The sequence below is a fragment of the Peribacillus sp. P4_C12 genome (genome assembly GCF_056402095.1).
This window is the reverse complement of the sequence record NZ_JBFUIB010000014.1, coordinates 1-42992: the sequence shown is the minus strand read 5'-3', so window position 1 is coordinate 42992 and position 42992 is coordinate 1. Positions and strand designations below refer to the sequence as shown.

Here is a 42992-nt window from a genome sequence, read left to right as displayed (position 1 = left end):
GCGTGAAGCCCTGGAAAAGTATTCGATGGATAAAGCCCGGAATTCTATAGAATCATTAATGAATATAGCTCCTAAAGAGGCCTTGATTCGTAGGGGACATCACGAAATGATGGTTGCTGTTGATGAGATTGAGGTGGGCGACACCATGATTGTCAAACCCGGTCAGAAGCTCGCTATGGACGGCAGGATCACGAAAGGTGCCTCGACACTGAATCAGGCAGCCATTACAGGGGAATCAGAGCCAATATTTAAAACGGTTGAGGGTGAAGTATTTGCTGGAACCTTAAATGGTGAAGGACTGCTGGAAGTGGAGGTCACGAAACGAGTAGAGGATACGACGATTGCAAAAATCATACATCTTGTTGAAGAAGCTCAGGCTGAAAAAGCTCCTTCCCAGGCATTTGTTGATAGATTTGCAAAATTCTATACGCCCGCCATTATGCTGATAGCGTTGGCCATTGCCGTTATTCCGCCGCTTGTCATAAACGGGGAATGGAGTGAATGGATTTACCGAGGATTGGCTGTGCTGGTTGTTGGTTGTCCTTGTGCTTTAGTTATCTCTACACCAATTGCAATTGTAACAGCCATCGGAAATGCTGCGAAAAATGGTGTACTGATTAAAGGCGGAGTCCATTTGGAGGAAGCTGGAGCCATAAAGGCGATAGCGTTTGATAAAACAGGTACTTTGACAAAGGGAATACCTGAAGTGACTGATTTCACAGTATTGGTTGACGGGGTGAGTGAACAGGAAGTTCTAGGGATTGCTGCAGCTTTAGAAAGCTGTTCACAACATCCTCTTGCCACGGCCATTCTCCAAAAAGCAGAGAGCCAGAACATGGACTATCACTCTCTTGTGGTTGAGGATTTTACCGCAATCACGGGTAAAGGTATAAAAGGAACAATAAATCGAGAAGTCTATTACATTGGGAAACCACATCTTTTTGAAGAAGAGGGCGGTTTAGCCTTTTCTGAAGATGTTCGTATCCAAATAAATGATTATCAAAATGAAGGGAAAACGGTGATGGTGCTTGGCAATCAAATGAAACTCCTTGCACTGATTGCAGTTGCGGACGAAATAAGGGAAAGCAGTAAGGAAGCAATCCGGAAACTGCATGCTCTCGGGATTGAAAAAACGATAATGTTGACCGGGGATAATATCGGAACAGCAAAAGCGATTGGAGCAGTAGCCGGCGTTCATGAGATTCAAGCGGAGCTATTGCCGCAAGATAAACTGGCCTTTATCAAACAATGGAAACAGAAATATAATCGAGTGGCTATGATTGGCGATGGTGTCAATGATGCACCGGCTTTAGCGGCTTCCACGGTTGGGATTGCGATGGGGGGAGCGGGGACAGACACCGCCCTTGAAACCGCAGATATTGCCTTAATGGGTGATGACTTATCAAAGCTGCCTTATACGATACGCCTAAGTCGTAAAACGTTAAAAATTATTAAGCAGAACATCACGTTTTCGTTAGCGATTAAGATTCTGGCTTTACTATTGATAGCACCAGGCTGGTTAACACTGTGGATGGCAATTTTTGCAGACATGGGAGCAACGTTATTGGTCACATTGAACAGTCTTAGATTGCTAAGAATAAAAGAGTAATAGAATATGGCTTCCTGGTTCCTTTTAAAGGTGCAAGGAAGCCTTTTCTTGTACTGCTTCAAAATGTTTCATGTGAAACTGATAATTCACATACAGTTCAGAAGTTTTTCACTCAACAGAAAAGCAATTGAATGGGCGAGTACAACGCCGCAAGATGAAGTGATCGATCGTTAACGAAACCATTATTGAGAAAAGAGGAAGGGATGTACAGAAACGGTTCGATACTGGAAGAGTCCTGGCATCTTATAAAAAAGGCGGATATATAGCTGAATCTGAATTTCAACTATGGCTCGAGTTGCTTAATGAAAATGACGAGGTAAAAGAGGGTAAAGTAGATCGGGACGATTAATAAACGATTGAATTCAATCCTATAAGGTCGAAAGAAAATAAAAGAAACCAATAGAATACCAAAAATACCAGGTCTGAATATGGCCTGGTATTTAATATGTTGAATTTTCTTTTATGTAAAAGGAATCCTAATAAGAACATTTTTGAATGCAGAGCCAAGCAATCGTTATGCATGTTCTATGTAGTGTGCTACAATGTGGCTGACTTTTAATGAGGCATAGGATGATCCTGTGTGATTGTTAAATTGAGTATGGCAGTTACAGGAAGGGATTTGAAAGAATGGAATTAGAGCAAAGGGCAATCTTAGTTGGGGTAAACCTCAATAGCCAAAAGGATTTTGATTATTCAATGGAGGAATTGGCTAATTTAACGGAGGCCTGTGGGGTAGAGGTTGTCGGGACGATCACACAGAATTTGCATCGGGTGAACTCATCACATTTTATCGGAACCGGAAAGATAGAGGAAGTAAAAAATCTTGTGGAGTATAAGGAAGCGAATGTCGTCATCTTTAATGATCAGTTGTCGCCTTCACAACTTCGGAATCTGGAGAGGGACATGGATTGTAAGGTAATTGATCGGACAATCTTGATTCTGGACATTTTTGCACACCAAGCAAAAACAAAGGAAGCCCAGCTTCAGGTAGAAGTGGCAAAACTTCAATATATGCTCCCACGTCTCGTTGGATTAAGGGAGTCATTAGGTCGTCAGAGTGGTGGAGTTGGTACAAACAAAGGTGCTGGGGAAAAGCAGTTAGAGCTTGACCGTAGGAGAATAGAGGAAAATATAAGTGTTTTGAATAAAGAACTGGAAGAACTTGTTGCACACCGTCAAACGCAGAGGAAGCAGCGGAAAAAGAATGCCATCCCAGTCGTTTCTTTAGTCGGTTATACGAATGCAGGGAAATCCTCGATCATGAACGCTTTGATTGAAATGTTTCACCCAACAACCGAAAAGCAGGTTTTGGAAAAGGATATGCTGTTTGCTACGCTTGAGACTTCCGTGCGAAACATTCCTTTGCCGGATAATAAGGAATTTTTACTGACGGACACGGTTGGTTTTGTTTCAAAATTACCGCATCATCTTGTGAAAGCGTTCCGTTCAACCTTAGAAGAAGTGGTCGAAGCTGACTTATTGATTCATGTTGTTGATTTTTCCAATCCCAATTATGAGCAGCAAATAGAGATTACAGATCAAACTTTGAATGATATAGGCATTAAAGAAATTCCAACTATTTTTGCTTATAATAAAGCAGATCTGACTGAAATAGATATCCCGCAGGTGAATCGTGACTCTGTTTATATGTCAGTGAAAAACAAAGTAGGCATACAGGAATTGATCGATCAAATCCGAGGACATGTTTTTGTAGACTATATTCGCTGTGAGATGCTGATTCCGTATGACCAGGGACAGTTGGTATCCTATTTCAATGAGCATGGTCATATAACGGAAACAGAATATGATGAGAAGGGATCTAAATTAAAACTTGAGTGCAAGAAAACAGATTATGAAAAATATCATCAATACGTTATTAACTCTAAGTAATTATTTTGTTGATAATATGTGCATAAGTTGTTAGCAAGTTGTTAGTGACTGAAAATTCACTATTGAACCTGTGTATAGTTTTTTAAGAAAAATACAATACTTACTGGAAAACGTTGAAATAACACAGTATTTCTTGTTATCCACATATTATATTTGTGTGGATAACCTGTGAATAAAATTTAAAAGCCCCAGGAAATTGCATTCAATATTTTCTAGGGCTTTTTAATTTGTGGACAAAGTGTTGATAAGTTAGTTTTATTAAAAAAATTCAGTAAGTGTGATGAATATTAAGTAAGGTTTGTAGAAAAATGACGATGTTTATCATTTGTTGTTAGGAAATATCACATGGTTATTACATAGTGCACATTAAACAGTTAACAATATTTTACACTTTGTATAATGTAACTTGCTTTTTATCATTATAAAATAAAGAATACTCAATTTATCTGGTTATTACCAGATTGTGAGTTTTTAAGAACGATTGGGGGGGCTTTTAATGGCCGAAGGAAGCAGATACCAATGCGTGATCATCAAGAAAATAAAAGAAAATAATAAACGGAATGTGAGATTATTGGCAATTATATCGTCGTGACTGTCTTTCTAAATAGAACGATGAAGAACGACAGTGGTTACTGCCATAAATTCTCTAATTGCAAGGATAGGAAATGCTATTTTAGATGAATACATGCAATTCCTCCCTTTTTATTTTTCACAAATAAATTTTTGGAAGGAGAATAGTAGATGAGTATGACGAGTCCGTTAAAAGATGGTCTGGCGATGAACTTTCAGGAAGTGGAGAGGGGGTTAACCCCACGTGAAGCTTTGGAAGAATCGAATCGATGTTTATACTGCTATGATGCCCCATGTATTCAAGCCTGTCCGACAGGGATAGATATTCCAAGTTTTATTAAGAAAATAGCATCAGGGAATTTTAAAGGATCGGCCAAGACGATCATGACAGCCAATCCAGTCGGTGCCAGTTGCGCGCGAGTATGCCCGACAGAAGAATTATGTGAGGGGGCATGTGTCCTAAACCATTCTACAAAGCCAATCATGATTGGCAATCTCCAGCGTTATTCCACAGATTGGGCCATCCAAAATAAACAAGCTCTATTCAAGGCCGGGAAGAAGAATGGCAAAAAGGTTGCCATTGTCGGAAGCGGACCTGCGGGCTTATCTGCAGCAAGGGAATTAGCCTTGCTTGGCTACAGTGTAACCATTTTCGAAGCTGAAAAAAATCCAGGTGGATTAAATACGTACGGTATCGTATCTTTCCGTTTGCCACAGAGCATTTCTTATTGGGAAGTTGATCAAGTAAAGAGTTTAGATGTTGAAATTAAAACGAATACGAGGGTTGGTGTTGATGTTTCTGCTACCCAGTTAACCACCGACTATGATGCCGTTATTTTGGCGATTGGAATGTCTGGTGTTCCAAAACTTGGAATTGAGGGAGAAGACCTGGCTGAAGTATATGATGCAATCGACTTCGTCAAGGCAACGAAAACAGAGGCTATCACTGATAAATTCGTTGGGAAGAAAATGGCGGTCATTGGAGCTGGGAATACAGCGATTGATGCAGCAACCTGTTCTGTACGTCTTGGTGCCGAACAAGTTGGAATTATCTATCGTCGTACCCAGAAGGAAATGACAGCTTACGATTTTGAATATGAGTTTGCTAAACAGGAAGGTGTCGGGTTTCACTGGCTGACGAACCCTTCTAGGATTATTTCAGATAGCAATGGTCAGGTAACGGGTATCGAGTGTGTAAAAATGGTGCTTAGTGAGGCAGGAGGAGATGGTCGCCGTCGTCCAGTACCGATTTCTGGATCAGAATTTGTTATACCTGTCGATGGCGTTATCCGTGCTATCGGCCAATCTAGATATGTAGGACTGATTGAACAGTTTGGCATTGAGCATGATGGAGGCGTCGTAACATTAGATGGAGACTCATATAAAACGTCGAATGAAAAAGTATTTGCCTGTGGTGACGTTATTTTTGGTAAAGGCCAAGGTGAGGCAATGGTTGTTTCCGCTGCCCAGCAAGGGAAGAAGACAGCCTATGAAATTGACCGAATTTTAATGAGCGAAGCGGTAGATATTGCTTAATAAAAATGAAAATTAGGAGGCTTAACATGGCTGATTTATCAATTGATCTTGCAGGTATTAAATCTCCCAATCCTTTTTGGCTGGCGTCGGCACCACCTACTAATTCGGGGTATCAAGTGCAGCGGGCATTTGAGGCTGRCTGGGGAGGAGCCGTTTGGAAGACGTTGGGAGATCCTATTCTGAATGTCTCATCACGTTTTGCAGCTGTGGGTTTTAATGGCCAACGAGTAGCTGGTTTCAACAACATTGAATTGATTACGGATCGACCACTTGAGGTGAACTTAAAAGAAATATATGAAACGAAAAAACGTTTCCCTAACCATGCAATCATTGCATCAGTAATGGTCGAACCGCATCAAGATAAGTGGCATGAAATTATCAAACGCATAGAAGACGTGGGGGTTGATGGTTATGAACTGAACTTTGGCTGCCCGCACGGTATGGCTGAGCGGGGTATGGGCGCTGCTTCTGGACAGGTTCCTGAGCTTGTGGAAAAGCAAACATATTGGGCAAAGGAAGCGGCATCGAAACCTGTCATTGTCAAACTTACTCCGAATATAACTGACATCACGGTTACTGCGGAAGCCGCTATACGCGGTGGAGCGGATGCAATTAGTATGATTAATACGATTAACAGCCTGGCGGGAGTGGATATCCATTCATGGAATACGATTCCCCATGTAGGCGGTAAGGGTGCCCATGGCGGGTATTGTGGTCCTGCTGTGAAGCCGATTGCTTTAAATATGGTTGCAGAATGTGCAAGGAATCCACTGATTAATGTTCCGATATCGGGAATCGGTGGAATATCTAATTGGAAGGATACGGTTGAATTTTTATTGATGGGTTCAACGGGAGTGCAAATTTGTACCGCTGCCATGCATCACGGTTTTCGAATTGTCGAGGACATGATTGATGGTCTGTCTAATTACCTCGATGAAAAAGGGATATCCTCTGTGATGGATATTGTTGGTAAGTCTGTACCCCGTTATTCCGATTGGGGAAATTTAGATCTTAATTATAAGGTAGTGGCGCGCATTAATAATGATGTGTGCATTAACTGCAATAAATGTCATATTGCATGTGAAGATACTTCACATCAATGTATAGATATGTTAAAAGACCCGTCAGGCAACTCCTTCTTACGAGTCCGTGAAGAAGATTGTGTCGGATGTAATCTTTGTTCGATTGTATGCCCGGTTGATGGAGCAATCGACATGATTGAACTGGCAAGTGATTTGCCTCCAATGACTTGGAATGAACGTCAGGCATTCCTTGGGAATATCGGTAATGAAAGTGTTGATTTCGTAAAATAATGGAGGAGATTATATATGAAGAAGATCATGAAGAAAATTATTAAAAATGGAACAATTGCAACGGCTGCAGATACGTATCAAGCGGATATTTTAATTGAAAATGAAATCATTACAATGATTGGTAAAGACCTTTCAGCAGAGGGAGCGGAAATCATTGATGCAAAAGGCGCGTATATTTTTCCAGGAGGTATTGACCCACATACCCATCTTGATATGCCGTTCGGTGGGACTACAACAAAGGATGATTATGAAACAGGTACGATAGCTGCTGCATATGGAGGTACGACTACGGTCATCGACTTTTGTTTGACCGAAAAAGGGGCGCCATTAAAGAAATCTATAGAAACGTGGCACGAAAAGGCAAGTGAAAAAGCAGCAATAGATTATAGTTTTCATTTAATGATTAGTGAAATTAATGATAAGGTTCTGGCTGAGTTGCCAAGTATCATCGAGAATGAAGGGATTTCTTCGTTTAAAGTGTTTATGGCTTACAAAAATGTTTTTCAAGCCGATGATGCGACACTTTACCGTACACTGCTTCAAGCGAAAGAACTTGGCGCACTTGTCATGGTCCATGCTGAAAATGGTGATGTGATTGATTATTTAACAAAGCAGGCGCTTGCTGAAGGTCATACTGATCCGATTTATCATGCGTTAACAAGGCCTCCGGAACTTGAAGGAGAAGCAACGGGACGAGCAGCCAAGTTGACGGAGATGGCAAACAGTCAGCTTTATGTCGTTCATGTCACATGTGAAGATGCGGTTGAAAAGATTACAGAGGCAAGAAATAAAGGGGTTGATATTTGGGGTGAGACTTGCCCGCAATACTTGGTCCTTGACCAAACCTACCTTGAAAAGCCCCATTTCGAAGGATCTAAATATGTATGGTCTCCACCATTAAGGGAGAAGAGAAATCAGGAAGTACTATGGAACGCTTTAAAAACAGGCCAGTTGCAAACGATAGGCTCCGACCAATGCTCTTTTGATTTTAAAGGTCAAAAAGATCTCGGGCGTGAAGACTTTACGAAAATCCCCAATGGTGGTCCTACAATAGAAGACCGAATGAGTATTCTGTTTTCGGAAGGAGTCAAGAAAGAGCGTATCACCTTGAATCAATTCGTGGACATCACTTCAACCCGGGCAGCCAAACTTTTTGGATTGTTCCCTAAAAAAGGAACGATTGCTGTAGGATCAGATGCGGATATTGTCATCTTTGATCCAAAGGTGGAGCGGACTATTTCTGCAGATACTCATCATATGGCTGTCGATTATAATGCGTTTGAGGGAATGAAAATAACAGGTGAACCGGTTTCTGTTTTATCACGCGGTCAATTTGTCATTAGAGAAAAGCAATTTGTAGGTGAGGCTGGGAAAGGACAATACTTGAAACGGGCTAAATATAACACGTCGCTGGAGTCGGATTCAGAGCACAAGCTTCCTGTCTAAAAATTCTGTAAGGAATAACAAGCAAATTAATATTGGGGGTTTTATATGAGTGAGAAGAAAGAATATTTAAAGTCTCCCGATTTGCTGCCTATACCTCATAGTGAGAAGAACATAAGTGCAGCCGGCTTTGGATTTATTTGGGTAGGAATGGCTGTAGTATTGGCCGCCTTTGCAATTGGCGGTAACGGTGTACAAAGCTTAGCGCTTGGCTGGGTCGTGCTGGCAACGGTTATTGCTTGTGTAGTTCTTGGCTTTTTGATGACAATGACAGGAGATATCGGGGTTGAGCATGGCATCTCTTTCCCAGTTTATATGAGGGCGCCATTCGGTACGATTGGTACCCATATTCCATCGGTTGTTAGGGGGTTTGTTGCCTCATGCTGGTTTGGTCTTAACACCTACTTCGGTGCAACTGCAATGAATGCAATCTTTGCAACCCTTTTTAACTTTGATAATTGGTTTATCTGCTTCCTCATTTTTGCCGTTTTACAATTAGTTAACACGGCAATGGGAATCAAGTCGATTGAACGTTTTGCTGACTTAGCAGCACCAGTCATCATCTTGATTTCAGGCTGGATGTATTTTACTCTTTCCGATCAAGCTGTGGCCCAAGGAAGAGATGTATGGACCTGGATTGAAAGTCCGGTAACTGGAGGTGCAGCGGCAACGGCTTTCATGGTCGTCATAATGGCTAATATGGGATTTTGGGGTACGTTGGCGGCGGATATGCCGACACTTTCTCGTTATATCAAGGCACCTAAAAATGAAAAAAATTGGTTCAGGCGCAATAAGGGGCAGATTATTGGGAATATTATTACCTATCCCATTACTCAGACGTTCATGGTTATTATCGGAGGGGTTTCTTACATGGCTGTTTCCAATTATGATCCCGTCGTTGCTATACAAGGATCGGCAAGTGGAATTGCTCTTGGAGTCCTTTTAATCATGATAGTTTTTGCTCAATGGTCGACGAATACTACTGCCAATGTAATCCCGGCAGCTACCATTTTCTCAAATGTCATGGGTCCTAAAATGCCTTTTTGGGCGGGAGTTGTTGTCGCCGGGTTTATTGGAATCGTAGTTCAGCCATGGAGCTTGTTCGGCATAATAATAGAAGTTTTGTTAATTGTAGGTGGAGTTTTAGCATCTATCGTTGGTATCCTGGTGGCTGATTATTATTTCCTTCGTAAACGACGTGTTAATGTACCAGAACTATATGAAAGTGAAGGTCAATATAAATACTTGAATGGTGTGAATTGGGCGGGAATCATTTCTTGGGCGATTGGTGGAATAGGTGCCACAGTTTTTTCAAACTATTCGTTTATTGTGGGATTCGTGCTTGGTAGCGTAAGTTATTATGTATTGGCAAAATTTTGGTGGTTTAAGAAATATGAACAAGCTGAAATTATTGACCCAAGTGATGAGAAATATTTAGGTATTTCAATAGGGAGGGATTGGAAAATCGAAAAGGAATTAGAAATTGAAAAAGAATTGGTTATTACGACTGCTACTGGCGGGGAGAATGTGTAAAAAAGGGGGAGTAGAAATGTCCGAATATCAAGAGTATCGCTTAGAAAGGGAACAAATTGATTTTTTACTTGAAAGAGGATATCGAATCACCCGGGTCTCGGAAAATTTAAGTGGGGCTTTTCTCGATTTCGAACTGATAGAAGGTACGAAGCAGGAATGGAAGCAGTTGAATATCAAAACCCCGGAAGGAAGAAAATACTTCTCAACATTGCTTTTCAGGAAGTTGCATTAAAATTCACTTATAAACCTGAAATGCTGGCCTATTCATCAAATGAATAGGCCACTTTTGTGTGGCTGTCTTGAATCAAAGTTCGAGAATGCTTTTGAACCTAAGAAATCAATATTGTTGGCTTTCTGATAGAACTGGTAAGATAGATGGCCAATAGATAATCAATGTAGAATTTGAGTTCATAGCATCATTTTGAACATAAGTGATGAATTTTTTGTTGAATTTTGACGTTAGATTTTCTGACAAGTGTCTGGAGATTTATAGACTGTCCGTTTATAATAGATTTTATAGCAGTTTTATAGAAGGATGGTGGATGGATGAATGAATACTTCGATTACAATCGAGGAAATTCTAACGCGCAGGCATTTTAATCAGACGGATATAATCGCCGGCAGCAGTGGAATAAAGCGTCAAGTGAAATGGGTCCACTGCATGGAAGTCACCCAAATCAGCCACTTGTTAAATGGAAATGAACTGATTCTGACCACCGGTTTGGGGTGGAAAGATTGTGATAGCACATTTCTTTCCTATTTAAATCAGCTAATTCAATGTAATGCAGCAGGACTGTGTATAGAGATAGGTACCCGCACCATGGCAATTCCCCAATGTGCGATAGATCTTGCAGATGAACACCAATTCCCTATCATCCTATTTCATCAAGAAGTTCCATTCGTAGAAATTACTCAGGATATTCATTCCCTAATCATTAATAAACAATATCAAATGATCTCCAACTTAGAGAACTACTCCCAGCAGCTAAATAAAAATCTCCTCGAAATTGACCATTATGAATCAATTCTAAAATTTCTCCATAACTATTTAAATGTACAGGTTATTCTTATCTTTAATGAAAACGATATAGCCAGTATTCCAAAAATAAAGAAAAAAATAACCTATCAAATGTTAGTGGAAGTAAATGAAGAAAAGAGAACTTTGAACAAAACCGTTCTTAGACAACCGATTCAAGTGCTCGGTGAGAATTATGCGGAACTGCTCATTTGCAGTAGCGATAGAGAGTTGACGGATTTTGATTCACTGATCTTGGATCGGACAGCCACCGCATTGGCTCAGCATCTATTACGGGAATTATATATAGAAGAAAAGAAAATGTCAGAAGAAAGCAAATGGCTGACAAACTGGATTGAAGGGGAGTATAGCGACGAAGCAATCCGTGAGCGGCTTTCCTATATTGATCCGAAAATGCAGCTAGATGGCGGGATTGTTTGCATTTGCAAACAACATCCACGGTATAATAAAAGTTCGGCAAAATTAGATGGAACCTATTTTAAGATAATGTTTAGGACAGTTTTTGAACAATATGGCTTTCAGATTTTCTCTATGGAAATTCATCAGCACCTTGTCTTTATCCTAGGCGATAATCGTTCATCCGAAGATTGGAAAGGAAGGGTGACAAGTGCCTTGGATCGTATTATGAAAATGGATGTCAGCGGACGTAATCGTATGAGCCTGCTTACTATTGGGTTTGGAAAACACGTTCAAAAGTTAAGTGAGATTTATAAAAGTTATGAAACGGCTCGTGAGACTTTATTGCTTCAGGATACCTTACCAGAGGAGAACAGAAGCTTTTTTTATCAGGACTTACATATGTATCGTATGATTTCTCTAATCAATAAGCATGGTAATTTGGAAGAAACCGTTCATGAATATTTAGGTCCTGTTATCGAATATGACAAACAAAATAACGGTGAATTGATGCCTACCTTGAAGACCTATCTCGCTTGTAATGGGTCGAAACAGGAAACTTCAAAACAACTATTTATTGTCCGGCAAACACTGTACCATCGGCTAGAAAAATTAGAAAAACTATTAGGGTCAAATTTTATGCGCTCAGATCAACGCCTTGGCATCGAATTCATGATTTTTGCCTTGGATTACTTACAGAACAGTAGTAGGAAGACTAGTGAGAAATATATGGATAAATATGTGGGTAAATAGAAAAAAACCAAGGGTGTTCAACGGACATCCTTTTTATAATGCACTGAAAGGGAGTTGGAGTGGCAAGTTAATATATTGGTGATTTCTCGGAAATGTACTGACATCAAAAAGTTGGCCTTTACAGCTTCTTGATGTCAGTATCTTTTTTTAATATTCATCTTTTTTGGAAAGGCAGTGGTCACATTCCATGAGGTAAGATTCAGCTTGTTCAGTGATTTGATCACCACACTCGGGACATTGTTTAGGTGGCAGGGTTCTAAAGAACTCCAACGGATTTTTAGTTTGCATGATAGTTTCCCCCTTTTAATTGTTTAGTAGTCTTCGCGTTTGGAAAGGCAGTGGTCACATTCCATGAGGTAAGATTCAGCTTGTTCAGTAATTTGATCACCGCACTCGGGACATTGTTTAGGTGGCAGGGTTCTAAAGAACTCCAACGGATTTTTAGTTTGCATGATAGTTTCCCCCTTTTAATTGTTTAGTAGTCTTCGCGTTTAGAAAGGCAGTGGTCACATTCCATTAAGTAAGATTCAGCTTGTTCAGTGATTTGATCACCGCACTCGGGACATTGTTTAGGTGGTAGGGTTCTAAAGAACTCCAACGGATTTTTAGTTTGCATGATGGTTTCCTCCTTTAAATKGTTTAGTAGTCTTCGCGTTTAGAAAGGCAGTGGTCACATTCCATGAGGTAAGATTCAGCTTGTTCAGTGATTTGATCACCGCACTCGGGACATTGTTTAGGTGGCAGGGTTCTAAAGAACTCTAACGGATTTTTAGTTTGCATGTGGTTTCCTCCTTTTAATTTGGTTAAACTAGTCTTCACGTTTGGTAAGACAGCGGTCACATTCCATTAAGTAGGACTCAGCATGTTCGACAATATGATCACCGCACTCAGGGCAATGTTTAGCAGGGATATTGTTGAAAAATTCAATGGGTTTTTTCGTTTGCATGATTATTTCCTCCTTTAAATGTTTTTATATTTTTTCTTAAAATGATTTATTCTTCACGTTTAGAAAGGCAGCGATCGCATTCTATCAGATAGGAATCTGATTGTTCAACAAGTGTTTCACCACATTCCGGGCAATGGTTAAATGAATGGTTTATTAATAAACTTGATTGATTTGTTTGCATGTCTCGCTCCTCCTCTATATAGTACAGTTATTGTTGTTTGCCTGTTGTTATAATACAGTATATACCCGAAATTGGAAAATGTATAGGTATTTTACAGAAAATTTAAAAAATATTTCAGATTGAGCACAAAAACCCTATAGGAATAGGGTTTTTGTTAATATTTTTTTTGGTCATTTATTTAAAAAAAGTGAAAATCTGAAGAAATATATAGGTTGAGAAGTGAGGAAAATTAAGAGCGAACGAAAGGTTATCCAATATTCAATGAAATAAAATAGTGTTTTATGTAACAGATTGAAGTACAGATAAATTACAAAAAAACAAATTGATGGCTAACCTGTTTCTATTTCTATATGTCTTTTAGCTGCTTGCTCTAAAATGTCGGTAAGTTCTTAAGACAGCAGTTAATATATGAAAGTTCCTGTGCAGGACTAAAGAATATAACTTTTTCTCCTTTAAGCACCGATAAGCAAAAAACAGAGTGAATACTAGAAATATGAAACGATGGCTTGCATTCTCAACTTGTTAAAGTACGGCGGAAAATATCATCGTAAAGAAGGAAAGTATCTGACTTGTCAGTAGTGTTTCGTTCTTTTTTTCATGACCAGATACTTTTGATTCAAAAAAATGAATATTAAGCTCCTGAAAAGAGGGTGTGCGGTTTTAGTACTTTAGTAAAGAGGTAACTTGGTAGTAGAAGTACATTAATGGGAGGTCGCATATGTCAAAAGTGATGATTATCATAAATCCATCTTCAGGGAAGGAAAAGGCAGGACAGATTTTGCCGAATGCAGAAAGGGTACTAGGTGATATCTATGATCAAGTGATTGTTCGTAAAACGGAAGTCGAAGGTGATGCTATGAAGTTTGCTAAGGAATCCTGTGCAGAAAAATTTGATGCTGTCATTTCGATGGGGGGAGATGGAACAGTAAATGAGACAGTGAATGGGTTGGCCGAACAGAAGCATCGGCCTGTTTTCGGCATCATTCCACTAGGAACGGTAAATGACTTCGCTAGGTCCCTTGGCATACCATTGGATCCTGATAAATCCATAGAGATGTTAAATGAAGCACAGATTAAGGATGCTGACATCGGGAAGATCAATGATCGTTATTTCATGAATGTGCTGGCGGTCGGTGCAATTGCCGAGGCTACCTCTAATGTGACCGTTGAGCAAAAAACTCGTCTGGGCTCACTTGCCTATTTTATAGAAGGAGCAAAAACATTAGTCAAAAAGACTCCGTTTTCTTTAACTGTTGAACATGATCAGGGAAGGTGGTTGGGAGAGGCATATTTATTAATTGCCACGATGACTAATTCAGTCGGCGGTTTCGAACAACTTGCACCCGAGGCGAAAGTAAATGATGGAAAGTTGCACACATTTATTATTAAAGATTTATCCCTTCCGCTTATTATCAAGATTATTCCGAGTTTAATAAAGGGCGAGATAAAGGGACACGAAGAAGTAGAATATATTCAAACTTCTAAGCTGCATTTATCTACATCAGAGGAACTTGCAATCAATATTGATGGCGATGAAGGGTTTCTTTTACCTTTTCAGGCAAATGTGTTGCACAAACACCTTCGTCTTTTTGTTCCGCGAACAATATGAATGTATAGGTATAGAAGTCGAGTACACTAATCGGAAAAAGCTGATAGGGTAAATGCCGCCAATCACCTTAATATTCAACTTTATCTATCCCGCAACGTGAGGGTMACTTGCTTTTATAAAAAGGTATCATTATTCCGGGTGCTTCTAGGAAATAATAGTTATTGAATGAATGAAGGGGTATATATATGGTACGCTTATAGTTATGAAAATAGATGAGAGAGGATGTTTGATGTTTGTATGGAGTTTTTTCTTGTTATATTAGCCCTTCTAATTTTAATTGGAATGTCTAATGTAATTAACCATTTTATACCCTTTATACCTGTACCGTTAATTCAAATAACGCTGGGTGTTGTGCTGGCGCTTTTACCTTTTGGTATCCACGTAGAGATGGAGACAGAGCTGTTTTTGCTGTTATTTATCGCCCCTCTTTTATTCAACGATGGGAAGAATGTGCCCCGTACAGCCCTATGGAGGCTGAGAGCGCCTATTCTCATGCTTGCATTAGGCCTAGTATTCATAACGGTTTGGGCCGGAGGTTATCTAATCAACTGGATGATTCCTTCGATTCCACTTCCGGCTGCATTTGCTTTAGCTGCCATTTTGTCACCTACCGATGTAGTGGCAGTCAGCGCTTTGGCGAGCCGCGTTAAGCTGCCGAAGAGCATAATGCATCTTCTTGAAGGCGAAGGGTTAATGAATGATGCTTCAGGTCTTGTGGCCTTTAAATTTGCTGTTGCAGCTACAGTCACTGGTGTTTTCTCCCTAGTGGATGCAACGTTTAGTTTTATATGGATTTCAATTGGTGGGTTTGTAGGTGGAGCAATTATTGCCTTCATCATTATCAGGCTCCGTGTATTTCTTCGCCGTTTAGGAATGGAAGATGTTACGATGCACATGCTAATCCAAATCCTGACTCCTTTTATTATTTTCCTCGCTGTGGAACATTTCCACCTTTCTGGGATTTTAGCGGTCGTGGCTGGGGGTATTGTCCATGCCATTGAACGGGATCGGGAATTATCACCGACGGTAGAACTGCAGGTTGTTTCAAAGAGTACATGGTCTGTCATTTTGTATGTACTAAATGGACTTGTGTTTGTTTTACTTGGCCTGCAAATTCCAAGCGTGGCGAAAACTATATTTGAAGATCCAGCTTTCAATAATGGACAAGTTATTATTTATATTGTGATTATTACACTGTTCCTCTTTGTTTTACGATTCATTTGGCTTATCGCAGCTTGGTCGATTGGCTGGATCACAAAAAAAGCTGGAGCCCAAAAACCAGACTTGAAAGCGGCCGGAATCATTACCATTTCCGGAGTACGAGGAGCGGTAACATTAGCTGGATCATTTTCGATTCCATACGTATTGGCAGATGGAAGTCCTTTCCCAGAGCGCTCGTTAATCATCTTTATTGCAGCAGGGGTTATACTATTGACCTTGATTGTTGCGAGTGTATTTCTACCTATTGTAGCAAGATCAGAAGAAGTGGAAATCGTAGATAAGCAGGCTGATAAAACAAAATCGGCTACCATTCACACACATCAAGCGGCGATTCGAGTTGTAGAATCCCAAATGACAGATGAAAACCGAGAAGCGGCTTTATCGATCATTTCAAGATATCATACGAAAATCAACGCACTGTCCTATGTAGAACAAGAGAAAGAGCCTGCTGCACTAAGAGAGGAAGAAAGGGTTCTTCGCTTTAAAGCTCTTGAGGCAGAGCAAAGATTCCTAGATAAACTTATTAAAGATGAGAAAGTGGACCGAGAAACGGCATTTATATGCAAGGAATATATTCAACGTATGGAAGGCGCGGTCACAAACCTAATGAAATTCCGTTTTTTCAGGACAGTAACACTTTTTAGAAGAAGTATGTTGCGAGTTTTTAAATTATTTTTCCCTAATAAAAATGAAATAAGAAGAATCAATTTAGAGAGATTGGTAAAGGTAAGAGACCTTAAAGTCAGGATGTATAAAGCTGCCATCCAAGAGATCCAAGCCGGGATTACTTCAGAAAACCATGAGACGTCTTCCATGATTATTGAAGAGTATAAAGTGCTTATTTTAAGATGCAAACGAGAAAATAGAGGCCGTGTTCCCAGTAAAATGGTCGAATATGAAAGAGAGCTATTCTATAAAGCGATTCAGGCAGAGCGTGACGAAGTACAGGATATGTTTGAAAAACGACAAATTTCCCGTGATGTCGCCAATATACTCCGCCAGCAAATCAATTTACGTGAAGCACTAACAATCAATGAAAACACTCACTGAATATATGAAGAAGCGCTGCCGATATCTTCGGCAGCGCTTCTTCCAGTTAGTGGAGGGATTTTCGGAGGAAGTATCGAATTATTAAGGTATTCAATATTGAAGGAGTGTGATCAGGTGGAACAGGATCAGAAAATCGAGACCATCGCTTTAACGCCTTATCTGCGGGAACATCATCAGGAGCTGTCACAGTTTTATTTACCGGAAACACAAACCTCCTTTTCAGCTCTACCGGAACAGTCACTACAATACTGCCGGGAAGATGTGGACAGGCATCCTTTCGTTATATGGGCTGATGGTATCCCTGTTGGTTTTTTCGTTTTACACATTGGAGAAAACATTAGCCCTTTCACCAACAATAATAAAGCAATTTTACTCCGTGGATTTCTCGTTGATCAAAAGCACCAAGGCAAAAAGATTGCGAAGAAAGCCTTGCAAGTCCTTCCAGAATTCGCAAAGGGGATTTTTCCAAACAAAGATTCGATTATTCTTGCAGTGGACGCCATGAACGTGATAGCGAAAACTCTTTATGAGAAATCGGGATTTCAAGATACAGGAATTCAAAAAGAAGGAAGAAGCGGGTGGATGGAGATAATGGAATATAGATTATGAGATTGCATTTGATGGGTTGATTTGTGAAGGGTATTGCTTTCCTTCTGATTGGAAAAAAAGAAAAAGGAACCACACGTAAATACAGATTCATTCGATTACGAATTATTAAATAGGTAACAACTGATATATGCATAGGGCAATTAGACTTTTCGAAACAGGGAAGGTCTTTTTCTTTGTCCAATTTGTTACAAGCTTCATTAGGAAACTTGATGATTTAGGGGGTCGCTTTTAATAATACGGCTGCCTTATGGTACACTTTACTTAATGAAAATTTCGTTAATCGAGGTGTAGTCCTAATGAAAACAGTCGTAGTCGTAGGTGGAGGCATTACAGGTTTATCAACCATGTATTATTTACAAAAAGCAGCTAAAGCGGACAGTCTCTCCGTACGATTAATATTAATAGAAGGTAATGAGGAATTAGGTGGTAAAATCAGGACCGTGCATGACGGGCCATTTAAAATAGAAGCGGGTGCCGATTCGATTGTCGCCAGGAAACAAAATATAAAACCATTTCTTAAAGAATTGAACCTAGAGGATCAAGTGGTCTATAATGCTACAGGAAAATCATTTATCCATACGGATGGCGTGCTAAAGAAAATCCCGGAAGATGCCTTATTTGGAATTCCAATGAGCGTAGAGTCTCTGGCGGAGAGTGAACTTGTATCTGCACAAGGGAAGGTCGACGCCTTAAAGGATTTCTATACAAAAAATGAGACGTTTACGAAGAATGACTCAATCGGCTTATTTCTTGAAAGTTTCTTAGGTAAGGAATTGGTGCAAAAACAAATTTCACCTGTCCTATCGGGTGTTTATTCAGGGAAATTGAATGAATTGACCATTGCTAAAACACTGCCAGAGATGCTGGATTATAAAAATGAATATGGCAGCATCATACGCGGTCTATCTGAAAATAAGCAGAAATACCAGAGTAAGGGAAATAAGAAGTTCCTTTCATTTAAAAATGGCTTATCTGTATTGATTGACCGTATTGAGGAAAGTCTCGATATGGTAGAAATTTTAAAAGGGACCCAGGCGGAAAAAATAATAAAGAATGATGAAGGGTATATAATTTCATTGGCAAATGGTGAAATGCTAGAAACGGATTTCATCGTATTGAGTACGCCGCACACTATTGCCCAGAAACTATTGGGTGATCAGGAGCTGGATAAAGACTTCGCGGGCTTAATCAATAGCTCGATGATTAGCATTTATCTTGGGTTTGATATACCAGATAGCATGCTTCCTAATGATGGGACAGGTTTCATTGCTGGTGATAATAGTGATTTAATTTGTAACGCCTGTACGTGGACGAGCAGGAAATGGGGGCATACCTCTGAAAACAGTCAGCTTTTAGTAAGGCTCTTTTATAAAAGCTCAAGTCCAGACTATGATCGATTACAGTCCCTAACGAAACAGGAATTAATACAGGTGGCTTTAGGTGATATTAAAAATAGCTTGGGTATTTCCGGGACTCCTATAACTAGTGAAGTAACAAAATGGCATGAAGATATGCCGAATTACCATATAAAGCATCCTCACATTGTTCAATCGTTGGAGGCTAAAATCGCCGAGAATTATCCGAATGTTTTACTTGCTGGCTGTTCATACAATGGTGTCGGAATACCGGACTGTATTGCAGATGGGGAAAAGAAAGCACAAGAGATTTATGCGAAGTTGTAAAGGGGGACTGCCAGAGGGGCAGTCCCTTTTTTGTATCTGCTATCCTGGAAATTTCGTTTGAAGTTTCCTGCATTTCCTGTATAATAATATTCGTTAAATTAAACTTTAAGTTTACTATTTGTAAACCGATTGAGGGTAAAATTATGCAAATTGGAAAGAAAATAAAAAACCTTCGTTTGAAAAAGGGATTGACCCAAGAAGAGTTGGGAGAAAGAACTGATTTAAGCAAAGGGTATATTTCACAATTAGAAAGAGATTTGAGTTCGCCTTCAATTGAAACTTTCTTCAATATTTTAGAAGTACTAGGCTGTACCCCAAAGCAATTCTTCGATGAAGAGGAACAGGTCCAGAAAGTAGTTTATGAGGAAGAGGCACAAACATTTTTTATCGATGAGGAACGAGGCTATCAAATTCAGTGGCTTGTACCTGAATCGAATGAGAAGGAAATGGAACCAATTCGCCTGACTCTTCAGGAAAAAGGGGAATTCAAAAAATTCGAACCATCCTTGTCGGAAACATTCGGTTATGTATTAAGCGGAAGAGTTATTGTAAAGCTAGGTACACATACTTATCTCGTAAAAGCCGGGGAATCGATTTATTTTCATGCATCTGATGAACACCAAATCATCAATGATTTTGATGGTCCATCTGAGTTATTGCTTGTGGTGACGGAATCATATTTATAGAAACCAAAACATATGCTGCTGTTTGTTTAGGGTAAAAATAGATTATTAAGGTAATGGAAAGAGGGAAGTAGCTATGACAAACGAGAAGATTATACGCTTCGAACACGTTACAAAGCAATTTGATGATGATACCGTTGTTCTCGATAATGTTAGTTTTGAAGTTGAGAGGGGCAAGTTCTACACACTCTTAGGTCCTTCAGGCTGTGGCAAGACCACTATCCTTCGCTTGATTGCTGGATTTACGGAAGCTTCCAAGGGCGATATTTATTTTGAAGGAAAAAAAATCAATAATGTTCCAGCCAATAAACGACAAGTTAATACGGTTTTTCAAGATTATGCACTTTTTCCGCATTTAAATGTATTTGAAAATGTGGCATTCGGGCTCAGAATCAAAAAAATGAAAAATGCGGATGTAGAAATAAAGGTAAAGGAAGCTCTGAGCTTCGTAAATTTGGAGGGCTATGAAAAACGTGAAATCAGGGAAATGTCCGGCGGTCAGCGCCAACGGGTAGCGATTGCCCGAGCGATTGTTAATGAACCAGAAGTTATCCTTCTTGATGAACCGTTATCTGCCCTTGATTTGAAATTGCGTACAGAAATGCAATATGAATTACGTGAACTACAACAAAGGCTTGGAATCACCTTTATCTTCGTCACTCATGACCAAGAGGAAGCACTCGCGATGTCGGATGAAATCTTTGTTCTCAACAAAGGGAAAATTCAGCAAAGTGGGACGCCTACGGATATTTATGATGAGCCGCTGAATCGATTTGTTGCCGATTTCATTGGTGAGTCTAACATCGTAAAAGGAAAAATGATTGAAGATTATCTAGTGGAATTTGTCGGAAGGCAATTTGAATGCGTCGACCAAGGTTTGAATCGTAATGAAGCAGTGGATATTGTCATCCGTCCAGAAGATTTAGAGATTACTTCTGTTGATCGCGGGAAACTGCAGGTTCGAGTGGATTCTCAGCTATTTCGTGGTGTGCATTACGAAATCAGCTGCTATGACCATGATGGTAATGAATGGCTTGTCCAATCTACTAAAAAGGCGACAGTTGGAGACGAAATTGGACTGTATTTCGATCCTGAAGCAATTCATGTCATGAGGTTAGGTGAAACAGAGGAAGAATTCGATAAGCGTCTAGAAGCGTATCATGATGGGGAAAGTCATGCAGAATAAAATGTCCCGTAATATTTACTTCATTCCTTATGTCCTATGGATTGCTCTATTTGTTATTGCGCCTATTCTGCTCATCCTTTATTATTCTTTTTTTGATATCGAAGGAAATCTATCATTGATTAACTATCAAAAATTCTTTACACCCGTTTATTTAAAAATGACTTTGAGCTCATTTTGGTATGCTTTTTTAATTACAGGAATATCGCTGTTAGTGGCCTATCCGACTGCTTACTTGTTGACAAAAACCAAACATAAGCAGTTGTGGCTGTTATTGATCATCGTACCTTCTTGGATTAATTTACTCTTAAAAGCTTATGCCTTCATCGGTATTTTTGGCACATATGGTGTGGCGAATGGTTTTCTAGAAGCGATAGGAATTGGGAAGCAGCAAATTCTCTTTACAGATTTCAGTTTCATATTCGTTTCGGTTTATATATTTATCCCGTTCATGATCTTACCGATATTCAATGCACTGGACGAAATGAATCCAACACTTTTAGATGCAGCGAATGACTTAGGAGCGTCCCGATGGATGACATTCCGCCGCGTGATTTTCCCGTTAACAATCGATGGTGTTAAGACGGGGTGCCAGGTCGTTTTCATCCCAGCACTTTCATTGTTCATGCTGACAAGGTTGATTGCCGGTAATCGTGTCATTACCCTTGGTACGGCAATCGAGCAGCATTTTCTCGTGACACAGGATTGGGGAATGGGTTCCACAATTGCTGTCTTTTTGATTATTATAATGTTCCTGATTATGTTTGTAACGGGTAACCGAAAGCAGGGTGTGTAAAATGAGTAATAAATTATCACCTTTATCAAAAGCGTTTCTCGTTTTGATTTTTCTCGTTCTCTATGCACCGATTTTCTTTTTAGTATTTTACTCGTTTAACAGCGGTGGTACGATGTATGACTTTAAAGGGTTTACCTTTGAATGGTATAAGGAGCTGTTCCAAGATACAAGGTTGTTGATCATTGTATTAAATACACTTGTGATTGCTTTATTATCTGCACTAATCGCTACGATCATTGGCGTGATTGGAGCAATTGGAATCCGGTCCTTTACGAGYAGTAAAGCAAAAAATACTTTATTGTCTCTGAATAACGTATTGATCGTCAGCCCAGATGTGATTATTGGTGCCTCCTTCCTGATTCTTTTCACAATGGCCGGAATCAAGCTCGGGTTTTACTCCGTACTGTTGTCACACATCGCCTTCAGTATTCCAATTGTTGTTCTACTCGTGCTTCCAAAACTTCAGGAGATGAGTCCGACCTTAATCGATGCTGCCCGTGATTTAGGGGCAAGTCGGTGGGATGTATTGACGAAGGTTATCTTGCCTTACATTTTACCAGGTATCTTTGCTGGGTTTTTTATGGCTTTGACTTATTCACTCGATGATTTTGCGGTTACATTTTTTGTGACCGGTAACGGATTCTCCACCCTTTCCGTGGAAATCTATTCATTGGCGCGCCGTGGAATTTCATTAAATATTAATGCGTTATCGACATTGCTGTTCGCAGTAACACTTCTGTTGGTTGTCGTTTATTATTTTATTACTCAACGAGTCAGGCAGACGGGAATGGGGGGGAGACGATGAAAAAGCTCGTCCAAATGTTCTTAGTCATTTCTGTCGTATCTGCCCTGCTTTTATATGCGATTTCAAGATTGAATACATCGCAGGGTTTTACGAGCAGCTATACGCTTACCATCTATAATTGGGGCGATTACATCGATTCTGATTTAATCGACCGTTTTGAAGAAGAAACAGGCATCAAGGTCATATATGAGACGTTCGATTCTAATGAAGCAATGATGACCAAAATCGAACAGGGCGGTACGACTTATGATATCGCTATCCCGTCCGAATATATGATTGATAAAATGCGTGAAGAAGATTTACTTGTTCCCTTGGATCATTCAAAGCTTCCTAATTTGAAAAATATCGACGAGCGATTTATCAACCTGCCGTTCGATCCAGAAAATAAATTTTCCGTTCCTTACTTCTGGGGAACTGTTGGTATAGTTTATAATTCTAAGATGCTTGGTGGTAAAGAGATTACAGCCTGGGCAGATTTATGGGATAATGATTTGAAAAATGAAATCCTCTTAACAGATGGTGCCCGAGAAGTAATGGGTATGGGCCTGAACTCTTTGAATTATTCTCTGAATGATACGAATGAAGAACATCTTCAAGAGGCAAAAGCCAAACTAGATACACTCACTCCGAACATTAAAGCAATTGTAGGGGATGAAAGCCGCATGCTATTGGAAGCACAGGAGGCGGCGATTGGTCTGGTTTGGTCTGGAGTAGCTTCTGAAATTATGGCTGAAAATGAAGATCTTGAATATGTGGTGCCAGAAGAGGGGTCCAATTTATGGTTCGATAATATGGTTATACCGAAAACGACCAAAAATGTGGACGCGGCTCATCAGTTTATCAATTTCATGCTGGATCCAGAAGTAGCGGCACAAAATGCTGAATATGTTAGCTACTCAACTCCTAATAAAGAAGCGTTGAAATATATGCCGGAAGAAGTAGTGAAGGATGAACGTTTTTATCCATCACCAGAATTAACAGAGAAACTGGAAGTGTACGAAAACCTTGGGAAGAAAAACTTAGCCCGTTACAATGAACTCTTTTTGGAATTCAAAATGCATCGTAAATAACACAAAAAAAGCATGGTGTAAGAGGAATCCTCTTCTTACACCATGCTTTTTCGTTTCTAAGTTTGTGACAAGTTCTAATGGGGTTTTCGTGCTAAACATAGAAAAGTACATCATCACTCTGTTAACATCACTCAAAAGTTCAGTATTATGATATAACTTATCATCTTTGGAATAACGAATCTTTATTGAACTGGTCAGAGGGTAGACGATCAGCCTTTAGTAAAAGTACTCTAAAATATAAGTTGAGAGGTAAGTATGTTAGTATAATGACAGGATATGGTGCATATAGCAGTGGGAGTAAAATCTTAAGGATTTATTAATATTTCCAAGCTATTATAATAGAAAAATTAAGGAGAGTATTCATGAAACTATTAAGAAGCAAGAAGGCATATATTTGGGCAGGAAGCGGTTTAATCATTGCCGGTATCATGGTATTTGCGATGATTTCGTCTACAGATAAGACAATGGCGAGCGTGGATGGAGAGAAAATCAATAAGGATGAGCTTTATGACGCGCTTGTTGAGGGGTATGGAGCAGATACATTAAACTTATTAATTACAAATAAATTGGTTGCATTGGAAGCGGAAAAAGAGGGAATTAAAATTAAGGATGAAGAAATCCAGAAAGAGATCGATACTCTGGTAGAATCCTATGGTGATGAAAAAGCGTTCAAAGAACAATTGGAAGCAAGCGGTTCTTCCATGGATGCCTTGAAAAAAGACATCGTGGTTTATCTTCAAACGAAAAAATTGATTGAACCGAGAATTACCGTGACAGATGATGAAATCAGCACGTATTTTGAAGATAATAAAGATACCTTTGCTCAAGCAGAACAAGTGGAAGCTAGTCATATTTTAGTTGATGACGAAAAAACGGCTAAGAAAGTTGCGAAAGAAATTGCAGAAGGTGGCGATTTTGCTAAATTGGCAGCTGAATATTCTACTGATACAGAAACGGCAGAAAAGGGTGGAAGCTTAGGATACTTTGGTAAAGGTGATATGGTGAAGGAATTTGAAGACGTTGCCTTTGATCTTGATATAGATAAAGTCAGTGATCCAGTTAAATCCGATTATGGGTACCATATCATAAAAGTAACCGGTAAGAAGGAAGCGAAAAAAGCTAATTTAGAAGACAGTAAAAAAGAAATTAAAGAAACGCTTCTTTCTGAAAGATTACAAGAGGAATATTCTGTTTGGTTAGCTGAAGTAAAAGAAGATCATGAGATAACGAATAAATTAGAAGGTACTGAATAAGGGGTGAAAAGGATGATTCCAAATCGAATAACATCCACTTTGGACCATCTTTTTTATAACACTATCCATTGTATTTAGTAATCTTTTTGAAAATATGATCATTGAAGAGGATAGGACCATATTTAGAAAAAAGGAGCAGAGGCGTAATGTCCTCTTCTCCTTTTTTATTTGTTAGAAGTTAGATGAAATGGACTTTTCATTAGAGAGTTCTGATTTTGTAACTAGTTCATCACTTTCTTTTTCTCCTTTTTTATTGTCATCTTTTAATGACTGAGCAGGGGTTTCTTTCAATTGTTTTCCCGCCACTACAGCTTTGGAGCTGATGCCTTTTAATTCACTTGTTGCTTCTTTAACGTCAGATACCATCTGTTCCTTCACTTCGTCTGGATTTTCCTTAACTTGTTCAATCATATTCACGGAGTTGTCTTTTAAAAGGATTGCCGATCTTTTAACTTTATTCCTTTTGTTAGAGTCAAGTAAGGTTAAAGCACCACCTACAAGTCCGCCTATAAGAATACCTTTTAACAGTTTGCTATTCGTTTCAGTTTCAATAGTTGGTTGTGTCATCTATATTTCCTCCTCTAAGAATAGTAGATTGATTGCTTATTAGGGTTTTCCCTTATTTACCATAGCTTAAACTTGTATAATAAAAACAAGGAATAAAAGGGAGTACCTCTAAAATTAAAAGAAGGCATCCGTATGGATGCCTTCTTTTAATTTTGCATATGGAACTAACGAAACAAAAAACTTATGTATTCTTTTTGGGTAAAAGGATTCACAATTGGGGAATCCTTTTTTTATATTTCGCGATTAGTTTTTGATTGTGTTCATCTGCCCCTTCGATATTCCCACTCAGGAAAACGGGAGGGGTCACCCCTGATTTAATAATGGTCTCAATGACTTGGGTGAAAATCATATTTAGAAGGACAGCTCCAATTACAGTCGATCCAGATCCAAATGATATACTGTTTGATTTCAGTAATGTATCACCTTTGGAAATATGATTGTCTATGACTAAATCAACGACATCGTGGAGATAAAGTTTCTGTTTATGCCGTGAAGAACAACTGTTAGCATACTCAGGTGAAGTCAATCCAATAACAAAGGCGCCTTTTTCTTTTGCGATTGTAGCAACATCGATGGGAACGGGATTCACACCAGAGGATGAAATGACGATACAGACATCACCAGGACGGATATCCTCATCATTCATGAATTTCTCTGATAGGCCATTTTGTCTTTCAAGTTGCGATGACCTTGATGCTCCCTTAAAAAGCATCAAATCTTCAACGAAAATAGGACGAATGGCTGCTAACCCTCCTGAGCGGTAGAATACCTCTTCTGTCAATATATGAGAGTGTCCGCTTCCGAACAAATGGATGATTCCATCTGACATTACTGCTTTTGAGATGTGTTCCACAGATTCCTTAATCGAAAGATTTTCCTGTTCTACCACAGTTGAGAGTAAATCCTGCACTGCTTCAAAATATGAGTTCATATGTGACACCCTCCGATTACCTTTAGCATTAAAAGATTATAGTGATGAATTTGTCCTTACTTGCATATCAGGTAAAAATATTCAAATTATCTAGTAATGTTGATTGTAAACTTATACCTGTCTGCACGATAAGCTGATTTAACATATTCTAGGGGGGTTCCATCTTGTAAAAACGTATTCCTTTGAATGAATAAAATGGGCGAATGTTTAGGAATCGCTAAATGGGTAATTTCTGTATCTGAAGCAATCGCTGATTCTAATGTTTGCGTAGCATAGTCGATTTTAAGTTTAGCGTAATTTTCTATATATTGGTAAAGGGACAGGTTGATAATTTCTTCAGTTAATCCCTTAATTAAATTCGCAGACATATACATCGTTTCGAGTGCCATTGGAACGTCATCGGCCAAGCGTATCCGCTTTATTTCATAAACAGGAGCATAAGTGGAAATGTGCAGTTCATTAGCAATTTTTTTATTTGCCGGAATGATTTCGAAGCTCAGCAATTTACTGCTTGGGTTTAACCCTCGGGCTTTCATATCCTCTGTAAAGCTAGTCAGTCCATTAAGCTGCTGCTCCAGCTTCTTATCAGCTACAAAGGTTCCTCTGCCTTTCTGACGATATAGGTATCCATCATTAACTAGGTTATTTATGGCTTGACGGACAGTCATTCGGCTAATTTCGAATTGTTCTGCATATTCACGTTCAGATGGAAGGGCATTGTGCGCTTGGAACTCACCACTTTCTATTTGTCTTTTTATTTGTTCTTCGATTTGAAAATAAATTGGAAGAGGTGAGTTTTTATCAATCATTGATTTTCGCTCCTTTAGGGTATTAACACTCCAGATAACGCTTTTTGGTCTGCGATAATTGTAACATTATTATGTTTTTTAAGAATAGATGCAGGAAATTCCTCTGTTATTTCCCCGTGTATTAATTTCTTCAAGGTTTCAGCTTTCTCTTCTCCTGATATTAGTAGCAGAATTTCTTTACTTTTCATTATTGTGGCAATACCCATCGTAATTGCATGTGTGGGTACTTCGTCGATGGAGTCGAAATAGCGTGCGTTCGCTTGTCGAGTTGATTCCTCAAGTGCAACTACATGTGTACCAGACGAGAAAGAAGTTCCTGGTTCATTAAAACCAATATGACCATTTTGTCCAATTCCAAGTATTTGAAGGTCAATTCCACCCAATGTTTCAATCATTTTGTCAAAACGAGTACATTCCTTGTCCAGATTATCGGCTGCACCATTTGGGAGATAAGTTTGTTCTTTATTTATATTAATATGAGCAAATAATGACTGGTCCATATAATAATGATAACTGTTTGGATCATTTGAATCTAAGCCGATATACTCATCAAGATTAAATGATGTTACGTTTTCATAAGAAGTATTATTTTGCATGTGATCTTCAATTAGCGCATCGTACGTCCCTTTTGGCGTCCCGCCTGTTGCAAGACCGAGCTTGATTTTCGAATTCTCTTTAACTTTTCGAATGACTATATTTGCAGCTGACTGACTCATTTCTTTGTAATCCTGCACTTTAATAATATTCATTATACATTCTCCTTTTTAAATGCTAATTTACCTCTGCAGAACGTCATTTCAACATCCAATTTTTCATTTAATATTACAAGATCAGCATCTTTTCCAACCTGTATACTACCTTTTCGATCAAAAATCCGAAGCTGTTTGGCAGGATTTTCTGCCGTCATTTTAATAATGTCAGTCATGGAACAACCTGTATATTGCAAGGTGTTCTTAATGGCATCGTTCATTTTCAATATACTGCCTGCGAGTGTTCCATTTGATAGGGTTGCTGTCGTTTCGTTAACATACACGGGCTGGCCGCCTAAATCATAGGTACCCTTTTCAAGCCATTTGGCACGAAGCGAGTCCGTTATCAAGATCATCCGGTCACTGGTAATTTGGCTATAAGCTAACTTCACCATTTCCGGTCGGCAGTGAATGCCATCAGCAATAAGTTCAACAAACAGCTCGTCTCTAAGATAAGCAGCACCTAATACACCAGGCTCCCGGTGATGAAGACCCCGCATCCCATTATAAAGATGCGTGACGTGAGTAGTCCCTGCAGAAATCGCTTCACCTATTTGGTCATACGTTGCATCTGAATGTCCAATGGAAGCGACGACGCATGTATCCTTTAAGTGAGCTGCAAGATCTAATCCGTTTTGTTGTTCAGGTGCAAGCGTTACAAGCTTGATCTGATTTTGGGCAATTTCCTGCCATCTTTTAAATAGAGGAACATCAGGATCAACGATGTACTCTTCAGGCTGTGCTCCCTTACGTGCTGGTGAAATGAAAGGACCTTCTAAATGAATCCCAACTATTTCAGCGTGATCCTGTGTTTGATTTCCGATATAATTACCCGCATTAAGAAGTGCTGATTCAATGGCATCTGTCGATTGAGTCATTGTAGTGGCCAGAAAGCTGGTGGTTCCTTCTTTTGGAAGAGTTTCTGCCATTGTAGATAAAGCTTTATATGTGGCGTCCATTGCATCAGCATTAGATGCCCCGTGAATATGAATATCGATGGCACCTGGAATTACCTGATAATCCGGTGAAAGTGTAATTACTTTAGCATCATCGTCATGTTTGTATTGGTTGGCTGGACCTACTTCGGCAATTTTTCCGTCGACGACTTTAATGTACCCATTTTTGTATGTTTCCTTTTCGCTATAAACTATTAGATTATTAATAATGAATGTTTTCATACATAATCTCCTTTATGAAAGTAAAACTTAATGAATGAGTCATAAATTGGTCTCATATATTTTGCCCTCATTTTATCGCTTTTATTATAAGTTGTCTAGACCAGTTATGGAGTATCGGAAATAAAAATGATATTTTTGCTTTATTTTCGATGAATGTAGTATATTTTTCAAATAAATTGGTATAGACATCTATATATTTTCTATGCTAGTATAGTCCAAAGAAAAGTTATTATATTGACAAAATGAAAACGCTTTATACGTCTTGTCGTTCTGCTGAATCAAAAGAAGTTAGGAACAAGGGAGATGAGTTCGATGTTAAATTTTTTACAAAAGATTGGGAAAGCTTTGATGTTACCGATCGCTGTTTTGCCTGCAGCGGCTTTATTGCTTCGCCTAGGTCAACCGGATTTACTTGATATTGCATTTATAGCTGCCGCAGGAAAAGCGATTTTTGATAATCTTGCCATACTGTTCGCTCTAGGTATAGCGATAGGATTATCTAAAGACGGAAGCGGTGCAGCGGCATTAGCTGGTCTTGTTGGTTACTTTGTTTTAACGAATGGTACACAAGCAATTAATAAAGATATCGACATGGCTGTTTTAGGTGGGATTATATCAGGTATAGTTGCTGCCTTCCTATATAATAGATACTCAGAAATAAGACTCCCTGAATGGCTTGGATTCTTTTCAGGGAAACGATTTGTTCCGATTATTACATCGTTAGCGATGATAATACTGGCAGGAATATTTGGTTTTGTATGGCCGCCAATTCAAGATGTAATCAATAACGTTGGAGACTGGATTACAGGTGCAGGAGCTTTAGGTGCTGGTGTATTTGGCGTATTGAATCGCTTATTGCTTCCAGTAGGTTTGCATCACGTCTTGAATAGTATGGTATGGTTTGTTTTTGGTGAATACAATGGAGCAACTGGTGATATAAACCGTTTCTTCGCAGGTGATCCAACTGCTGGGCCATTTATGACAGGATTTTTCCCTATCATGATGTTCGGTTTACCAGCAGCAGCATTAGCGATGATTGCAGCTGCTAAGAAAGAGAAACGTAAATTAGTAACGGGGATGCTGGTTGGTTTAGCTTTCACTTCTTTCTTAACAGGAATCACTGAACCAATTGAATTTCTGTTTATGTTCATTGCTCCAGTATTATATGTAATACATGCCATTTTAACTGGGATCTCATTAGCTCTCGCTGTTCTATTGGATATCCATCATGGTTTTGGATTCTCGGCAGGAGCCATTGATTATTTCTTGAACTTTGGTATTGCTCAAAAACCACTATGGTTAATACCGATTGGATTAGTTTACGCTGCAATTTACTTTGTGATTTTCTATTTTGTTATAAAAATTATGGATTTAAAAACACCTGGTCGTGAAGATGATGAGGAAGAAGCAGAAGAAGATACTGTTGTGAAAACAGGGGATAAATATGCCGATATGGGGTCACTTTTCATTCAAGACCTTGGCGGTAAAGAAAACATTAAAGTTATAGATAATTGTGCAACACGGTTACGTTTAGAGGTTGGCAATTCAGATAATGTGAATGAAGTAGCATTAAAAAGACATGGTGCACGTGGCGTGATGAAGTTAAATAAATCAAGTGTTCAGGTCATTGTTGGAACAAATGTAGAATTTGTTGCCAATGCGATGAAACAACTTGTAAAGAATGATGCTTATCCAAGCCAAGTTAAAACAAATCCATCAGCACAAGTAATGGCTGAAACAGTAGAAGAAAACCAAGCTTTAGGTGTAAATGATTTTGTTCTACCGTTAGAAGGTAATGTTTTGCCGTTAGACCAAGTTCCTGATCAAGTGTTTGCTATGAAAATGATGGGTGACGGCTTCGCTATTGAGCCGGTAAATGGGACACTCGTATCACCAATTGATGGGGAAGTGTTCAGTATCTTCCCAACAAAGCATGCATTGGGATTGAAAATGAATAATGGTCTGGAAATTCTGATCCATGTTGGTTTAGATACAGTTAAATTAAATGGAGAAGGCTTTACATCTCTTGTACAAGAAGGTCAAAAGATAACAAAAGGAACGCCTCTTTTGGAAGTTGACCTAGATTTCATACAAAGAAATGCTCCGTCTACTGTCACTCCTATTATATTCACTAACTTACCTGAAGGAACGGCAGTGAAATTACAGAAGACAGGGTTCCAGAAACAAAATACAGCAGACATCATTCGGTTGGAAAAACTTTAAATAGCAGTAAAAAAGAAGGCGTCCAATAGGACGCCTTCTTTTAAATTAAACCAAAACCAGTTCCTGAGGTGAAGCATCAACAATATTTTGAACTTCCGTCCCTTCAAGCGTTTCTTTTTTCAGTAGCTCTTCGACCAGCTCTTCATACTGCGGGCGATTTGAATCGAGCAATTTTTCCGTTTCCTGAATCGCTTTTGTGAACAGTTCCTGCATTTTTTGTTCTTTCTCGCCTTTATTAAATGTTAGGGTAAATCCATCTTGGAGCATTCCGGTATCGACCATTTGCTCAAGCAGATGTTTCGCCTGTTGTACGTCGCCGCCTACACCGATGCTGTGTTCCCCTAAATACATTCTTTCTGCAACGCCACCTGCTAAAATCATTTTGACTTGATCAAGTAATTCACTTGCTGTAGATAAATGAAGTTCTTTCGGAATCGGTGCTACATATCCAAGAGCTTCACCACGTGGTATGATGGTAGCTTTTCGAACAGAGCCAGGTTTGGTTAGGGCTGCAATCAAAGCATGTCCACTTTCATGGATGGCCACGCGGCGTTTAGTATCTACATCATTCAAGGTACGTGATGTGGCACCAAGAATTGTACGGTCAATGGCATAATCGAGATCTTGTTTGCGAATCATTTCCTGTTCATTTCTGAGAGCATGACGGGAAGCAGTATCAAATAGAGACCTTAAATCTGCCCCGGAGAAACCTGATGTGCTTTCAGCCAGTTCATCCAAGGAAGCAAGTACATCTGTTGCGAGTCGCTTTCCTTTAGTATGGATAGCAATGATTTCTTTTCTTCCCTGTGTATCTGGAAGTGGTACTTGAAAGGAGAAATCAATTCTACCAGGGCGAAGAAATGCCTCATCGAGCATATCTTTCCGGTTTGTTGCGGCAATAAATAAAATGCCTTCATTTGGATGGCCTCCATCCAATTGGACAAGTAGTTCAGTCAGCGTTTTTTCGCCTTCTTCTCCGCCATGAGCTTTCCGTTTACCCGCTAATGCGTCTACTTCGTCAATGAAAATGACAGCTGGTGATTGCTTACGTGCATTTTGAAAAAGACTACGGACACGGGCTGCTCCAACACCGACAAACATTTCGTTGAAGGCCGAACCGCTTGTTGAGAAGAAGTTGGCACCCAATTCTTTTGCAATTGCCTGTGCAAGAAGCGTTTTCCCAGTTCCTGGGGGGCCGTATAATAAAATGCCTTGAGGAGGCTTAATTCCAATTTTAGCTGAACGTTCTGGTTCTTTTAGAGTAGTTAGGGTTTGCAGGATTTCTTGTTTGATTTCGGTTTGCAAACCGCCTACATCCTCCAAAGTTATCTCGGGCAAAGCTCTAGGAGCAGAAATGCTTTGTTTCTTGCTGCCAATAAGTAATCCACCTTTTGACCTTTTCTGTATTATAACAATGGTTGTGACTAATGCTGCCATCAATCCACCTAAAATCCATAATGCTGACTTATTAGTTGATGAGAATGAATATTGAACATTATAAGTTTCGACTAGTTTATTGATCATTTGACTGTTGGGGGGAATATTAGAAACATATTCTCCATCTGGTGTAGTGATGTGAAGGGTACCGTTTCGTTTCTCTTCTATTGAGACAAGGGCCCCATTTTGAGCTTTAATTGTCTTTTCAACAGAAGAAAAGGGAATAACCATTTCCTTTGATTGAGTTACAACATACCAACTAATTCCACCTATTATCACAATGAAAGCCGTTAAGAACGGCAGCAACTTCGAGACAAATTTAGAATTCGAGTTCAAATTTTCATCTCCTTTAAGGATATATATTCAGTATAGAATATTTAAACGTGTATTCTATAGGTCTTTAGTCCTTGAAATCTAGGTAAATAATGTAAAGGTACGAAATACCAATAACTTAGGGATGAGTACTAGTCTATTTTCAACCTGCATATTAGACTTTTTAAAAATGAAATGCTAAAGTGAAATGGTCTAAGTCATGAAAAAATAAAAAGGTAGAAGAGTGTGAAGTTCTATGAGTAAATTTATAAAAGACTATTTGATTACAATGAAGGATATCGTCAGAGAAGGAGATCCAATTCTGCGCCAGGTAACGGATGAAGTTAGCCTGCCGATTTCAGATGAAGATCGTGAAACTCTGGAGTGCATGATGCAATATTTGAAAAATAGCCAAGACCCAAAACTTCAAAAGAAATACAATTTGCGTGAAGGTGTTGGTTTGTCGGCAAATCAGATTGGCTTGAATAAACGCATGTTTGTTATGTATTTTCCGGATGAAAAAGGGAAGCTGATTGAATATGCCGTTGTGAACCCGAAAATAATCAGCCATTCAGCTACGATGATTTATTTACCGCAAAGTGAAGGCTGTCTTTCTGTTGACCGTGATATAAAAGGCTATGTACCTCGTTATGAACGGGTTAAAATTAAAGCATTGGATAGCAAAGGTGAGCAAATCGAGATGCGGCTGAAGGGCTTTGCTGCTATCGTGTTTCAACATGAGCTAGATCATTTAAACGGGATGATGTTTTATGACCGTATCAATATCGAGAACCCTTTCAAGCTTCCAGAAAATGTAGAAGTGAAAAGCTTGTAATACCAAAGAGGCAAAGCGCCAATGCTTTGCCTTTTTACATGTTTAAGATTGTGGAAGAGCTCTCCCTGCCATATGCTTCTGTAAATCACTGAATATGGCCATACTCATTTGTTGGTATCCTTTGGAAGTGAGGTGGATGCCATCATCGCTAATTAAGTGGTTCAAGTCGCCAGCGGATTTAATGTAGGAACGCACATCAATCAGTGGCACCTTAAGTTCTTCAGCGAGGTTTTTCAATTGGCGGTTATACATTCCATGCCAATGTTCAATTCCGCCGACTTGGGACACAAAATGCCCGATTGAAGGCCCGAACCTTTCAGCAATAGACCGGTAATACCTAGCTGGATCTAGTGGTGGGAGGGTTAAAAGAAAAGGTGTGACATGCTTGTCCTGAACCTGTTTGACAAGATGAGTAATATTTTCTAGGTACCGTTCGATGGGAACAATTGGCTCATGATCACCTTCTGGATTTTTGGCGACTTCATCCCAATGGAAGTTACAGTCGTTTCCACCAACCTCTATTAATACAATATCAGGATTTTCTGACATGACATCTTTATCGATCCGGCTAACAAGCAGGTCGGAGTTGTCATTGAAAACCCCTTTATTCAATACTTCAACGAATGGCAACGATTCTGTAAGCTTAGCTAAAGAGTTCGGATAATTGTCTTTAATAATGCGAAGCCGACCTTTAACATAAGAAATACCTCTGGTTAAACTATCCCCAAAACATACAATCTTCAAATTTCTCACCTCGGTATGTGACTGTGTTACTTATTATTTTAGTAGTAGAATAGTTTTTCAGCAAACTTTACTTTCTATTCAAATAGAGGAGAGGTATTTTATTGAAATAGTACCCGCTTTTCCTTAATAAAAACTTAAAAAAGCGCTGAAGGCCCTGCGCTTTTTTAGTCTATTGTAACGATTCCTCTTTTGGAGGCGTTTCTACTCTTGTTTTTCCCATAAAGAAAACCGTGATTGCAGCAAGACCGATTGGGATGAGGGCCAAAGTGAATATTAAGGAAATTGAATCAGACATTGCATGAACAATTTTATCTAGGATAAAGTCCGGAATCTGGGCACGTGCATCTGATTGGAAGAGCTGACGAGGGTCTTCCATTAGTACAGATGTGTCCGGTCCTCCCTGCATCCCTTTAAATGCGTCTGTCATTTTACTTGTGAATACATTATTCTGTATCGCTCCATAAATCGTAACACCGAGTGTCATCCCAAAAGAACGTAGGAATGAGTTTGTAGAGTTGGCCGATCCGCGAAATCTTGGTTCCAAATTATGAATCGAAGCAATAGGCAAAAGAGAGAACGAAAAGCCCATGCCGAAGCCAGTCAGAATCATGTAAAGTGTTAGTAAAGTTCTGCTGGTATCAGGGGTAATTGTCCCTAACAGAAGCATTCCTGCAAAATAGCAGACGACAGAAATTGTCATCAAGTTGCGGAAGCTGGTCTTTGTATTGAATATCCCACCAATTGCACTACCAACGACGGAACCAAGCATCATGGGAGTAAGAATCAACCCGGCATTTGTTGCAGATCCCCCGTAAACAGCTTGGACGAAAATTGGTATATAGACAGTTAAAATAATAAATGTACCACCATATAGGATGGCCAAGATTTGAGAGGTTGCAAACAACCGTCTTTTAAATAACCATAATGAAATGATAGGATCTTTTGCTCTTTTTTCGAAAAAGAAAAAAGAAATGAAGAAAACTAAAAAGCTTGCAAACAGACCTATGATAGGAAATGAATCCCAACCATACTCTCCGCCCAGTTCGAGGGCAAACATTAAGCTAATAACGGCAATAACGAGTGTTGCTGCCCCACCCCAATCAATTTTTTGTTCTTGGGTATTGGCTGACTCTTTGTAATATCGCATGATGAAAAATAAAGAAATGATTCCGATTGGAACATTGACATAGAAAATCCAGTTCCAGCTAGAATACTCTGTAATATAAGCACCTAAAAGCGGGCCCAATACACTTGAAGCTCCAAATACAGCTCCGAAAAGCCCAGTTAATTTTCCGCGTTTCTCAGGTGGGAAAATATCGAATATGATTGTAAAAGCAATTGGCATTAAAGCGCCGCCGCCAATCCCCTGGATTGCCCGAAAAATACTTAACTGGACTATGCTTTGAGCCATACCACATAATGCAGAGCCGATTAGAAAGACTACGAGGCCAAAAATAAAAAACCTCTTCCGTCCATACATGTCGGAAAGCTTACCAAAAATCGGCATGCTTGCCATTGTGGCGACCATATAAGCAGATGTCACCCAGACAAACTTATCGAAACCGCCTAAATCTGAAACGATCGTTCCCATGGCAGTCGCAACAATCGTATTATCCATTGCTGACATCAAGATACCTAATAATAAACCGGCAACAATGAATTTTTGGTTTTTTTGTTCTTTCATTTATTTTCCTCCTTAGTGCATACTAATATTTCATAATTTTATTTACATAAATGAATGATAACCATTAAGATAAAATAAAATCATTTATCTTGATTTTCAAGATAAATTTAAGTGTAAGAGGGATGGTATTTTATGTCAAGCGATAATATGGTGAATGCAGATTTGTTAGAGAAGTTAACGCATAGTCTGAAAAGATATGGAATGAGATCGGTTTTATTTCAACAAAACATGGCCCAAAAAATAGGAGTTACCCATACGGACTTAAAGACTGCTGAGATATTGAATGAAACAGGACCGATAACCGCCGGTGAACTATCGAAAATTACGGGGTTGAGCACGGGCTCGGTAACGGCGCTAATCGATCGTCTTGAAAAATCTTGCTATGTAAAAAGGGAACGAGATCAATTGGATGGAAGGCGGGTAATGATTGTCCCAATGCCCGCAAGACAAGAACAGATCAAATCGCATTATCAATCACTCTCTACGGCTACCAAAAATCTATGTTCCACTTATAATGAGCAAGAGCTTACATTTATCCTTCAATTTGTGGAGGATATCTCAGAAATTATGGAAAAGGAAAATGACAAGTTAATGAGTGAACGGGAAGGGTGGCTGAAATAAAGGCTACTCTTTTTACTTTTAAAGATATGAGGAGTGTGAAGTAGGCGTTTTTCCCTTTTTAATGAGAAAGAAAAACGTTAGAGATATAACAAATTCTTCCACAACATATGAAAAATGTCTCGTTTTCAACAAAATTTATATTGATAATGATTTTCATTGTCTGCTAATATGAATCTAGAATTCATTTAAAAGGGAGATTCATATATGAAGAAAACAAAGGCATCATTAGCAGTCTTACTATCTACTAGCCTACTATTTGGCTGTTCACAGGAAAAGGAAGAAGTAAAGCCGGCAGACAAGAATGCCAAAGAAACGAGTGCAAGTGCGAGTGCTTTAGATGATGTATCTAGCGAATATCGGGAATATGCGATTGGTGAAATAGAGGAGTTTGTAAAAGCGACTGAAGAGTTTACGACAGCTGTAACGTCAGGTGATATTGAAAAAGCGAAGGAAGTATACGCACCAGCCCGTATGCATTATGAGAGAGCTGAACCAATTGCAGAAGTATTTGGCGATCTTGATCCCAAAATTGATGCCCGTAAAGGGGACGTTAAAGATGAAGAGTGGGGCGGATACCACCGGATTGAAATGGGTTTATGGGAAGAAAACACAACAAAAGGTTATGAAGAGTATGCAAATCAATTGATGAGTGATGTCAATTTGCTTCGTGCCAAAGTTGAAACTGTTGAGGTCACACCGGATTTATTAATCACAGGTGCGGTTGATTTATTAAATGAAGTTTCTACGAGTAAGGTAACTGGAGAAGAGGATCGATACTCTCATACAGATTTATATGACTTTGTTGCAAATGTAGAAGGTGCCGAAAAAATCTACGAACTTCTTACACCAGCTCTTAAAGAAAAAGACGAAAAGCTTGTAACGGAAATCCAACAACGTTTTGACGATGTATACAGCTTGCTTGAGAAGCATAAAGAAGGTAATGGCTATACCTCTTATACGGATTTAAAAGAATCTGAGGTTAAAGAGCTAAGCCAAGCCATTGATGCATTAGCTGAACCACTTTCGCAAATAGGGATTGTAACGGAGGAATCATAATTGAAAGAAAACACGCCAAATGACGAAACTTCGCTTTTTACTAAAAAAGTAAGTCGTCGCAATATGTTGAAAACAGCAGGAGTTGGTGGGGTCGGAGTCGTAATAGGAGCCTCTGGATTTGGTGGGCTTTTGAATCTATCTGATTCGAAGGCAAATGGACAAACTAATGATGTTGTTCCATTTTATGGGGCGAATCAAGCGGGCATTACTACTGAAGCTCAGGATAWCCTTTATTTTGCAGCACTGGAAGTTACGACAGATAATAAATCTGACCTAATCCAGCTATTTAAGGACTGGACAGAAGCAGCGGCTCAGATGACAGCGGGAAAATTGGTAGGTGAAGCTTCTCTAAATACTAGTATGCCTCCAAAAGATACTGGGGAAGCAAAAGAATTGTCACCTTCTAATTTGACGATTACTTTTGGAGTGGGTCCTACCCTATTTACGAAGAATGGTAAAGATCGGTTTGGTTTGAAATCGAAAAAGCCTGCTGAATTAAAGGATCTGCCCAAATTCCCTTTAGATGCGTTAGAAGATTCTTGGAGTGGTGGAGATATTTGTATTCAAGCATGTGCAGATGATCTTCAGGTTGCTTTTCATGCCGTTAGGAACTTAGTGAGAATCGGGAGAGGGAAAACGATTATTCATTGGGCCCAAACAGGTTTCCAACGTACTAAACAAGCCGATTCTCAAAAAACAACACCGCGTAACTTATTCGGGTTTAAGGACGGAACTGCCAATCCGGATAAGAAGAACAGCAGTGAAATGAATGAACATGTTTGGGTAAAGGCTGGGGATGGTCCAGACTGGCTTGTTGGCGGCAGTTATATGGTTGTTCGCCGAATTCAGATGTACATTGAAGTATGGGACCGTACTATATTGAAAGAGCAGGAAAATACATTTGGCCGTCACCGTGACAGTGGAGCTCCATTAGGGATGAAGAATGAATTTGATAAGGTTGATTTAGAAGCTAAAGATAAGAATGGAAATCGGATTATTCCAGAAGATTCGCATATGAGTCTATCCAGGGGGGACGGAAAAGCAAAGATTCTGCGGCGTCCTTATTCATATGCGGATGGAATGGATCCTAAAACAGGAAGCTTGAACGCTGGCCTTCTGTTCATTTGTTATCAACGCAACCCAAGTAAACAATTTGTTCCTATACAGGAACGCCTTGCGAAAAATGATAAGCTGAATGAATATATCATTCACCGAGGTAGTGCTGTATTTGCTTGTTTGCCAGGTGTGAAAAAGGGTGGCTATATCGGAGAATCCCTTTTTAGGTAATTGAATTTTAAAAGATAGACGAGAAAATCGCCAGCATGGATGCGTATCCGGGTTGGCGATTTTAGTTCATAAATAAGGAGGGACCAGTATGACTGTTTCTAAATGGAAAAGTGGGATATTGGTTTTAATAGTCAGTCTTTTATTTATTTCATCTGCAGTACGAGTTGTTTCAGCAGGTGAAAATCATGATCAGCTTTTTGTCTATATTGGCGATAGTTTAATGAAGACAAAATCCGGCGACCTTGACGCAGTTTCTGATAATATAGCTCAATTTGAAAAAGAATGGAAAATGATAAAAACGGACAGTGAAGTTGCGAAGAAAGTTGACAAGCAATTATTGGCTGTAAAAAGTGCTGTGAAGAACCAAGCAGACGCAGATGAAATTAAAAAGCAATTATCGGCTTTATCAAGTACTCTAATTACATATGATACAGAGGAAAATCCAGTAGATAAGACGGACTATAAGGACCGGTTACAAGCGTTAATACCCTTAATAGAAGAGTTGGATGCAACGATAGCTGAAGGAGACTTTGTTCAAGCTAAGAGTCAATATGCAAACCTCCTGAATCAATGGACTGACGCTGAGGTTGTTGTCCGGGAGGAAAGTGTTGCTTCATACGGAAAGATTGAAACGGCTATGGCCTTTGTACGGATAGCCATTACACAGGATCCTCCTGATTCGGAAAAAGCCTTAACGAATCTTACTGAATTAAAAGGTTTAATGGAGGATTTTCTTGCTGGTAAGGTTGAAGAAGAAGACCAGAAGGTGACTTATTCACTTGGAGATGTTACACAACTCTTACAAGGAAGCGTAGCCGATATTGAAAAAAATGATATCGATTCGGCGATTGATCAGTTAAATGAAATTTTAACAATTTGGCCTAATGTCGAAGGGGAAGTTTCAACAAGGGACAGCAAGTTATACAGTGATATGGAAACAAAAGTTCCGACCGCAATCAGCCTGTTGCAATCGAAAAAGATAAAAGCAGAGGAAGCGAAGGAAATCGTTTCGGATTTAAACACCCGGTTGCTACCCTTGATTGATGATACGAGCTATACAACATGGGATGCTGCTTTGATTCTTTTACGGGAGGGGCTAGAAGCACTCTTGATTGTAGCTACATTATTATCTTTTCTAAAGAAAATTGGACAAGCTGACAAACAAAAGTGGATTTGGACAGGGGTCGGTGCTGGATTAGCCGCGAGTACCATCTTTGCGGTCATCATCAATATTGTTTTCTCTCAAATTACGGCTGCGTCAAGCCGTGAGTACATTGAGGGAATCACTGGGATAGTGGCAGTATTGATGATGTTGACAATTGGCCTTTGGCTCCATAGTAAATCGAATATCCATGCATGGAATCGTTATATTGGCAAGCGAATGGACCAAGCAATTGCTACAGGTAGTATCGTCTCGTTTGCTTTAATTAGCTTTCTATCCATTTTCCGTGAAGGTGCGGAGACAATTATCTTTTATGCAGGAATGGCGCCGTATATGGAATTGAAGCAGCTATTAAGCGGGATTGCAATTGCCTTCCTCATATTAGTAGTGATTGGTTTTATCATGCTACGTTACAGCGTGAAACTACCGATTACCCTATTCTTTAAAGCAGCAACGATACTCATCTATGTTTTGGCATTTAAGATTCTTGGGGTCTCTATTCATTCACTTCAAGTTTCACAAGTGCTGAAGACACATACGATTACTTCCTTCCCGTTTGTAGAATGGATAGGACTTTATCCGACAGTAGAAACGATACTGCCGCAAGCTGTATTAATTCTGTTGATCTTACTGGCTACCTATTGGGTTAAAAAAAATAATTCTGTACATGCATCTGAATAAAAAAGAGCTGCCTAAGTGAACTGCACCCCAATTGTTAGACAACATCTAACAATTGGAGGTGCAGTTTTTTTGACTAAATATACGATAGACGAAAAATTACATGCAGTTTTAGAGTACTTGGAAGGGAAAAAATCCTATAAATCCATCGCACAAGAAAGAAATGTAGGCTTATCCCCTTTGAAGAGATGGGTCGCTCGCTATCTARAACATGGGATGGAAGGAMTTGCTTCATCCTATACAAATTACACTCTGCCCTTTAAACTAGAGGTACTTAAATATATGAACGAATATGGGGCATCGATCAGCGAGACCGCTGTACACTATAAYCTTCCTTCCGATTCTACACTTTTGAAATGGTCAAATCAGTTKAAGGAAGGAGGTATAGACGCCCTTAAACCAAAGAAAAAGGGGCGTCTATCCATGAAAAAAGAAACCAAGAAAACATCGCCAGCTAATGGCTCTCAAGAAGCACTTCTTGCCGAATTAGAATACTTACGTGCAGAGAATGCCTATCTAAAAAAGTTGARTGCCTTAGTTCAAGAAAAGGAAGCCCTACAAAGAAAGACAAAGCGAAAGTAGTCCATGAACTAAGGAAACAATTTGATTTAAATCTGCTTCTATCCATTTCTAACATGGCACGGAGCACATACTATTATTGGGTAAACGCCTTCGGGCGTGAGGATAAATACACAGAAATGAAATCCCTTATCRAAGAGATTTTCCATACGCATAAAGGGCGTTATGGGTATCGGCGTATCACMCTAGAATTACGTAACAGAGGTACTCGTATCAATCATAAAACAGTTCTCCGATTGATGAATGAACTAGGATTGAAGTCTTTAGTTCGCATGAAGAAATACCGTTCGTACAAAGGGAAAATCGGCAAGATTGCRCCCAACATTCTAGCACGTGATTTCAAGGCAATAAACTCAAATGAAAAATGGGTGACAGACGTCACAGAATTCCATCTAGCTGGGGAGAAACTATACTTATCGGCCATTCTTGATCTGTTTAATGGAGAAATCATCGCCTATAATATCGAATCTCGGCCTGTTTATCCCCTCGTTTCCAAAATGCTGGAKAAAGCCTTTGAWCGCTTGGAATCGAAAGATWCACCCATTCTTYATTCAGATYAGGGCTGGCATTACCAGATGAAACAATATTCGCATGATTTGAAAAGACATAACATTACACAAAGCATGTCCCGTAAAGGAAATTGTCTCGATAATGCGGTCATWGAAAACTTCTTTGGCTTATTAAAATCCGAATTACTCTATCTTCAAGAACTTGAAAGCATGGAGCATTTCAAACAAGAATTAGAAGAATATATCCATTACTACAATCATCAACGAATCAAGGTAAAATTAAAAGGCATGAGCCCGGTAGATTACCGGGTTCATGCCCTCAAGGCTGCCTAATTAAATAAAGTGTCTAACTTTTTGGGTTCACTTCAATTGTCAGTCCTCTTTTGTAGTATCTAGCGCAGAGATCGGCGATAGGAATATTGTTTCCATTGATAGAGGATAAAGCAACCAATGCAGAATCCAAG

General features: G+C 39.3%; 39 protein-coding genes. 25 read left to right on the top strand and 14 right to left on the bottom strand.

What is annotated here, in order from left to right:
- The 8 genes from AC1DUW_RS05355 to AC1DUW_RS05320 all read left to right on the top strand — a co-directional run.
- A partial coding sequence (locus AC1DUW_RS05355; protein WP_477642148.1) for a heavy metal translocating P-type ATPase occupies positions 1-1609 on the top strand: 1609 nt, incomplete at its 5' end.
- 627 nt (positions 1610-2236) lie between these two features.
- On the top strand, positions 2237-3499 hold the full coding sequence (gene hflX, locus AC1DUW_RS05350) for a GTPase HflX (protein WP_477642147.1): 1263 nt from the start codon (positions 2237-2239) through the stop codon (positions 3497-3499).
- Between the two features lie 747 nt (positions 3500-4246).
- Complete coding sequence (locus AC1DUW_RS05345; RefSeq protein WP_083450936.1) at positions 4247-5605, top strand: NAD(P)-dependent oxidoreductase; 1359 nt, start codon at positions 4247-4249, stop codon at positions 5603-5605.
- A 26-nt stretch (positions 5606-5631) separates the two neighbouring features.
- Complete coding sequence (gene preA / locus AC1DUW_RS05340) at positions 5632-6918, top strand: NAD-dependent dihydropyrimidine dehydrogenase subunit PreA (protein ID WP_477642146.1); 1287 nt, start codon at positions 5632-5634, stop codon at positions 6916-6918.
- A 27-nt stretch (positions 6919-6945) separates the two neighbouring features.
- Positions 6946-8364 (top strand): dihydropyrimidinase, encoded by a 1419-nt coding sequence (gene hydA / locus AC1DUW_RS05335; RefSeq protein ID WP_053348272.1) that lies wholly within the window; start codon positions 6946-6948, stop codon positions 8362-8364.
- A gap of 45 nt (positions 8365-8409) precedes the next feature.
- A complete protein-coding gene (locus tag AC1DUW_RS05330; RefSeq protein WP_477642145.1) occupies positions 8410-9894 on the top strand; it encodes an NCS1 family transporter in 1485 nt (494 codons plus the stop codon).
- Between the two features lie 16 nt (positions 9895-9910).
- On the top strand, positions 9911-10126 hold the full coding sequence (locus AC1DUW_RS05325) for a hypothetical protein (protein ID WP_053348238.1): 216 nt from the start codon (positions 9911-9913) through the stop codon (positions 10124-10126).
- Between the two features lie 318 nt (positions 10127-10444).
- Entirely contained in the window at positions 10445-12079 is a 1635-nt protein-coding gene (locus AC1DUW_RS05320) for a PucR family transcriptional regulator (protein ID WP_053348239.1), read from the top strand.
- 147 nt (positions 12080-12226) lie between these two features.
- On the opposite strand, the gene yhfH (AC1DUW_RS05315) is transcribed toward AC1DUW_RS05320, so the two are convergent.
- Genes yhfH (AC1DUW_RS05315) through yhfH (AC1DUW_RS05290) form a run of 6 tightly spaced genes read right to left on the bottom strand, consistent with a single transcriptional unit; the run spans position 12227 to position 13206 of the window.
- On the bottom strand, positions 12227-12367 hold the full coding sequence (yhfH, locus tag AC1DUW_RS05315) for a protein YhfH (RefSeq protein WP_082527586.1): 141 nt from the start codon (positions 12365-12367) through the stop codon (positions 12227-12229).
- Positions 12368-12390: 23 nt separating this feature from the next.
- Complete coding sequence (yhfH, locus tag AC1DUW_RS05310) at positions 12391-12531, bottom strand: protein YhfH (RefSeq protein ID WP_082527583.1); 141 nt, start codon at positions 12529-12531, stop codon at positions 12391-12393.
- A gap of 23 nt (positions 12532-12554) precedes the next feature.
- Complete coding sequence (gene yhfH, locus AC1DUW_RS05305) at positions 12555-12695, bottom strand: protein YhfH (protein ID WP_082527583.1); 141 nt, start codon at positions 12693-12695, stop codon at positions 12555-12557.
- Positions 12696-12718: 23 nt separating this feature from the next.
- Positions 12719-12859, bottom strand: a complete 141-nt coding sequence (gene yhfH, locus AC1DUW_RS05300; RefSeq protein ID WP_082527583.1) for a protein YhfH — start codon at positions 12857-12859, stop codon at positions 12719-12721.
- A gap of 28 nt (positions 12860-12887) precedes the next feature.
- The gene (gene yhfH / locus AC1DUW_RS05295) at positions 12888-13025 is read right to left on the bottom strand and encodes a protein YhfH (protein WP_082527582.1); all 138 of its coding nucleotides are present in this window, start codon (positions 13023-13025) and stop codon (positions 12888-12890) included.
- Between the two features lie 46 nt (positions 13026-13071).
- A complete protein-coding gene (gene yhfH, locus AC1DUW_RS05290) occupies positions 13072-13206 on the bottom strand; it encodes a protein YhfH (protein WP_083450933.1) in 135 nt (44 codons plus the stop codon).
- Between the two features lie 718 nt (positions 13207-13924).
- On the opposite strand from yhfH (AC1DUW_RS05290), the gene AC1DUW_RS05285 reads away from it, so the two are divergent.
- From AC1DUW_RS05285 to AC1DUW_RS05240, 10 genes are all read left to right on the top strand, one after another.
- Entirely contained in the window at positions 13925-14815 is an 891-nt protein-coding gene (locus AC1DUW_RS05285) for a diacylglycerol/lipid kinase family protein (protein WP_477642144.1), read from the top strand.
- 237 nt (positions 14816-15052) lie between these two features.
- Positions 15053-17086, top strand: coding sequence for a Na+/H+ antiporter (locus AC1DUW_RS05280; protein WP_477642143.1), 2034 nt, complete (start codon positions 15053-15055; stop codon positions 17084-17086).
- 114 nt (positions 17087-17200) lie between these two features.
- Entirely contained in the window at positions 17201-17695 is a 495-nt protein-coding gene (locus AC1DUW_RS05275) for a GNAT family N-acetyltransferase (RefSeq protein ID WP_053348242.1), read from the top strand.
- Between the two features lie 296 nt (positions 17696-17991).
- Positions 17992-19377 (top strand): protoporphyrinogen oxidase, encoded by a 1386-nt coding sequence (locus AC1DUW_RS05270; protein ID WP_053348243.1) that lies wholly within the window; start codon positions 17992-17994, stop codon positions 19375-19377.
- Positions 19378-19520: 143 nt separating this feature from the next.
- Complete coding sequence (locus AC1DUW_RS05265) at positions 19521-20063, top strand: helix-turn-helix domain-containing protein (protein ID WP_053348244.1); 543 nt, start codon at positions 19521-19523, stop codon at positions 20061-20063.
- A gap of 73 nt (positions 20064-20136) precedes the next feature.
- Positions 20137-21246 carry an ABC transporter ATP-binding protein gene (locus AC1DUW_RS05260; RefSeq protein WP_053348245.1) on the top strand — a complete coding sequence of 370 codons (1110 nt, stop codon included), beginning with the start codon at positions 20137-20139 and terminating at the stop codon, positions 21244-21246.
- Positions 21236-22039, top strand: a complete 804-nt coding sequence (locus tag AC1DUW_RS05255; RefSeq protein ID WP_053348246.1) for an ABC transporter permease — start codon at positions 21236-21238, stop codon at positions 22037-22039. The genes AC1DUW_RS05260 and AC1DUW_RS05255 overlap by 11 nt, the downstream gene beginning before the upstream one ends.
- Position 22040: 1 nt before the next feature.
- Positions 22041-22844 (top strand): ABC transporter permease, encoded by an 804-nt coding sequence (locus tag AC1DUW_RS05250; RefSeq protein ID WP_053348247.1) that lies wholly within the window; start codon positions 22041-22043, stop codon positions 22842-22844.
- Entirely contained in the window at positions 22841-23914 is a 1074-nt protein-coding gene (locus AC1DUW_RS05245; RefSeq protein WP_053348248.1) for an ABC transporter substrate-binding protein, read from the top strand. The genes AC1DUW_RS05250 and AC1DUW_RS05245 overlap by 4 nt, the downstream gene beginning before the upstream one ends.
- A gap of 362 nt (positions 23915-24276) precedes the next feature.
- Positions 24277-25167, top strand: a complete 891-nt coding sequence (locus tag AC1DUW_RS05240) for a peptidylprolyl isomerase (protein ID WP_053348249.1) — start codon at positions 24277-24279, stop codon at positions 25165-25167.
- Positions 25168-25338: 171 nt separating this feature from the next.
- Here the strand turns inward: AC1DUW_RS05240 and AC1DUW_RS05235 are convergent, their stop codons facing one another.
- The 5 genes from AC1DUW_RS05235 to nagA form a co-directional block, all read right to left on the bottom strand.
- Entirely contained in the window at positions 25339-25734 is a 396-nt protein-coding gene (locus tag AC1DUW_RS05235) for a hypothetical protein (protein ID WP_053348250.1), read from the bottom strand.
- Between the two features lie 208 nt (positions 25735-25942).
- Positions 25943-26665 carry an SIS domain-containing protein gene (locus AC1DUW_RS05230; RefSeq protein ID WP_053348251.1) on the bottom strand — a complete coding sequence of 241 codons (723 nt, stop codon included), beginning with the start codon at positions 26663-26665 and terminating at the stop codon, positions 25943-25945.
- A gap of 86 nt (positions 26666-26751) precedes the next feature.
- Entirely contained in the window at positions 26752-27474 is a 723-nt protein-coding gene (phnF, locus tag AC1DUW_RS05225; RefSeq protein ID WP_053348252.1) for a phosphonate metabolism transcriptional regulator PhnF, read from the bottom strand.
- 14 nt (positions 27475-27488) lie between these two features.
- Positions 27489-28223: a glucosamine-6-phosphate deaminase gene (gene nagB / locus AC1DUW_RS05220; protein WP_053348253.1), complete on the bottom strand. Its 735-nt coding sequence runs from the start codon at positions 28221-28223 to the stop codon at positions 27489-27491.
- Entirely contained in the window at positions 28223-29401 is a 1179-nt protein-coding gene (gene nagA, locus AC1DUW_RS05215; protein ID WP_053348254.1) for an N-acetylglucosamine-6-phosphate deacetylase, read from the bottom strand. Before nagA ends, nagB begins: the two co-directional genes overlap by 1 nt.
- Positions 29402-29713: 312 nt before the next feature.
- Between nagA and nagE the strand changes: the two genes are divergently transcribed.
- The gene (nagE, locus tag AC1DUW_RS05210) at positions 29714-31624 is read left to right on the top strand and encodes an N-acetylglucosamine-specific PTS transporter subunit IIBC (protein ID WP_477642142.1); all 1911 of its coding nucleotides are present in this window, start codon (positions 29714-29716) and stop codon (positions 31622-31624) included.
- Between the two features lie 45 nt (positions 31625-31669).
- Here nagE and AC1DUW_RS05205 read toward each other — a convergent pair whose 3' ends face one another.
- The gene (locus tag AC1DUW_RS05205) at positions 31670-33397 is read right to left on the bottom strand and encodes an AAA family ATPase (RefSeq protein ID WP_053348256.1); all 1728 of its coding nucleotides are present in this window, start codon (positions 33395-33397) and stop codon (positions 31670-31672) included.
- Between the two features lie 232 nt (positions 33398-33629).
- On the opposite strand from AC1DUW_RS05205, the gene def reads away from it, so the two are divergent.
- Entirely contained in the window at positions 33630-34208 is a 579-nt protein-coding gene (gene def / locus AC1DUW_RS05200) for a peptide deformylase (RefSeq protein WP_053348257.1), read from the top strand.
- 42 nt (positions 34209-34250) lie between these two features.
- On the opposite strand, the gene AC1DUW_RS05195 is transcribed toward def, so the two are convergent.
- Together AC1DUW_RS05195 and AC1DUW_RS05190 are read right to left on the bottom strand one after the other, a co-directional pair.
- The gene (locus AC1DUW_RS05195; RefSeq protein WP_053348258.1) at positions 34251-34952 is read right to left on the bottom strand and encodes an SGNH/GDSL hydrolase family protein; all 702 of its coding nucleotides are present in this window, start codon (positions 34950-34952) and stop codon (positions 34251-34253) included.
- A 169-nt stretch (positions 34953-35121) separates the two neighbouring features.
- Positions 35122-36636 (bottom strand): MDR family MFS transporter, encoded by a 1515-nt coding sequence (locus tag AC1DUW_RS05190; protein ID WP_053348259.1) that lies wholly within the window; start codon positions 36634-36636, stop codon positions 35122-35124.
- 132 nt (positions 36637-36768) lie between these two features.
- Between AC1DUW_RS05190 and AC1DUW_RS05185 the strand changes: the two genes are divergently transcribed.
- The 5 genes from AC1DUW_RS05185 (at position 36769) to AC1DUW_RS05165 (ending at position 42861) form a co-directional block, all read left to right on the top strand.
- Positions 36769-37257 carry a MarR family winged helix-turn-helix transcriptional regulator gene (locus AC1DUW_RS05185; RefSeq protein ID WP_053348260.1) on the top strand — a complete coding sequence of 163 codons (489 nt, stop codon included), beginning with the start codon at positions 36769-36771 and terminating at the stop codon, positions 37255-37257.
- Positions 37258-37461: 204 nt separating this feature from the next.
- On the top strand, positions 37462-38313 hold the full coding sequence (gene efeO / locus AC1DUW_RS05180) for an iron uptake system protein EfeO (protein WP_053348261.1): 852 nt from the start codon (positions 37462-37464) through the stop codon (positions 38311-38313).
- The gene (efeB, locus tag AC1DUW_RS05175) at positions 38314-39600 is read left to right on the top strand and encodes an iron uptake transporter deferrochelatase/peroxidase subunit (protein WP_477642141.1); all 1287 of its coding nucleotides are present in this window, start codon (positions 38314-38316) and stop codon (positions 39598-39600) included. It begins immediately after the preceding gene.
- An 88-nt stretch (positions 39601-39688) separates the two neighbouring features.
- On the top strand, positions 39689-41443 hold the full coding sequence (locus AC1DUW_RS05170; RefSeq protein ID WP_477642140.1) for an FTR1 family iron permease: 1755 nt from the start codon (positions 39689-39691) through the stop codon (positions 41441-41443).
- Between the two features lie 69 nt (positions 41444-41512).
- A protein-coding gene (locus AC1DUW_RS05165) for an IS3 family transposase (RefSeq protein ID WP_477642139.1) occupies positions 41513-42861 on the top strand; the annotation gives its coding sequence in 2 pieces (ribosomal slippage) (positions 41513-41969 and positions 41969-42861; 1350 coding nt in all).
- Positions 42862-42992 lie beyond the last annotated feature (131 nt).

Excerpts from the sequence above, each read along its gene's own strand:
- AC1DUW_RS05330 (WP_477642145.1), top strand. The coding sequence starts at position 8,410 with ATGAGTGAGAAGAAAGAATATTTAAAGTCTCCCGATTTGCTGCCTATA.
- AC1DUW_RS05265 (WP_053348244.1), top strand. The coding sequence starts at position 19,521 with ATGCAAATTGGAAAGAAAATAAAAAACCTTCGTTTGAAAAAGGGATTG.
- AC1DUW_RS05230 (WP_053348251.1), bottom strand. The coding sequence starts at position 26,665 with ATGAACTCATATTTTGAAGCAGTGCAGGATTTACTCTCAACTGTGGTA.
- yhfH (WP_082527583.1), bottom strand. The coding sequence starts at position 12,859 with ATGCAAACTAAAAATCCGTTAGAGTTCTTTAGAACCCTGCCACCTAAA.
- AC1DUW_RS05255 (WP_053348246.1), top strand. The coding sequence starts at position 21,236 with ATGCAGAATAAAATGTCCCGTAATATTTACTTCATTCCTTATGTCCTA.
- AC1DUW_RS05185 (WP_053348260.1), top strand. The coding sequence starts at position 36,769 with ATGTCAAGCGATAATATGGTGAATGCAGATTTGTTAGAGAAGTTAACG.
- hydA (WP_053348272.1), top strand. The coding sequence starts at position 6,946 with ATGAAGAAAATTATTAAAAATGGAACAATTGCAACGGCTGCAGATACG.
- efeO (WP_053348261.1), top strand. The coding sequence starts at position 37,462 with ATGAAGAAAACAAAGGCATCATTAGCAGTCTTACTATCTACTAGCCTA.
- AC1DUW_RS05190 (WP_053348259.1), bottom strand. The coding sequence starts at position 36,636 with ATGAAAGAACAAAAAAACCAAAAATTCATTGTTGCCGGTTTATTATTA.
- AC1DUW_RS05320 (WP_053348239.1), top strand. The coding sequence starts at position 10,445 with ATGAATACTTCGATTACAATCGAGGAAATTCTAACGCGCAGGCATTTT.
- AC1DUW_RS05325 (WP_053348238.1), top strand. The coding sequence starts at position 9,911 with ATGTCCGAATATCAAGAGTATCGCTTAGAAAGGGAACAAATTGATTTT.
- AC1DUW_RS05280 (WP_477642143.1), top strand. The coding sequence starts at position 15,053 with ATGGAGTTTTTTCTTGTTATATTAGCCCTTCTAATTTTAATTGGAATG.
- yhfH (WP_082527582.1), bottom strand. The coding sequence starts at position 13,025 with ATGCAAACGAAAAAACCCATTGAATTTTTCAACAATATCCCTGCTAAA.
- AC1DUW_RS05235 (WP_053348250.1), bottom strand. The coding sequence starts at position 25,734 with ATGACACAACCAACTATTGAAACTGAAACGAATAGCAAACTGTTAAAA.
- def (WP_053348257.1), top strand. The coding sequence starts at position 33,630 with ATGAGTAAATTTATAAAAGACTATTTGATTACAATGAAGGATATCGTC.
- AC1DUW_RS05270 (WP_053348243.1), top strand. The coding sequence starts at position 17,992 with ATGAAAACAGTCGTAGTCGTAGGTGGAGGCATTACAGGTTTATCAACC.
- AC1DUW_RS05240 (WP_053348249.1), top strand. The coding sequence starts at position 24,277 with ATGAAACTATTAAGAAGCAAGAAGGCATATATTTGGGCAGGAAGCGGT.
- phnF (WP_053348252.1), bottom strand. The coding sequence starts at position 27,474 with ATGATTGATAAAAACTCACCTCTTCCAATTTATTTTCAAATCGAAGAA.
- AC1DUW_RS05260 (WP_053348245.1), top strand. The coding sequence starts at position 20,137 with ATGACAAACGAGAAGATTATACGCTTCGAACACGTTACAAAGCAATTT.
- yhfH (WP_082527583.1), bottom strand. The coding sequence starts at position 12,695 with ATGCAAACTAAAAATCCGTTGGAGTTCTTTAGAACCCTACCACCTAAA.
- nagB (WP_053348253.1), bottom strand. The coding sequence starts at position 28,223 with ATGAATATTATTAAAGTGCAGGATTACAAAGAAATGAGTCAGTCAGCT.
- nagA (WP_053348254.1), bottom strand. The coding sequence starts at position 29,401 with ATGAAAACATTCATTATTAATAATCTAATAGTTTATAGCGAAAAGGAA.
- AC1DUW_RS05170 (WP_477642140.1), top strand. The coding sequence starts at position 39,689 with ATGACTGTTTCTAAATGGAAAAGTGGGATATTGGTTTTAATAGTCAGT.
- yhfH (WP_082527583.1), bottom strand. The coding sequence starts at position 12,531 with ATGCAAACTAAAAATCCGTTGGAGTTCTTTAGAACCCTGCCACCTAAA.
- yhfH (WP_083450933.1), bottom strand. The coding sequence starts at position 13,206 with ATGCAAACAAATCAATCAAGTTTATTAATAAACCATTCATTTAACCAT.
- AC1DUW_RS05245 (WP_053348248.1), top strand. The coding sequence starts at position 22,841 with ATGAAAAAGCTCGTCCAAATGTTCTTAGTCATTTCTGTCGTATCTGCC.
- AC1DUW_RS05345 (WP_083450936.1), top strand. The coding sequence starts at position 4,247 with ATGACGAGTCCGTTAAAAGATGGTCTGGCGATGAACTTTCAGGAAGTG.
- yhfH (WP_082527586.1), bottom strand. The coding sequence starts at position 12,367 with ATGCAAACTAAAAATCCGTTGGAGTTCTTTAGAACCCTGCCACCTAAA.
- AC1DUW_RS05285 (WP_477642144.1), top strand. The coding sequence starts at position 13,925 with ATGTCAAAAGTGATGATTATCATAAATCCATCTTCAGGGAAGGAAAAG.
- hflX (WP_477642147.1), top strand. The coding sequence starts at position 2,237 with ATGGAATTAGAGCAAAGGGCAATCTTAGTTGGGGTAAACCTCAATAGC.
- nagE (WP_477642142.1), top strand. The coding sequence starts at position 29,714 with ATGTTAAATTTTTTACAAAAGATTGGGAAAGCTTTGATGTTACCGATC.